Origin of the sequence: Flavobacterium collinsii, from assembly GCF_902804485.1 — a bacterium.
Lineage (GTDB): Bacteria > Bacteroidota > Bacteroidia > Flavobacteriales > Flavobacteriaceae > Flavobacterium > Flavobacterium collinsii.
This window is the reverse complement of record NZ_CADCST010000098.1, coordinates 1-57671: the sequence shown is the minus strand read 5'-3', so window position 1 is coordinate 57671 and position 57671 is coordinate 1. Positions and strand designations below refer to the sequence as shown.

Annotated in this window: 40 protein-coding genes and 1 pseudogene (1 of these 41 running past the window's edge); 16 read left to right on the top strand and 25 right to left on the bottom strand. The window is 34.5% G+C overall.

Features of this window, described 5'->3' with window-relative positions; translation table 11 throughout:
- From gyrB to FLA105534_RS15155, 4 genes are all read left to right on the top strand, one after another.
- Positions 1–1263: the 3' portion of a DNA topoisomerase (ATP-hydrolyzing) subunit B gene (gene gyrB, locus FLA105534_RS15170; protein WP_173966966.1), read on the top strand. It extends 678 nt beyond the left edge of the window; 1263 of the gene's 1941 nt are visible here — the last part of the coding sequence; its start codon lies off the left edge, out of view; the stop codon is at positions 1261–1263.
- 113 nt (positions 1264–1376) lie between these two features.
- Positions 1377–2312, top strand: a complete 936-nt coding sequence (gene mdh, locus FLA105534_RS15165) for a malate dehydrogenase (RefSeq protein WP_017495355.1) — start codon at positions 1377–1379, stop codon at positions 2310–2312.
- A gap of 227 nt (positions 2313–2539) precedes the next feature.
- Positions 2540–5515, top strand: coding sequence for a protein translocase subunit SecDF (secDF, locus tag FLA105534_RS15160; protein ID WP_173966965.1), 2976 nt, complete (start codon positions 2540–2542; stop codon positions 5513–5515).
- An 86-nt stretch (positions 5516–5601) separates the two neighbouring features.
- On the top strand, positions 5602–6216 hold the full coding sequence (locus FLA105534_RS15155) for an acyloxyacyl hydrolase (RefSeq protein WP_173966964.1): 615 nt from the start codon (positions 5602–5604) through the stop codon (positions 6214–6216).
- 380 nt (positions 6217–6596) lie between these two features.
- On the opposite strand, the gene lgt is transcribed toward FLA105534_RS15155, so the two are convergent.
- The 6 genes from lgt to FLA105534_RS15125 all read right to left on the bottom strand — a co-directional run bounded on the left by lgt (position 6597) and on the right by FLA105534_RS15125 (position 11952).
- Entirely contained in the window at positions 6597–7529 is a 933-nt protein-coding gene (lgt, locus tag FLA105534_RS15150; protein WP_173966963.1) for a prolipoprotein diacylglyceryl transferase, read from the bottom strand.
- A 65-nt stretch (positions 7530–7594) separates the two neighbouring features.
- Complete coding sequence (gene yidD / locus FLA105534_RS15145) at positions 7595–7834, bottom strand: membrane protein insertion efficiency factor YidD (protein WP_070906973.1); 240 nt, start codon at positions 7832–7834, stop codon at positions 7595–7597.
- Between the two features lie 22 nt (positions 7835–7856).
- Entirely contained in the window at positions 7857–9335 is a 1479-nt protein-coding gene (gene cysS / locus FLA105534_RS15140; RefSeq protein ID WP_173966962.1) for a cysteine--tRNA ligase, read from the bottom strand.
- Positions 9336–9419: 84 nt separating this feature from the next.
- The gene (locus FLA105534_RS15135; RefSeq protein ID WP_173966961.1) at positions 9420–9785 is read right to left on the bottom strand and encodes a four helix bundle protein; all 366 of its coding nucleotides are present in this window, start codon (positions 9783–9785) and stop codon (positions 9420–9422) included.
- Between the two features lie 96 nt (positions 9786–9881).
- Positions 9882–10553, bottom strand: coding sequence for a GTP cyclohydrolase I FolE (gene folE, locus FLA105534_RS15130; RefSeq protein ID WP_173966960.1), 672 nt, complete (start codon positions 10551–10553; stop codon positions 9882–9884).
- Positions 10554–10755: 202 nt separating this feature from the next.
- Positions 10756–11952 (bottom strand): pyridoxal phosphate-dependent aminotransferase, encoded by a 1197-nt coding sequence (locus FLA105534_RS15125; protein ID WP_173966959.1) that lies wholly within the window; start codon positions 11950–11952, stop codon positions 10756–10758.
- Positions 11953–12074: 122 nt separating this feature from the next.
- On the opposite strand from FLA105534_RS15125, the gene FLA105534_RS15120 reads away from it, so the two are divergent.
- The 5 genes from FLA105534_RS15120 (at position 12075) to FLA105534_RS15100 (ending at position 19950) form a co-directional block, all read left to right on the top strand.
- Positions 12075–13400, top strand: coding sequence for a PDZ domain-containing protein (locus tag FLA105534_RS15120; RefSeq protein WP_173966958.1), 1326 nt, complete (start codon positions 12075–12077; stop codon positions 13398–13400).
- Between the two features lie 149 nt (positions 13401–13549).
- A complete protein-coding gene (locus FLA105534_RS15115; protein WP_173966957.1) occupies positions 13550–16180 on the top strand; it encodes a gliding motility-associated C-terminal domain-containing protein in 2631 nt (876 codons plus the stop codon).
- Between the two features lie 34 nt (positions 16181–16214).
- Positions 16215–17150 carry a PorP/SprF family type IX secretion system membrane protein gene (locus FLA105534_RS15110; RefSeq protein WP_173966956.1) on the top strand — a complete coding sequence of 312 codons (936 nt, stop codon included), beginning with the start codon at positions 16215–16217 and terminating at the stop codon, positions 17148–17150.
- A gap of 10 nt (positions 17151–17160) precedes the next feature.
- Positions 17161–19326, top strand: a complete 2166-nt coding sequence (locus FLA105534_RS15105; RefSeq protein WP_246253250.1) for an OmpA family protein — start codon at positions 17161–17163, stop codon at positions 19324–19326.
- A 138-nt stretch (positions 19327–19464) separates the two neighbouring features.
- Positions 19465–19950 (top strand): hypothetical protein, encoded by a 486-nt coding sequence (locus tag FLA105534_RS15100; RefSeq protein WP_173966954.1) that lies wholly within the window; start codon positions 19465–19467, stop codon positions 19948–19950.
- Positions 19951–20067: 117 nt separating this feature from the next.
- Here FLA105534_RS15100 and FLA105534_RS15095 read toward each other — a convergent pair whose 3' ends face one another.
- Positions 20068–20448 carry a DUF1573 domain-containing protein gene (locus FLA105534_RS15095; RefSeq protein ID WP_173966953.1) on the bottom strand — a complete coding sequence of 127 codons (381 nt, stop codon included), beginning with the start codon at positions 20446–20448 and terminating at the stop codon, positions 20068–20070.
- 273 nt (positions 20449–20721) lie between these two features.
- On the opposite strand from FLA105534_RS15095, the gene FLA105534_RS15090 reads away from it, so the two are divergent.
- A complete protein-coding gene (locus FLA105534_RS15090; RefSeq protein ID WP_173966952.1) occupies positions 20722–23355 on the top strand; it encodes a valine--tRNA ligase in 2634 nt (877 codons plus the stop codon).
- Positions 23356–23508: 153 nt separating this feature from the next.
- Here FLA105534_RS15090 and FLA105534_RS15085 read toward each other — a convergent pair whose 3' ends face one another.
- The 6 genes from FLA105534_RS15085 to FLA105534_RS15060 form a co-directional block, all read right to left on the bottom strand.
- Positions 23509–24132, bottom strand: a complete 624-nt coding sequence (locus FLA105534_RS15085) for a GyrI-like domain-containing protein (RefSeq protein ID WP_173966951.1) — start codon at positions 24130–24132, stop codon at positions 23509–23511.
- Positions 24133–24299: 167 nt separating this feature from the next.
- The gene (locus FLA105534_RS15080; protein ID WP_173966950.1) at positions 24300–25613 is read right to left on the bottom strand and encodes an APC family permease; all 1314 of its coding nucleotides are present in this window, start codon (positions 25611–25613) and stop codon (positions 24300–24302) included.
- A gap of 184 nt (positions 25614–25797) precedes the next feature.
- Complete coding sequence (locus FLA105534_RS15075) at positions 25798–28068, bottom strand: TonB-dependent siderophore receptor (protein ID WP_173966949.1); 2271 nt, start codon at positions 28066–28068, stop codon at positions 25798–25800.
- A 255-nt stretch (positions 28069–28323) separates the two neighbouring features.
- Entirely contained in the window at positions 28324–29049 is a 726-nt protein-coding gene (locus FLA105534_RS15070) for a hypothetical protein (protein WP_173966948.1), read from the bottom strand.
- Positions 29050–29129: 80 nt separating this feature from the next.
- Positions 29130–30317, bottom strand: coding sequence for a PepSY-associated TM helix domain-containing protein (locus tag FLA105534_RS15065; RefSeq protein ID WP_173966947.1), 1188 nt, complete (start codon positions 30315–30317; stop codon positions 29130–29132).
- A 74-nt stretch (positions 30318–30391) separates the two neighbouring features.
- Entirely contained in the window at positions 30392–32797 is a 2406-nt protein-coding gene (locus FLA105534_RS15060) for a TonB-dependent receptor (RefSeq protein WP_173966946.1), read from the bottom strand.
- A gap of 110 nt (positions 32798–32907) precedes the next feature.
- On the opposite strand from FLA105534_RS15060, the gene FLA105534_RS15055 reads away from it, so the two are divergent.
- On the top strand, positions 32908–33894 hold the full coding sequence (locus FLA105534_RS15055) for a helix-turn-helix transcriptional regulator (RefSeq protein ID WP_173966945.1): 987 nt from the start codon (positions 32908–32910) through the stop codon (positions 33892–33894).
- A gap of 50 nt (positions 33895–33944) precedes the next feature.
- On the opposite strand, the gene FLA105534_RS15050 is transcribed toward FLA105534_RS15055, so the two are convergent.
- Both FLA105534_RS15050 and FLA105534_RS15045 read right to left on the bottom strand, forming a co-directional pair.
- Entirely contained in the window at positions 33945–36374 is a 2430-nt protein-coding gene (locus FLA105534_RS15050; protein WP_173966944.1) for a TonB-dependent receptor, read from the bottom strand.
- Between the two features lie 117 nt (positions 36375–36491).
- Positions 36492–38813, bottom strand: a complete 2322-nt coding sequence (locus tag FLA105534_RS15045; protein ID WP_173966943.1) for a TonB-dependent receptor — start codon at positions 38811–38813, stop codon at positions 36492–36494.
- A 257-nt stretch (positions 38814–39070) separates the two neighbouring features.
- Between FLA105534_RS15045 and FLA105534_RS15040 the strand changes: the two genes are divergently transcribed.
- Positions 39071–40231 carry an MFS transporter gene (locus FLA105534_RS15040; RefSeq protein WP_173966942.1) on the top strand — a complete coding sequence of 387 codons (1161 nt, stop codon included), beginning with the start codon at positions 39071–39073 and terminating at the stop codon, positions 40229–40231.
- 518 nt (positions 40232–40749) lie between these two features.
- Here FLA105534_RS15040 and FLA105534_RS15035 read toward each other — a convergent pair.
- The 4 genes from FLA105534_RS15035 to FLA105534_RS15020 all read right to left on the bottom strand — a co-directional run bounded on the left by FLA105534_RS15035 (position 40750) and on the right by FLA105534_RS15020 (position 45984).
- A complete protein-coding gene (locus FLA105534_RS15035; RefSeq protein ID WP_173966941.1) occupies positions 40750–41094 on the bottom strand; it encodes a hypothetical protein in 345 nt (114 codons plus the stop codon).
- A 15-nt stretch (positions 41095–41109) separates the two neighbouring features.
- Positions 41110–41586, bottom strand: coding sequence for a DUF6265 family protein (locus tag FLA105534_RS15030; RefSeq protein WP_173966940.1), 477 nt, complete (start codon positions 41584–41586; stop codon positions 41110–41112).
- Positions 41587–41817: 231 nt separating this feature from the next.
- Complete coding sequence (locus tag FLA105534_RS15025) at positions 41818–44118, bottom strand: DNA topoisomerase 3 (RefSeq protein ID WP_173966939.1); 2301 nt, start codon at positions 44116–44118, stop codon at positions 41818–41820.
- Between the two features lie 426 nt (positions 44119–44544).
- Positions 44545–45984, bottom strand: a complete 1440-nt coding sequence (locus FLA105534_RS15020; protein ID WP_173966938.1) for a hypothetical protein — start codon at positions 45982–45984, stop codon at positions 44545–44547.
- Between the two features lie 260 nt (positions 45985–46244).
- On the opposite strand from FLA105534_RS15020, the gene FLA105534_RS15015 reads away from it, so the two are divergent.
- Together FLA105534_RS15015 and FLA105534_RS15010 are read left to right on the top strand one after the other, a co-directional pair.
- Positions 46245–47039, top strand: coding sequence for a DUF5995 family protein (locus FLA105534_RS15015; protein WP_173966937.1), 795 nt, complete (start codon positions 46245–46247; stop codon positions 47037–47039).
- Positions 47040–47313: 274 nt separating this feature from the next.
- Positions 47314–48462, top strand: coding sequence for a serine hydrolase domain-containing protein (locus FLA105534_RS15010; protein ID WP_173966936.1), 1149 nt, complete (start codon positions 47314–47316; stop codon positions 48460–48462).
- Between the two features lie 432 nt (positions 48463–48894).
- Here FLA105534_RS15010 and FLA105534_RS15005 read toward each other — a convergent pair whose 3' ends face one another.
- From FLA105534_RS15005 to FLA105534_RS14990, 4 genes are all read right to left on the bottom strand, one after another.
- Entirely contained in the window at positions 48895–51294 is a 2400-nt protein-coding gene (locus FLA105534_RS15005) for a serine hydrolase (protein WP_173966935.1), read from the bottom strand.
- A gap of 295 nt (positions 51295–51589) precedes the next feature.
- Positions 51590–52462 carry a hypothetical protein gene (locus FLA105534_RS15000; RefSeq protein WP_173966934.1) on the bottom strand — a complete coding sequence of 291 codons (873 nt, stop codon included), beginning with the start codon at positions 52460–52462 and terminating at the stop codon, positions 51590–51592.
- A 6-nt stretch (positions 52463–52468) separates the two neighbouring features.
- Positions 52469–54364, bottom strand: a complete 1896-nt coding sequence (locus FLA105534_RS14995) for a phospholipase D-like domain-containing protein (RefSeq protein ID WP_173966933.1) — start codon at positions 54362–54364, stop codon at positions 52469–52471.
- 687 nt (positions 54365–55051) lie between these two features.
- Complete coding sequence (locus FLA105534_RS14990; RefSeq protein ID WP_173966932.1) at positions 55052–55594, bottom strand: hypothetical protein; 543 nt, start codon at positions 55592–55594, stop codon at positions 55052–55054.
- 214 nt (positions 55595–55808) lie between these two features.
- On the opposite strand from FLA105534_RS14990, the gene FLA105534_RS14985 reads away from it, so the two are divergent.
- Positions 55809–56144, top strand: coding sequence for a hypothetical protein (locus tag FLA105534_RS14985; RefSeq protein ID WP_173966931.1), 336 nt, complete (start codon positions 55809–55811; stop codon positions 56142–56144).
- Between the two features lie 60 nt (positions 56145–56204).
- Here the strand turns inward: FLA105534_RS14985 and FLA105534_RS14980 are convergent, their stop codons facing one another.
- Together FLA105534_RS14980 and FLA105534_RS14975 are read right to left on the bottom strand one after the other, a co-directional pair.
- The gene (locus tag FLA105534_RS14980; protein WP_173966930.1) at positions 56205–56714 is read right to left on the bottom strand and encodes a hypothetical protein; all 510 of its coding nucleotides are present in this window, start codon (positions 56712–56714) and stop codon (positions 56205–56207) included.
- 108 nt (positions 56715–56822) lie between these two features.
- A complete protein-coding gene (locus FLA105534_RS14975; RefSeq protein WP_173966929.1) occupies positions 56823–57203 on the bottom strand; it encodes a hypothetical protein in 381 nt (126 codons plus the stop codon).
- 310 nt (positions 57204–57513) lie between these two features.
- Here FLA105534_RS14975 and FLA105534_RS23835 point away from each other — a divergent pair.
- Positions 57514–57671: pseudogene (locus tag FLA105534_RS23835) on the top strand (REP-associated tyrosine transposase); the annotation flags it as partial.

Below are 57671 nucleotides of genomic sequence, written 5' to 3'. Positions count from 1 at the left end.
CATTCAGATGAAGGTCTTAAAGAATACATTCGTTATTTAGATGGTAACCGTGAGCCAATTATTTCTCATGTAATCAGCATGGATCACGAAAAAGGTGAAATTCCGGTTGAGGTTGCTTTGATTTACAATACAAGTTATACAGAGAACATTTTCTCTTACGTAAATAATATTAATACACACGAAGGAGGAACGCATTTACAAGGTTTTAGAAGTGGTTTAACAAGAACCCTGAAAAAATATGCAGATGCATCCGGAATGTTGGATAAATTGAAATTCGAAATTGCAGGAGATGACTTCCGTGAAGGATTAACGGCTATTATTTCGGTAAAAGTTGCAGAGCCTCAATTCGAAGGTCAGACCAAAACAAAATTAGGAAACAGAGAAGTAGTTTCTCCGGTTTCTCAGGCTGTTGGTGAAATGTTGGAAAACTATTTGGAAGAAAATCCAAATGATGCCCGAATCATTATCCAGAAAGTAATTTTAGCTGCTCAGGCACGTCACGCTGCTAAAAAAGCCCGTGAAATGGTACAGCGTAAAACTGTTATGGGTGGCGGTGGATTACCGGGAAAATTATCAGATTGTTCTGAGCAGGATCCTGCAAGATGTGAGGTTTACTTAGTCGAGGGAGATTCGGCAGGTGGAACTGCGAAACAAGGTCGTGATCGTAACTTTCAGGCGATTTTGCCATTACGTGGTAAGATTCTAAACGTTGAAAAAGCGATGCATCATAAAGTATTCGAAAATGAGGAGATTCGTAACATCTTTACCGCTTTAGGAGTTACCGTTGGTACAGCAGAAGATAGTAAAGCCTTAAATCTTGAAAAACTAAGATATCATAAAGTAATCATCATGTGTGATGCGGATGTCGATGGTAGTCACATTTCTACCTTAATATTAACATTCTTCTTCCGTTTCATGAAAGAGTTGATCGAAGAAGGTCACGTTTATATCGCTGCACCGCCTTTATACTTAGTTAAAAAAGGAAACAAAAAAGAATATGCATGGAATGATGTTCAACGCGATCAGGCCAATGAGAGAATGGGAGGAAGTGCTGCGATTCAGCGTTATAAAGGTCTTGGAGAGATGAACGCGGAACAATTGTGGGAAACAACAATGGATCCGAACTTCAGAACTTTACGTCAGGTAACAATTGATAGTCTGGCTGAAGCCGACAGAGTTTTCTCTATGTTGATGGGGGATGAAGTGCCGCCACGTAGAGAATTTATCGAGAAAAATGCAGTTTACGCTAATATCGATGCGTAATAAATTATAATCATCAATTCGTTTAATTGTTTAAATTTACTTAAATGATTAAACGAATTGTCGATTTATCAAATACACAAACAAATTAATTAATAACCGATAAAGTATAAAATATGAAAGTTACCATTGTAGGAGCAGGAAATGTTGGAGCTACATGTGCAGATGTTATTTCTTATAGAGGAATTGCGAGCGAAGTAGTGTTGTTGGATATTAAAGAAGGTTTTGCCGAAGGGAAAGCGTTGGATATTATGCAATGTGCCACAAATACAGGTTTTAATACCAAAGTATCTGGGGTGACCAATGATTATTCTAAAACTGCCGGAAGTGATGTAGTAGTTATTACATCTGGAATTCCAAGAAAACCAGGAATGACCCGTGAAGAATTAATAGGTATAAATGCAGGAATTGTAAAAACAGTTGCCGAAAACGTACTGAAGTATTCTCCGGACACTATAATAGTTGTGGTTTCTAACCCAATGGATACGATGACGTATTTGGCATTGAAATCGACAGGAGTACCAAAAAACAGAATTATTGGTATGGGTGGAGCGTTAGATAGTTCTCGTTTTAGAACTTATCTTTCATTAGCTTTAGATAAACCGGCAAACGATATCTCGGCAATGGTTATTGGAGGACATGGTGATACGACTATGATTCCATTAACCCGTCTGGCATCTTATAACGGAATTCCCGTAACTGAATTTCTTTCAGAAGAAGTATTGCAAAAAGTAGCTGCCGATACAATGGTTGGAGGAGCCACACTTACAGGTCTTTTGGGAACGTCAGCATGGTATGCACCTGGGGCTTCTGTAGCTTATCTGGTAGATAGTATTTTGAATGATCAGAAAAAAATGATCGCCTGCTCTGTTTTTGTTGAAGGAGAGTATGGGCAAAATGATATCTGTATAGGTGTACCTTGTATAATTGGTAAAAACGGAGTGGAAGAAATATTAGACATTCAGTTAAATGATCATGAAAAAGCCTTATTTGCGAAAAGTGCAGATGCGGTGAGAAGCATGAATGACGCTTTAAAATCGATTTTAGTATAACGAATTTCGTAAAAAGAGGAAAAGGCTGCACTTTTGCAGTCTTTTTTTTGAGATTAATTAATAAATAAATTGGTTAATCTTTTCGTTAATTATATATTTGCTCGGGTTAAAAAAAATGTTGTAATTCGTGATCTTGATTTTTTAGTTCTTAAAAATCATATCAGGGCTTATTCTATGGGACTTTAAAACAAAAACAAACAATAAAAAATAATTAATTTTTAGTAATAATGCAGAATAAAGGACTTATTAAATTTTTCGCAATTCTATTTGCATTGGTAAGTATTTACCAACTCTCGTTCACTTTTGTGGCCAATAGTGTCAAAAGTGAAGCTAAAGCTTTTGCAGGAGATAATCCTGATAAAGAATTAAAATACTTAGATTCTATTGGAAAAGAAAAAGTGTTAAACCTTGGTTTTACTGATTTTACTTATAACGAAGTAAAAAACAAACAACTTAACAAAGGTCTTGACTTAGAAGGAGGAATCAACGTGATTCTTCAAATTTCTGTTAAAGACGTTTTGAAAGGATTAGCAAACAATTCTAAAAATCCGGTATTTAATAAATCATTAGCTGATGCAACTGCAAATTTAGAAGGAAACAAAACCTATTTAAATAAGTTCTTCGAAGCTTTTGAGGCTAACTCAAAAGGAACTGTGAAATTAGCTTCACCTGACATTTTTGCAAATAGAAGTTTACAAGGAGAAGGTGGTGTAGATTTTCAAATGTCTGACGCACAAGTTCAAAAAGTAATTAAGAAAAAAGTAGATGAGTCTATCGAAAGTGCTTACAAAGTACTTAGAGAGCGTATCGACAAATTTGGTGTAACGCAACCAAACATCCAAAAATTAGGAGAAACTGGAAGAATCTTGGTAGAGCTTCCGGGGGCTAAGGATGTAGATAGAATCAAAAAATTATTAGGAGGAAAAGCTCAGTTAGAGTTTTGGGAAACTTTTAAAATTGAAGAAATCGGTAACTTTTTAGTAGCGACTAACGAAGCTCTGAAAAAGACTGAAATCAAAAAAACAGAGACTAAAGCTGTCGTTAAAGATTCATTAAATGCTTTATTGACTGATAACGCTAAAGATTCAGTAGATACTAAAAAAGGAAACAACCCATTATTTGACAAAATGTTAGGTCAGGGTGGTGGACCAGTTTTAGGATACTTTGCTCCTAAAGATACAGCTACTGTAAACAATTATTTTAAAAGAGCTGACATCAGAATTTTATTGGGTGCTGATCAACACAATGCAAAATTTGTTTGGAGTAAACCAACTACGATCAAAGATGCAAAAGGAAAAGATATTGAAGCAGTTGAATTATATGCTTTAAAAGGAAACAGAGACAATGTTCCTGCAATGAGCGGTGGTGTTGTTACAGATGCAAAAGATACATTTGACCAATTAGGAAAACCAGCTGTTTCTATGCAAATGAACAGCCAGGGAGCTAAAGTTTGGGAAGAATTAACAGGAAGAGCATTCTCTCAAAAAGGATATATTGCTATTGTTTTAGATAATATTGTTTACTCTGCGCCAGGTGTTACAAGTGGACCGATTGCAGGAGGAAGATCTGAAATTACAGGTTCTTTTGATGTAGCTGAAACTAAAGATTTAGCTAACGTATTAAACGCAGGTAAATTACCAGCTTCTGCAGATATTATTCAGTCAACAGTTGTAGGACCATCTTTAGGTCAGGCTGCAATTGATGCAGGTACAATTTCTTCTGTATTAGGATTTTTATTAGTTTGTTTATGGATGGTGTTCTATTATGGTAAAGCAGGTTGGTATGCTAACCTTGCCTTATTATTGAACTTACTTTTCTTGTTTGGAATTATGGCAAGTTTTGGTTTTGTATTAACATTGCCAGGTATTGCAGGTATCGTATTAACATTAGGTACGGCGGTAGATGCGAACATCATTATATTTGAAAGAGCTAAAGAAGAATTACGTGAAGGAAAATCATTGTCAGAAGCAGTTGTAGCTTCTTACGGATGGCATGGAGCAATGCGTTCTATTATCGACGCAAACGTTACTCACGTTTTAACTGGTGCAATCTTATTCATTTTTGGTACAGGACCAATTAAAGGTTTTGCTTTAACATTATTGATTGGTATCGTAACTTCATTGTTTACTTCAATCTTTATTGCTAGAATTTTTATTGATAGAAACATTGCTGGAAAAGGAGATTTAACATTCTCTACAAACATTACTAAAAACTGGTTTACAAACTTCCACTTTGACTTTATTAAGATTAAGAAATTCACTTACATCTTCTCTTCAATTGTAGTTGTAGTTAGTTTAGTTTCTATCTTCTTCGTAAACGGATTAGATGAAGGTGTTGATTTTGTTGGAGGAAGAACATTCCAGGTGAAATTTGAAAAACCAATTGATGCTACTGTAGTATCAGATGAATTATCTGCTTCTTTTGGTACACCTGTTGAAGCTAAAATTTTAGGTGATGATGATCAGTTGAAAATCACAACTAAATATAAAATTAAAGAAGATGGTGTAGCTATTGATGAAGAAGTGAATCAAATTTTATACAAGTCGTTAGCGAAATATTTCCCTAATACTTCTTATGAAAAATTCATCAACTCATTTGATGGTAAGAAAATTGGAGTTGTACAGCAATCTAAAGTTGGAGCTTCTATTTCTGAAGATATTAAAACAAACTCTTACTGGGCTGTATTAGGTGCAATGGCAGTTATTTTCTTATACTTAATGATCTCTTTCCGTAAATGGCAATATTCATTAGGTGCAATTGCAGCGGTAGCACACGACGTTATTTTTGTATTAGGAATCTACTCTTTATGCTACAAATTCATGCCTTTCCACATGGAAATGGATCAGCACTTTATTGCGGCTATCCTTACTGTAATTGGTTACTCTATGAATGATACTGTAATTGTATTTGATAGAATTAGAGAGTTCATCATCGGAAACCGTAAAGGAAGTTTTGAAGATATCGTAAACGCTTCTATTAACACTACATTATCAAGAACGTTGAATACGTCATTAATGATGATCATTGTATTGTTAACGATGTTTATCTTTGGTGGAGAATCTATCAGAGGGTTTATCTTTGCAATGTTGATTGGTATTGTGGTAGGAACTTATTCATCATTATTTATTGCTACACCAGTATTGGTTGATACAATTTCAAGTGATGATAAACACACAATCGAAGACAAGCACAATCATGCATAATCAAGTGCTTTAGTTATAAAAAAAAAGATCCAGTGAAAACTGGATCTTTTTTTTTGTCTTATATTTAGGTCGGTAAAAAAGTATTTATGAGTAGAAAACTACTATTGGTTTTAATGATTTTTTTTAGTGTGTTCAATGTTTTAGGACAACATAGAAATGATAAATTGGCTATTGGTGTCAATTACGGATTTGGCAGTGAATTTAATAACAGAAACTATACTTTTACTAATCAATTTTATAAGATAGAGTTGTACTACCAAGTTAAGAAAACAAAGTATTTTCAGTATGAAATTTTAGTCCAGCCGGAAGTTAATTTTGGAAGACATCAATTGATGAACTTTTACTTTGTAAAGCCGGACAGACCTGATTATCTTGAAAAGAGGGAAGAATATACGAAGTTGAAGGATGTGCATGAGTATGTATTGAATCTTGGTTTTTTGGTTAGGAAACCAATTGGAAAAGTTTTCTCTGTTTATGTTTTAGGAAGTATTGGGCCAATGATTACAGATGCAGAAACAGAAAGAATGTCTAAAGGTTTTGCTTTTGCAGATGTTTTTGCGATGGGCTTTTCGGTTAAAATGGATTGCCTACAGCTGGATGCTCGCGGTAACATTCGGCACGTTTCAAATGGAGGGTTAAATAGTGAAAATGCGGGATATAATACCAGAAATATTGAATTAGGTATTTCGTATTTCCTGTAAATAAAAACGAATCTATGAAATTGGAATTTGCTCTGAAAGAGCTATGGAAATAGTTGTAGTGCGTAGCACTATGAATGATGATGGCAATTATGAGTTACGCCCTGAAAGGGCAAAAGCCTGATGGCAAAGAAAGCATCCAGCATATTTTGTATGAGATTCTCTAAGAATGTGAATGTTTTTTTGTTGAGATTTAGTTGCGAAAATTGCTTTTGCCCTTTCGGGGTAATTTTACATCTTAATCTAACTTATAGTGATTTTCACTATGCTTTTGCTTTTAGGACTTTCAGTCCTATTCTCTCTCAACGTTTGTTCCTGATTCAAAAAAAATGTCCGATAAATTGAATTATCGGACGCTTTTTTATAGTTTTTTATCGAATGGATTAAGACTCTGCTAAAGGATTTCTTTGCGCTCTAAAGATGAAGAAAAGTCCAATAATGATAAACGGGATACTTAGCCATTGTCCAGTGGAGAAAAGGCCTAATTCGTTCTCAAATCCACCCTGGCTTTCCTTTACAAATTCGACAATAAAACGTACAGCAAATAAAAGAACCAGAAACAGTCCGAATAATAATCCTGATTTCAATCTGGCATTGGTTTTCCAATATAGAAAAAACAAAACAGCAAAAACAAATACATAAGAAATCGCTTCGTACAATTGTGTTGGGTGTTTTGCCGGAACCTGCGCCAGTAAGTCGGCAAATTTAGGATCAGTTGCAATAGCAGTATAAGCTGCTTTTGGATCTGCTATTTGTGTTGCATTTACAGCTTCATTTTTACTGAACTGGTCGTGTAAAAAACGAATTCCGAAAGCAGAAGTAGTTTCATGTCCGATAATTTCAGAATTAAAAAAGTTTCCTAAACGAACAAAAATAGCACCGCTGGCAACCGGAATCACCACACGATCCAGGATCCATAATAAAGGGCGTTTCAGGATCATTTTGCTGTAATAATACATAGCAACGATGATGGCAATAGCTGCACCATGGCTTGCTAATCCCTGAAAGCCGGTAAATTCAAATTTAGGCTCGAATCTAACAGGTAAGAATATCTCAAGTAAATGATTTCTGAAATATTCCCAATCGTAAAATAAAACATGTCCTAAACGGGCACCTATTAACGTAGCTAAAACAGTCCAGACAAATAAAGAATCTAATTTGTCGATAGATTCGTTTTCGCGTTCGAAGATCTTTTTCATTAAAAACCATCCTAGTCCGAAAGCAATTACGAACATTAAACTGTAATAACGAATCATAAAAAATCCTAGATCGATTCCTTCTGAAGGATTCCAAACGATATTTAAGGGCTGTGTCATGTGCTGTTGTTTTTTTGTATTTTGTAAAAATAGATATTTAAAGTAGTGTTGCTCTTTATAAAAAGTTAATGTTTATGTGAACATTTCTTCTCAGGAACGGGGTCGTAACCGGTTCTTCCCCAAGGGTGGCAGCTTAAGATTCTTTTCATACCCAGGTATCCTCCATAAAACAAACCGTGCGTTTGCAGGGCCTGAATCATATAGGTGGAACAGGTTGGTTCAAATCTGCAACTCGCCGGAGTAAAAGGCGATATTGCAGATTGGTAAAAGCGGACTAATAAAACAAATGGAGTGATTACTTTCATGATTTATTAGAAAATGAATGATTTATATAGAAAAGCTGGTTCCTTCTTTTCCGTCTTTCAACTGAATTCCCAGGCCAATCAATTGATCGCGAATCTGATCTGAAAGGGCAAAGTTTTTATCAGCTCTGGCCTGATTTCTCATGGCAATAAGCATGTTTACAGTTCCTTCCAGTTTGTCGGTATTTCCGTCAGCAGCTTTGTCGTTAGCCAAACCTAAAACATCAAAAACAAAAGCATTAATTGCAGTTGTGAAGGTGTTTAAATCTTCTGCTGAGATGGTTTCTTTACCTTCTTTTAGTAGATTGATGTAACGAACTGCTTCAAACAATTGCGCAATCAGAATTGGCGTATTGAAATCATCATTCATAGCATCGTAGCACAATTGTTTCCATGCTGCAATGTCTATAGTGCTTGTTGTACCTGCTAAAATTGCAGGTAAAGCATCTACAGCTTCCATTAATCTTTTATATCCTTTTTCGGCAGCTACAATAGCATCGTCAGAAAAATCCAGAATGCTTCGGTAATGTGCCTGTAACATGAAAAAACGGGTTACAGATGCTGAAAAAGCTTTGCTAAGAATGTTGTTGTCTCCGCTTAAAATTTCTCCCGGTAAAATGTTGTTTCCGGTCGATTTTGCCATTTTCTTTCCGTTTAAAGTCAGCATATTGGCATGCATCCAGTAGTTTACCGGAGACTGACCTGTGCACGCTTCGTTTTGTGCGATTTCACATTCGTGATGTGGGAACTTCAAGTCCATTCCACCTCCGTGAATGTCGAAATGATTTCCAAGATATTTGGTGCTCATGGCGGTACATTCTAAGTGCCAGCCCGGAAAACCATCACTCCATGGTGAAGGCCATCTCATAATGTGCTCCGGTTCTGCTTTTTTCCAAAGTGCAAAGTCCTGTGGGTTTCTTTTGTCAGATTGCCCGTCAAGATCACGGGTGTTTGCAAGCATATCTTCGATATTTCTACCGCTTAAGATTCCGTAATTATTGGTTTCGTTGTATTTCACAACGTCAAAATACACCGATCCGTTTGCTTCATAACCAATTCCGGTATCGATAATTTTTTTAATGATTTCGATTTGTTCAATAATGTGCCCGGTAGCGGTTGGCTCAATACTTGGCGGTAAGAAATTGAAAGATCTCAATATATTATGAAAATCAACGGTATAGCGCTGAACAATTTCCATAGGTTCTAATTGCTCCAATCGTGCTTTCTTGGCAATCTTATCTTCACCTTCATCTACATCGTCTACAATATGCCCCACATCAGTAATGTTTCGCACATAACGTACTTTGTAATCAAGGTGTAAAAAATACCTGAATATCACGTCAAAAGACATGAAAGTTCTAACATTTCCTAAGTGTACATTGCTATAAACCGTAGGTCCGCAAACATACATTCCAACGTTTCCTTCATGTATAGGGTTGAAACTTTCTTTTTCACCCGAAAGTGAATTGTATATTTTTAGAGGTTGAGCTGTGTATAAAGGCATTTTTTTATCGTTTAATCGTTTATTTGTTTAACCGTTTATTTGTTTACTGTTGAATCGTGTAAACGTTCTGTAATTACTTAAGTTTTATTCTTTTGAAAGATAATACTTTTTTAAACTGTTTATCTGGTTGCAGATTTTTTCTATTTTTTCTCGGGTTTCGAAATATTCTGTCTCGGAAAGATAGTTTAAATCTCTGGAAATTATCAAATGATTTAAAGTTTCCATCGCTGAGGAATAAGAAATAGTTAAAAAATGCGCTTTGTCTTTATTCGTATTTCGCGACGTTCCTTCTGCAATATTCGTTGCGATTGGGGACGAACTTCTTTTTATTTGTGAAGTGATTCCGAATAGTTCATTTGGTGGGAATGTACTAGTCAATTTGTAAATGTCTAATATAAACATTCTTGCATTTTGCCAAATTTCTAATTTTTCAAAAGAAAAAGTGCACATTCTTTTCTGTTTAATTGTTGATTTGTTTAACCAGTTAATCGAAAGTTTTACTCATGGAAAAATACAATTAAACAAATCAACGATTCACCGATTCAACTAGAATTGCGTATCCAGTTTAATATAATCCAAAAGTTCTCTTTTAGTTTGTGGATCTTTAAATCTACCACCAAATTCAGAAGTAACGGTACTACTTTCGATGTCTTTGATCCCTCTTGAATTTACACAAAGGTGTTTAGCGTCGATAACGCAGGCTACATCTTCGGTTCCAAGTGCTTTTTGTAATTCCTGAACAATTTGCATGGTTAAACGCTCCTGAACTTGAGGTCTTTTTGCATAATATTCTACGATACGGTTCATTTTTGACAAACCAATAACTCTTCCATTAGAAATATAGGCTACGTGTGCTCTTCCTATAATTGGCAATAAATGGTGCTCGCAGGTAGAATAAACCGTAATGTTTTTCTCCACCAACATTTCACCATATTTGTAATTGTTGTCAAAAGTAGAAGCTTTTGGCTGTCTTGAAGGATTAAGACCTCCAAAAATTTCTTTTACAAACATTTTGGCCACTCGGTTTGGAGTACCTTTGATACTGTCATCCGTCAAATCCATTCCTAAGGTTTGAAGGATGTTTTCAACATCTTTTTTTATTTTTTCTATTTTTTCGTCATCACTTAAGTCAAAAGCATCCGATCTTAAAGGATTTTTTGCGTTACTGCTAAAGTGATTGTCTCCTATTTCGTCTAAAAAATCTTCGTTATTTATCATTAAAAACTTACTATTAGTATGGGTATTTCTTTTTAAGGCGGTAAAGATAATTAATAAATGGTAAACCTTTTCTATGGTTTTTACTATTTAATTGCGGCTTTTGCTATAAAATTCAAATTGTAGAGAAAATGAGGTTGCTTTTAAACACAAAAGACAATAACACAGTTTGTTATTGTCTTTTGAAAGTTTTTGTTTCTTATGGTTATTTCTTGTTGTAAACTAAAAGTGCTTCTTTTAAAATGTTTACAGTAGTAATTAAATCTTTTTTATTTAAAACATAAGCAATTCTTACCTGATTTAATCCCATTCCCGGAGTGGAATAAAATCCAGCTGCAGGAGCAACCATAACCGTTTCTCCTTTAAGATCGTAACTTTCTAAAAGCCATTGTGCAAAATCTTCAGAATTGTCAATCGGTAATTGTGCGATACAGTAAAAAGCCCCTTTAGGTTTCGTCACAATAACGCCTTCGATTTTATTTAATTCGGCGATTAAAGTATCACGACGCGTTCTGTATTCGGAAATTACCTCGTCAAAATAACTTTGTGGAGTATCTATTGCCGCTTCACAAGCGATTTGCTCGATTGTAGGAGGGCTCAGACGTGCCTGCGCAAACTTCATTACGGTTGCCAAAACTTCTTTGTTTTTGGTTACCAGACATCCAATTCGGGCACCACACATACTGTAACGTTTAGAAACCGAATCGACCATAATTACATTTTGCTGAACCTCTTCGAGATTCATTACCGAAAAATGTTTATCGTCTCCATCGTACAAAAATTCGCGATACACTTCGTCAGCAATCAGGTATAAATCATGTTTTTTGATTAAGCCTGCCAGCTGTCTGATTTCTTCTTCGGAGTATAGATATCCCGTTGGATTTCCCGGGTTGCAAATTAATATGGCCTTTGTTTTTGGAGTAATTAATTGCTCGACTGTATCAATGCTTGGTAAAGCAAAGGCACTTTCGATAGTTGAAATTACGGGAATTACTGTTGCACTTGTTGACGATGCAAAAGCATGGTAATTAGCATAAAAAGGCTCAGGAATGATGATTTCATCTCCCGGATCTGTAATTGTGGCCAATGCAAACAGTAAGGCTTCTGATCCACCAGTTGTTACAATGATGTCTTCTGAGTTTACATTTACGTTTTGGCGCTGGTAAAATTGTGCTAATTTTTTTCTATAACTTTCATATCCGGCAGACGGACTGTATTCTATAAGAGTTAAATCAATATTTTTTACCGCCTCGATGGCCACCTCAGGTGTCTTGATATCCGGTTGACCAATGTTTAAATGATACACTTTCTTTCCTTTTTGTTTTGCAAGATCTGCATAAGGAGCGAGTTTACGTATCGGTGATTCGGGCATGTTTCTGCCTTTGTGTGAAATTGTTGGCATGAGTTTTCTTATTGAAGTGCAAATTTGCATTTTTTTTTCGAATTTAACGTAAACATTACGGGTACTTATTAATTTGTAGTAATTATCGATATTTTTAGTAATTTTATCTTAAAATTTTATCAATGAAAAAACATTTCATGTTGTTTTTTGGGCTTTTGACAGCTTTTGCACTTCAGGCACAAGAAGATTTTCTAATTGAAAACCACGCGTCAAAGGTTACCATACCTTTTAAATTAATTAATAATTTGGTTTTTATTCCTATAAAAGTCAACGGAGTAGAATTAAATTTCTTGTTGGATTCCGGTGTTGAAGAAACCATTTTATTTAGCATGGATGAAAAACAGGAAGTTAGTTTTAAAAATGTTCAGAAGATTAAATTGAGAGGCTTGGGAAGTGAAGAAGAGATAGAAGGTTTAAAATCGACCAATAATATATTGGAAAGCCATGGTTTGAAATCAAATAATCATTTGCTGTACGTGATTTTAGATCAAAGTTTTAATTTGTCATCGCATATTGGAATTCCGGTGAATGGTATTATTGGGTATAAATTCTTTAGAAATAATCTGGTTGAGATGAATTATCAAAAAAAGAAGATTATCGTTCATCAAAACAATGAAGAAATTCATAAGAGGCTTAATAAAAAATTTAAAGCCGTTCCTATTACTGTTGAAAGAGCTAAGCCGTATCTTTATACTACCGCTCTTGTAGACAGTGTTGTTGTGCCTGCAAAAATGTTAATTGATATTGGTAACAGTGATGCTTTTTGGATTTTTGAGAATAAAAAAATTAAGCTCCCTAAAAAGAACTTTCCTGATTTTTTAGGAAAAGGTTTTAGTGGTGATATAGAGGGGCATCGTGCTAAAATTGAGAAATTTTCTATTGATGAGTTTAATTTTAAAAATCCGATAGTGGCTTTTCCTGATTCAAGCTCGGTTCGAAATGTAAAAATGGTACCCGATCGTATAGGTTCTGTTGGTGGGGAAGTCTTAAAACGATTTACGTTGGTGATGGATTATGCAGGTAAAACGTTATATCTTAAAAAAAATAGTAAATTTTCGGACCCCTTTACTTACAATAAGAGTGGAATTACAGTGCAGCACAATGGACTTCAATGGGTTCAGGAAACGGTTCATCTGGAAACAGTAAAGGTTGTCAATTCGATAGAAGAAACAGGCTATACGAATAAAAAAAATGATGATTTTAGATATAAATTTTCACTAAAACCGGTTTATGAAATTGTAAACATTCGCAAGAACTCAGCCGCAGAACGTTGTGGATTGAAGATAGGAGATATTATTGTTCGTATTAATCACACGCTTCCTTATAAGTATAACTTACAGCAGATAAATTTACTCCTAAAGTCTGAAGAAGATGTGTGGATTGAATTAGAGGTAGAAAGAAACAGCTTGGTTTTAAAATTCAGATTTAAACTGGAGGATGAATTGTAAAAGGAGTTAAATTCTATTTTTTAAGACAATTAAGGATTGTTATTTTGATCTTAGGTATGTTTTGTAAATATTTAATTATTAAAACAAGCTCTTGGTGTTTAATAAACATTATTATTTTGTTATGTTTGTATAAAAATAATTGGGAGTTTATGGTTAAAAAATACGCTAATTTCTTACAATTTTTATTGTTTTTTATTGCCTTATTGGTTTGGTCTTCAAAAGCTGAGGCCCAGTGTGCAGGTACCGATGCGCAAAAAGTAATTTGTAACATTGAGAATCCAATCAATCAGTCGATCTCTTTGTTTGCCTTGTTAGGAGGCACTCCAACTCCCGGAGGGACTTGGACAGATGATAATAATTTAAGAGGTTTGGATCCTGTTACTGGAATTTTAAATGGACAAATGATACGTAGTGGCGGTGTTTATCATTATACGTATACTGTTCCAGGTGTTGCAGGATGTGTTGATAATAAAGCTGTTGTAACTCTTACAATTGGCGCATATGCAGGAGTTCCTGCTCCTTATGCTACAGTATGTACTTTAGATAAAGTTTTTAGTTTGTTTAGTGCGTTTAATAGTACCGTAATGCGGCCACATTCAAACGGCACCTGGACCAATGCTGCAGGTCGGATTGTAGATTCATCAATATTAACTGCGGGTTTGGAGGGATCGTTTGACTTTACTTATACGGTTCCGGCGGTTACTGCGTGTTCACCAATATCACCGTCTGTAAAGGTCACGGTAACCTTTTTTAAAGCACCTGAACCTGGAAAGCCTAAGGATTTGTTGCTATGTGGAGAAACTGATTTAGACTCTTATACCGACTTAGATTTACATACTTTACTTTCCGGGGAAGAGTTTGGAGGGGAATGGAGAGGTTTGGGTTTAACTTCTGTACGTGATCATAATGTTAACCTTAAACAGTTATACAATACTCATGGCCCGGGAATTTTAAATTATACTTATACTGCTTTTTCATATCCTGATAATCGGATTTGCCCTGATCGAACTTCGGTCATAAGCATTACTTTGGAAAAAAGGCTTGATTTTACTGGTGCAAAAATTGTTGTTGAATCGGATATTTGTGAAGATGCGATTTCCAGGGCTACTTATTTAGCAAAAATTACACAAGGACCACAAGCTATTCCCAATGGGGAGTATAAGGTCACTTTCAATGTTTCCGGTCCAAATGCGGGCGGTGAAACAGTGACAGCGAATTTTGTAAATGGTGAATTAATTTTTCCTGTAAAATCATCTTATTTTAAGCAAGTTGGAGTATTTAATATTAATGTAACTAATATTGTTGCCACTGCCAGTAAAGAATCTTGTGCTAATATTGTTAATAATTTATCCTATAATTTGAGAATTAACCCATTGCCTCATTTAGAAGGAGCTTTGTTGATTCCGGATACTGTTTGTCAAAATAAAAAAACGGTAGTTCAGATTTCAAATGCAATTCAATTAACAGATGGTAATTATGATATTGTTTACAATATAACCGGAGATAATTTTGCAACGGGCTTAACTGCAAATATCACAGCTGTGGGAGGTAATGCAAGTTTTGAAATTCCGGCAAACTTCAATATAAAAAGTGGTGTTTCGACAATAACCATTATCAAAATCACGAATACTTTTACGGGTTGTACTAATGTAGCTAATGCTCAGGGGAATTTAATTATTAATCCTTTACCCAACGCAACAACTCTTGTTTTGCAGGTCGAGAATCTTTGTTTTGGGGCCGCTGTTCCTGTTGCTGTTTCCGGATTAGGAAATTTAATAGACGCTACACTTTTGTATACGCTTTCCGGTAGCAATTCTTCGACACTGCAAACTGTTGTTTTAGCAGTTGCAAATGGAAAAGCATCTTTTATTATCCCTGCAGAATTGATTTTAAATACTGGATCTACAACAATTATAGCCCGTAATTTGAAAAACAATGTTACGTCTTGTGATGTTGATTTAATTAATGTGTCAGACGACTTTATAATAAATACAATTCCAGATGCTCCTTTGGTAATAAGTCCACAGGAATTTTGTGAAGTGGAAGGAGCGACAGTTGCCAATTTAACTCCGCAAGGTGTTCGGTACAAATGGTATAGTTCTACAACGTCAACGACGCCCTTGGCCAGTACTTATGTTTTAAAATCAGAACAATTGTATGTGAGAGAGACTTCTGTTACAAATTGTATATCTGCGCCGACTTTAGTCTCGATTGTGGTAAATGATACACCGGCTCCAACTTTAAATCCGGGAGGAGAAAATTTTTGCGGTTTAAAAAATCCTACTATTGCAGACTTATCAAAAGTAACCAATGTGTCTTCGACTGTTGCTTGGTATGATGCAGAAAATAATGGAAATTTATTAGCGTCGACAACATTACTTAGAGACAAAGTAACGTATTATGGTTTTGATCTTTTGAGCGTAACAAATTGTATTTCGGATAATTATTTAGGAGTTACCGTTTCTTTATTTGATTGTAATCCGGAAGAATTTGCCTTTTTTATTCCGGACGGATTTTCGCCAAATGGAGATAATGTAAATGATACTTTCAGGATTCCGGATATAGATTTTTTATATCCTGACTATACTCTTGAAATTTTTAATAGATATGGAAATATTATGTTTAAAGGAAATAAAAATAAACCCAATTGGGATGGAAGAAATTCTGAAGCAGCAGGTTTTGGCGATGGAATCGTACCAAACGGAGTCTATTTTTATGTTATTAATTTTAATAAAGACAACAGACGCCCGCAACAAGGCCGACTTTACCTGAACAGATAATTTCCTTTTTTATAGTATTTAATATAAGTTTCAAATGAAGAAAGTACTACTTTTTATAAGTTTCCTCTTTTATATCACATCAGCTTCAGCACAGCAGGATCCGGAGTATACTCATTACATGTATAATATGAGTGTGGTAAATCCTGCCTATGCAACAGGAGTTCCTGCAATGATGAATTTTGGAGGATTGTACAGAACGCAATGGGTTGGAGCCGTTGGAGCACCCAAGACTTTTACTTTTTTTGGACATACGGCGTTAAGCGATAAAATTGAAGTAGGCTTGTCATTGGTTTCAGATGACATTGGTGATGGCGCTAAAAAAGAAAATAATTTTTACGCGGATTTTGCCTATGTCTTAAATTTGGGTGGGAAAAATAAGCTTTCGCTTGGACTAAAAGCAGGTTTTACCTCTCTCCAGACTAATTTTAACGGTTTTGTTTTAGAAAGCGGAGATGCTGCTACAGATTTGGCTTTTGCTGAAAATGTAAATGTGACCAAGCCTAATATTGGAATAGGAGCTTATTATTTCAGAGATAATTTTTATGTTGGATTATCCGCGCCAAATTTATTGAGCAACAAACATATCGAAGAGAAATCAGGAATCAATGCTTACGGATCAGAGGTAATTCATACATTTTTAACTGCCGGATATGTTTTTCAAATCAATGATAAGGTAAAACTGAAACCCGCTTTTATGTCACGATTTGTCCCGGGAGCACCTGTTTCTGTAGATTTGACAGCGAATGTTTTATACAATAATAAATTTGAATTGGGAGCAGCCTATCGAATAAACGATGCGGTGAGTGCTTTAATGAATGTAAATGTTACACCAACTTTAAGAGTGGGCTATGCTTATGATCATACTTTGTCGAATCTGGGACGGTTTAATTCTGGCACACACGAAATTATGCTGCTTTTTGATTTAGATCTATTAGGAAAAGGATATGATAAATCTCCAAGATTCTTTTAAAATGAAAAATATGAAAAAACTACTTGTTATTGTATTCGTATTTTCAATACAGTTTATAAATGCTCAGGATTTTGAATTGGTAAGAGCCAAACGTTTTTTTGATAAAACTTATTACAGTGAAGCCATTACGCTATATGAGAAGTTAGCAGAAAACAAACCTTCCCAGGAAGTGATAAAAAACTTGGCGGACTCTTATTTTTATACCAACGATTTGATAAAAGCACAGCGTTACTACAGGCTTTTGATTCAAAATTACAATAATGATTTAGATCGGAATTATTATTTTAGATACGCACAGACTTTAAAAGCAAGCAATAGTTATGAGGATGCGAATTTAGCTTTAAAGGAATATTATGCAAAATCTGGTGTTAGTGATGCTGTTTCTAATTTTGAAAAAGAGCTTAAAATTTTAGAAAATGTTTCTGCAATAGGGAAACGCTATGATCTTAAAAATCTGGCGGTCAATACGCCTAATTCAGAGTTTGGAGCCGTGAAATATAATGATAATCTGGTTTTTGCGGGAGTAAAGTTAAAACCGGGATTGCTTGATAAGAAGTTTAAATGGGACAATGAAACGTATTTGAATCTGGTTACGATTCCTTTAAAAAATAGCAATTCGGTTGATTCTATTGTACATTATTTTGCTAAAGAACTAAAAACCGGTATGCACGAGGCCAACGCAGTTTTTACAAAAGACGGTAAAACGATCTACTTTACACGAAACAATTCGAAGAACAAAAGCAAAAAAACAAACGATCAGAAAATTTCGAATCTTCAAATCTTTAAAGCCGAACTGGTTGAAGGAAAATGGATCAATATAGAATCGCTTCCATTCAATAGCTCTGAATATTCCACAGAGCATCCGGCCTTAAGTGCTGATGAAAAAGTATTGTATTTTGCATCAGATATGCCAGGAACTTTAGGTTCGTTTGATATCTATTCAGTCAATATTAATAAGGGAGCATTTGATACCCCCCGAAATTTAGGTTCTACAATTAATACAGATAAAAGAGAGCAGTTTCCTTTTGTTTCAAACGATCAAAAGCTCTATTTCTCGTCTGATGGACATTTAGGTTATGGGTCATTGGATGTTTTTGTTTCAGAAATTAAGGGATATGAGTACAGTAAGCCTGTAAATGTTGGTTTGCCTTTGAATTCAAACGGGGATGACTTTTCATTTAATATTGATTCCAATACTAAAGAAGGTTATTTTGCATCCAACAGAGAAGGAGGAAAAGGGAGTGATGATATTTATCAAATTAAAGAAATCAAAGATTTAATAGTAGAAGATTGTAAACAATTTATTGCGGGAATCATTACGGATATTGATACAAAATTGCCTTTAGAAAATGCAGTTGTACGTTTGAAGGATTCAGATCTAAAGATTCTGAGTACAACGACAACTGGCGCAGATGGAAAATTTAGTTTTACAGTTGTTTGTGAAAGTGCATTTACAGTTTTGGGCACTAAGGATGGGTATACAAGCGAATCGAGAACAGTGTCTTCGGGAGTTATCAGAGATGCAAGTCATGATGCGTCGATGGCATTAAAATCTTTGGAAGTACTAAAACAAGAAGAAATTATAATTGCGGAAACAAAAAAGAAAGAAGAGTTGCAAATTGCAGAAAGTAAAAAGAAGGAGGAGGAAATTGAAACGAAACGAAGAAAAGAAAAAGAAGCTTTGGCTGTTATTGCTTTAAAAGAAGCAGATAAAAAAGCAAAAGCCGAAGAAATTGTAGCAGGAGAAATCAGAAAGAAAGAAAAAACAGCTCAAATTATTGCGCAGGAAAAAGATGTAGTAAAAGACAATAAAGGAAGATTAATTATTAAAACAGATCCGATTTACTTTGATTATAATTTATGGTACATCCGAAAAGAATCTAAAGTAGTATTGGGTCGTGTGGTAGAATTAATGAAGAAATATCCCGACATGGAAATCGAAATAGGATCGCATACCGATTCAAGAGGTAATGAAAAGTTTAATGCAAATTTGTCTCAAAAAAGAGCCAGTTCGACCAGAGATTTTATAATAGATTCGGGTATTAATGCTAAAAGAATAGTGGCTAAAGGATACGGCGAATCTATACCTATAATAAAATGCCAGCCTGATGAAGCCTGTTCGGAAGAAGAACACGAATTGAACAGAAGAAGTGAATTTGTAATTAAGAATTTATAAATGGAGTAGTTTTGCCAGACCCGTAGGTTCTTAAACCTTTCGATTTTGCTATTATGGTTGAAATTTTAATTTAGAAGCCTTTTTTTTGGCTTCTTTTTTATTTAATTTTATAGAATAACAATGACTAAAAAAATAATTATGAAAAACCTAGTGGTATCCTGCTTGCTTGTGACTTGTATCGGACTTCAAAGCTGTAAAGACAATGAAAATCAGAAAGCGGCCGAAGCAGCTAAAGTGGCTGCTGAAACCATCGTAAGTACAGAATGTTATAAAGCTATCTATGAAAAAGATACAATCGATTTAAAATTAAACACATTAAAAAACGGAAAATTAAATGGTACTATGTCTATGAAAGTTTACGGAGCAGCTGAAAGAGTTGGTGAACTTGCGGGAGAGTTTCATGGAGATACTTTATTTGCAGACTATACTTTTAAAGAGGTTACAAACAATAGTAAAACTTTTAAAAATCCAATGGCATTTTTAAAGAAAGATAAAAAACTTATTTTGGGTAACGGAACCATGCAGATTAGTATGGGAGTGACTTATCTGGTAAAAGACAAACCTATCGATTTTGACCGTGTGAAATATAAATTTGATGCTGCAGAATGTGCTGAAAAAAAATAATAGCCACTCAAAACAAATCCGACAGTTTTAAGAACTTGTCGGATTTAGGCTAAAGCAGATAAAAAAAGCCGTTTCTTTAATTAGAAACGGCTTTGCTATTTTTTAGATCTTATTTTTTTATAAAACTTCACCTTTAATTTTTAAGGCTACTCTACCGTCAGGATAGTTTACGGCATTGGTTTCAACAGTAATTGTTTTACGGATCGGACCGGAAACCATGTTGTATTTTACATCAATTTTACCGGTTTTACCAGGCATAATTGCTGCTGCGGGTTTAGTAACAACTATCGAACTTACGGTAGATTCTGCTCCGGTAATTAAAAGTGGTGCGTCACCTGTGTTGGTAAATTCAAAAGATCTAACTCCGTTGTCACTTTTTGAAATTTTTCCATAATCAATTGTATTGTCTTGGGCTGCAAATTCAATTTTTGGGCCGTTTTGTGCATAACTTATTGTGCTAAACAATACGACTGCAATAAAAGAGGCTACATTTTTCATTTGAAATTTTTTTAAGTTGTAAGTAAATATACATTCTTTTAATTAACACACAAATTATTAATTCGCTTTTTATAGTGTACTTAATTATTTACTTTTGCTGTCAGTAATGATTACAAAAATTGAACCAGTTTTTCTGTTTAATTGTTTAATCGTTCTAACAGTTTAATCGATTGAGGATTAGCGAAAGCTGTGATTGTAGTAAAAAACGATTAAACAAATACACGAATAACGATTAAACAAATAAGCAAATTAACGATTAAACAACCCTAGTAAATGACAATTCCAGCACAATTTGACGCTAAGACGATCGAGAACAAATGGTATGATTACTGGATGAAGAACAACTATTTTCATTCAGAACCTGATCACAGAACACCATATACAATTGTAATTCCGCCACCAAACGTCACAGGAGTCCTTCACATGGGGCATATGCTGAACAATACTATTCAGGATGTTTTAATTCGTAGAGCACGTCTTAAAGGTTTTAATGCCTGCTGGGTTCCGGGAACGGATCATGCTTCGATTGCAACAGAAGCAAAAGTAGTACAGAAACTAAAAGCAGAAGGAATCAATAAAAATGATTTAACCCGTGAAGAGTTTTTGGCACACGCCTGGGAATGGACAGATAAATACGGTGGTGTAATCTTAGAGCAGCTTAAAAAATTAGGAGCTTCATGCGATTGGGAACGTACTAAATTTACAATGGATCCTGATATGTCAGCTTCTGTAATTAAATCGTTTGTCGATTTATACAATAAAGGATTAATTTACAGAGGATACCGAATGGTAAACTGGGATCCGGAAGCTAAAACAACTTTATCTGACGAAGAGGTTATTTACGAAGAACAACAAGGAAAATTATTTTTCTTAAAGTATAAAATTGAAGGTTCAGAAGATTTTCTGACGATTGCAACAACGCGTCCGGAAACTATTTTTGGAGATACTGCAATCTGTATTAATCCAAACGATGAGCGTTTTACACATTTAAAAGGTAAAAGGGCCATTGTTCCAATTTGCGGAAGAGTTATTCCGATTATCGAAGATGAGTATGTTGATGTTGAATTCGGAACCGGATGTTTGAAAGTAACTCCGGCACACGATATGAATGACAAAACGTTAGGAGAGAAGCACAATCTTGAAATTGTTGATATTTTTAACGAAGATGCTACATTAAATAGTTTCGGTTTGCATTATCAGGGAAAAGATCGTTTTGTGGTTCGTAGCGAAATTGCAAAAGAATTAGAAGAGACTGGAGCTTTGGCAAAGACTGAAATCCATTTGAATAAAGTTGGAACTTCCGAAAGAACCAAAGCGGTAATCGAACCAAGATTATCTGATCAATGGTTTTTGAAAATGGAAGATTTGGTAAAACCGGCAATTAAATCAGTTTTAGAAACCGGAGATATTAAATTACATCCAAAACGTTTTGAAAATACTTATGCACACTGGCTAAACAATATTCGTGATTGGAATATTTCTCGTCAACTATGGTGGGGACAACAAATTCCGGCTTATTATTATGGAGACGGAAAAGAAGATTTCGTAGTGGCTGAGAATATCGAAGATGCTTTAAAATTGGCTCAAGAAAGAACATTCAACAACTTACTGACAACATCTGACTTAAGACAAGATGTTGACGCCTTAGATACCTGGTTTTCATCATGGCTTTGGCCAATGTCAGTTTTTGGTGGAATTATGGACCCGGAAAGTGCAGATTATAAATATTACTATCCAACAAATGACTTGGTTACAGGTCCGGATATTTTATTTTTCTGGGTTGCCAGAATGATCATTGCAGGTTACGAGTACGCAGGTGAAAAACCATTTACAAATGTGTATTTAACCGGTTTGGTTCGTGATAAACAACGTCGTAAAATGTCTAAATCATTAGGAAATTCTCCTGATCCGTTAGATTTGATCGATAAATTCAGTGCCGATGGAGTTCGTGTAGGATTGCTTTTGAGTGCTTCTGCCGGAAACGATATTATGTTTGATGAAGAATTATGCAATCAGGGGAAAGCATTTTCAAACAAAATCTGGAACGCTTTTAAATTAATCAAAGGATGGGAAGTTTCTGAAACTATTCCACAACCGGAATCATCAAAAGTAGCTATCGAATGGTATGAAGCAAAATTGCAGCAGACTTTAGTTGATATTGAAGATAATTTTGAGAAATACAGAATTTCAGATTCATTGATGGCTATTTACAAATTGGTTTGGGATGATTTCTGTTCGTGGTTCCTAGAAATGATTAAACCCGCGTACCAACAACCAATTGATAAAACAACGTTTGATAAAGCAATCGAAATGTTAGAAAGTAATTTGAAGTTACTTCATCCATTTATGCCTTTCTTAACAGAAGAAATTTGGCACTTAATTGCAGACAGAACCCCGGAAGAAGCTTTAATTGTTTCGACCTGGCCGGAATTAAAACCTTTCAACGGGAGTTTAATCTCTGATTTTGATAGTACTATCGAAGTGATTTCAGGAATCAGAACGATCAGAAAAGATAAAAATATTCCGTTTAAAGATGCGATCGAATTGAAAGCAATCAACAGTGAGAATATCACAACGTATTTTGACTCTATCGTTACGAAGTTAGGGAACATTTCAGCTTTCGAATATGTTACAGCTAAAGTAGACGGAGCATTGTCTTTCCGTGTAAAATCAAATGAATATTTTATTCCGATTACCGGAAGTATTGATGTTGAAGCTGAGATTGCTAAACTGACTGCAGAGTTGGTATATACCCAAGGTTTCTTAAAATCTGTTCAGGCGAAATTATCGAACGAGAAATTTGTTGCCGGAGCACCTGAGAAAGTTTTGGCTAATGAAAAACAAAAAGAAGCTGATGCTTTGGCAAAAATTGCTACAATCGAGCAAAGTATTGCCGGATTGAAATAGTTAGCTTTACGATTATATATTTAAACCCGACAGATTTTTGAAAATCTGTCGGGTTTTTTGTGTTTAAGTTTTTTGCTACGAATTCTCGAGTTACTCATTTACTCACAGATGGTAAAAAATAAAATTCGGGAATTCGTGGCTTTTAAAAATAAGTTATTTTACAGGTTCTCGAAGTATGGTTCTCAATTTTTCAGAAGCTGTTTTTCGAAAGTCAGATAAATAAATTTCATGGTGTAGGCCATTTTGTTCCAGCTGATGTGCTGTAGAAAACTCTTGTATTTTTTTCAGTGTGTGAGGCTCATTTTCAAAAGGTCCGATATGAAGAACTTGTATTACTTTGCCTTCAGTCATCTCATAAAATTCAATTGATTTCGCCCGTTCGATTTGTTTTTTATTGGCAGTATTTTGAATGGCTTCTTCTGTTTGCTCTTTAGTTACGAAATTCGGCATTCTGATCATAATTCTGTAATCCCACTCACTTCGGGGTATTTTTAGCGGAGCTTCATCCATAGAAATGCCTTTGTATTTTTCAGTATCAAAACTCCACAAGGCTTCCAGTTTTGGAACAACAAAATCATTATTTACGGCTTTCTGCATAAATTTAATGGCATAAGCAGTGGCATACAAGGCCTGAATGTTCTCTAAGAATTCTTGTCCCGAAGGATCACCTTTTCCTGTAATCGATAGGTAATTTGTTTTTTCAATATAAACTATCTCGGGATTAGTTTTAGCAGTGTAGTATACTTTGTCGGTTTTTGTTAAATCTAGTTTGCTCATCTTTTTAGTTTTATTACAAATTAAATCACAGAATGTGACAACAGTATGTCAGCAGAAATATTCTACATCTTTTTTCTTAAAAAAAATAGCCACGAATTAACGAATTGTTTGTTTTTATAGATGGTAAAAATAAAATTCGAGAAATCGTAGCGATTAAAAATAAGCCGTTATTTTTTCTTCCTCAAAACCAAAAATACAGGATAAGAAATCAAAGTGAGAACAACGATTATAGCAAAACCTTTTGGATCGCTGAAAATAAATCCTATTAATAAGGCAATCGAGGCTACAAAGGCAAATATTGTCGTCCATGGATACCAAAAAGAATGATACGGACGAGGTAAGTTGGGCTCGGTGGCTCTTAATTTTAAGAGAGAAAGATAAGCTAATCCCCAAACGATAATAGAGATAAAGGCTGCGAAAGAAAATAATACTTCAAAAGAGCCAATACAAATTAAAAATAAACTGAAAAGCGACGAAACTAAAAGCGCTACGATTGGTGTTCCACCTTTATTTACTATTGTTCCTTGTTTGAAAAAGAACCCGTCACGACTTAATCCGTACAGGATTCTTGGAGGAATCATCATAAAAGCATTTAGTATACTGATTAATGAAAAAATGGAAATTACCGTAACAATAATAGCTCCGTTTTCTCCAAAAAGGATCTTGGCAACGTCAGCTGCGGCTAAATTTGATTTTGCCAGGGTTTCAATTGGTAAAACATGAAAGAAAGCGGCGTTAACCAAAACATAAATAGCAACAACTAAAAAGACACCGCTGTACAATGATTTGGGAATATTTTTGTTGGGGTTATCATTTTCTTCGGCAAAAAAGCAAACACTGTTCCAGCCGTTGTAAGTCCCGATGATCAACTGCAATGATTTGAAAAAGCCGAAGATTAGTCCAATTTGAAAGAAAGAATTGTCTGTTTTGATTTTAGGGACTTCATAGCCTGTATACATAAAACAGGCTATGACCAAGGCTACAAAGCATATTACTTTTAAGAAACTGGTAATTTGCTGAATGACGCTGCCGTTTTTTACACCACTTAAATGAATGAGTACAAAAGCAAGTAATAAAGAAATTGCCATCACGGTAGAATAGTTCGAGAGTACAGGAAACAAAATAATAATGTACTCACTAATTACAATACAATAAAAAGCCGGTGGTGTTACATTGACGATAAAATCAAACCAGCCGGAAAGAAAGCCGGCATATTCACCAAAGGCTCTTTTAATATAGTTATAGGAACCTCCTGCTTTGGGTAACATTGTGGAAAGTTCTGCATAGGAATTGGCTCCTAGCAAAACATATAAACCTCCAAAGAGCCATGAAGCAATAATGAACCAATAATTATCGAGTAGGGAAGCAATGCTGCCGGGTGTACGAAGAATTCCAACGCCTATCGTTCCTCCAATTAATACAGCAATATTGAAACTTAAGCCAAGACTTTTTTGCAATTGATTTTTTTTAGCATCTGACATATATCGGAGTTTTGTTTTGGTGAGAATTTTTGTGGAACAAAAGTAATACAATCGGATTACTTTCTTTAGTGAAAACAAAAAACCTCATCTATTGTAAGATGAGGTTTTCTGTTTAAAACCAAACTTTTTGTTTTCATTATTGAAATGCAGCAAAAGTCTGGAGGGTAAAATATAATTCAAAATTTTAGAATTTATATTTTAAGCTTGTCAAAATTTGACGAGGTGCAATTGGGTTGATACTGTAATTTTCGTGAACAGTATAATTCAATTCATTTGTAATATTAGATAATTTACATAAAACAGAGAATTTTCCCCACTCGTAACCTACAGAAGCATCAATAGTTGTGTAACCTTCGATAGGAATATCTCTGTCTCTAATGGTAACAATGTAAGCAGGATTTGGTTTTGGATTGGTAGGTGTAGGCTTAACAGCTGTCCATAAATAATCATCGTTCCAACCTCCTAAACGGTTACCAATATAGTTAGCAATTGCTCCAAATGAAACTCCTTTAAACATTCCTTCTGGTACTTTATAGAAGAAACTTAGGTTGGCTGTATTTTTAGGTGTTCTTACAACCTGATCTCCCGCTACAAAACTTCCACTTGTTCCTGAAGTTTTAGTATAACGCATATCATTATAGCTATAACCGGCAATAATATTAAGTCCTTCAATAGGTGTTGCAGTAACATCAATTTCAACCCCTTTACTTTTAGTAGCTCCACCCAATACTTTAATGTTTGAATTCACATTTTCAGTAACACCATCAGCTAGAAATGGTGCAGTTTGAGCCAAATTACTGTTTGATATTTGGTAAACCGTTAAGTTTGTACTTAACAAGCCCTCAAAGAATTCTTTTTTAATACCTGCTTCGTATTGGTCAATGATAGATGCTTCAATTGTTTTGTTGTCAACCGTAAATCCTGTATTTGGTGAAAACGAGTTCGAGTAGCTGGCAAATAATGAGGTACTTTTTGTTGGTTGATAGATAATACCCACTTTTGGAGAGAAAGCATTGTCCAGTTTTTTAGCACCAACTTCAGCCTTTGCATTTTCCGGAGCGACCGTTTGAACTTTTGTACCGGTGTTATAAGTTTCTTTATAAGTGGTAGCTTGGCCTTCTTGCCATGACCAACGAATACCTGCTAATACTTTGACTTTTTCTGTAATCGAAATCAGATCCTGAAAGTAAGCCCCAAAACGATTGGTTTCTGTTTTTAGAATTTGAGTCGCTCTTGCATTTGGAATATCATTTTTTTGTTTTGACGGATCAAAAGTAAATAAATTGATAGTGTCATAATTTGCCGGATCAAAAGCATAAGTGTATCCGGTAGCAAATGAATTTTCCCAATCAACACCTGTATATACTTGATGTTTTACTGATCCGGTATTGAAATTTCCTTGTAAGCTTAATTGGTCGCCCAATATCTGCTCTAAATTTTTATTTTGAACTAATGCTCTGGTCCAGTCGCCACTATTGGTTATATTGGACATCTGAGCTGTAGATTTTTGAGTTCTATCATAACTTTGGAAAGAGCTATTAAAGTTTAGTTTCCAGTTTTTATTGAAATCATGGTTTAATAAAACCGAAGCACTTGCTGATTTTGTAGTACCATTAGACCAAAGTGATCCGTAGAATGCATTACGAGGTAAGTCAAGAATTTGTTTTCCAATAAGTCCTGTTCCAAAATCCGGAGTCCAGTCTGCTGTTAAATAATCCCCTTGTACCGTAATTTGTGTTTTTGGATTGATGATAAAAAGTAAAGACGGGTTTACGTATACACGTTCGTTTTTTACTACATTTCTGAAGCTTTCAGAGTTCTCGTAAGAACCGTTTATTCTAAAAGCAATTGACTTGCTAAGAGGACCATAAAAATCGAAAGAAGGTTTGTAGAACGCATAACTTCCAATTTGCATCGATACCTCACCACCTGATTTAAATGAAGGTGTTTTGGTTACCAGGTTTAAGATACCTCCCGGTGCAACGTTTCCGAACAATAAAGCCGAACCTCCTTTTAAGAATTCAACTTTCTCCAGACCGGAAACATCAGGAATGGAACCTGAATTGTAACGGAATCCGTTTTTAAACATATTGTTGGCAGACATGTCATATCCTCTTGAGAAAAAAGATTCCTGTGCACCACCACGAGCAGAACTTACATAAACACCATTCGCGTTTTTAATAACTTCACTTAAACGAATGGCCTGTTGTTGTTCGATTACATCAGAACTAATAACCTGTATGCTTTGTGGGTTGTCCATTGGTTTTAATCCTGAACGAACTGCAGTAACCGGTTTAGGCTCTCTATTGGTTTTAATTAATACTTCATTTAGTATTTCTCCTTTTTTGTTTTTTACCGTATCATTGGCAGTTGAGGCTGCCTCGTCGCTTGAATAGTTTTGACTGTAAGAAGCAAAACTTATAAAGGATAATGCAAGTAGTAAATTATATTTCATGTCGCTTATTTAGATTTAATAAAAATAAATTTTTGCAAATGTAATATCGAGATACGGTCTTAACAAAATTTTCAGAGTTTTTCTAGATTAAAATTTCATTAGAATAGTCTTAAGATTGGCTTAAGATTTTGCTTTTATAAATTTTATTAAGTAAAGAAGAGAGGGTATAAACGATATTTTAGGTTAAAAAAAGCCTTGCTCATTACGAACAAGGCCCAACTAACTATAAAATGATCAAATAATGAAAGGACTATATTATTTAACGGCAATTAAATAAGTTGCCATCTTCCAGATTTCGTTGTAATTTTTACCATTATGTTCTCCGGCAGCTTTTTCGGTATAAGCAAACTCTACCATATAATTTCCTGACCAAAGCGGTGTAAAAGAGATTTCTCCTTTGTCATTGCTCCATAATTCTTTTTCCCAGCCATTTGGAGCAATTACTTTTATTTTTTGTTTTTTAGCCGCTGCGCCTTCATACAAAGCATTGATGTTTAGTACTGTTTTTTGCTTAGCCGCTGTCACTTCTTTAGCAAAGACACTAATGATGTTTGTATTTGCGGCAGCATCATTTCCTTTTGCGGCATTGCCAACGGTAACCGTTGCGCTTGAATTGTAATCTAATTTCATGGTACCGTATACATCTTTTACAGTATGATGCATCACTACCGTATAAACGCCGTCCTCATCTGGTGTAAAAAAGGCCTGATATTTATTTTCTAAGGCAGTAGCGGTAAGTTTTGTTTCTTTTTTTGACGGGCTAATTACAACCAGTGAAAAATCTTTTAAATCTGAAAACCATTTTGCTGAAGCTGTAATATCATTATCTGAAAATTCTCCAAAGAAAACAGATATTTCCTGAGCTTTTCCTTTAGCTCCCAATGCTTTAGTTTCGATCCACAAGGCATGAGCAAATAGAGTAGGGCTGGCAATTAACATTAAAAGTAAAAATGTTATTGATTGTAAAGTTTTAGATTTCATAATATGCAATTAATGAGTTAATAATTTCGTATCACAAATGTAAAGTTTAATATTAGTCTGACAATATTTATTTAGAATAATTATGAATAATTGCGTTTAATAGTCGGATTTGGTTTTGTTTTTTTCTTTTGGCGTCCGTACCAGATTATAAAGCCGGTGACGGGCAAAAACATACAGATCAAGCCTACGATTAGAGTAAAAACTTTTCCAATCCAGCCTGCCCAAAATCCAATGTGAAGATTCATCGTCATACCGTCAATTTCTAAACCTTTGATTACTTTTGATGGTATTTCTATTTCTTTACCGGTGTATTTGTTGATAGAGAAGGTTCTTCCGTTTTCAATTCCTTTAAGTCCTATCTTTTCAGCTGCAACAGCAAAATAGCTGGTAATACTGTCTTTTCCGGCCACAGACAACCGTACTTCCTGTATCGTTTTATCTTTGGCATAAAGATTCTTCAAAATAGTATTCAAAGGCATTACAGTTTTGGTGGAATCATAATCCGGTTTTATTTTGCTCATCGTTTGGAAAGCATGTGGGGTACCATTAAAAATAGCATGTGTGGCTTTGTTTAAAGGAGTATTTACTATAATCAATCCGGTAATTGTGATCATAAGAGCCGGAAGTAAATTGTAAAATCCGGGAACGTTATGCAAATCATAATTAAGTCTTTTAAAACTAGCGTTCGTTTTTATGGTAAAACTTTGCTGTCTTGTGGTACGGTTCCATTTTTTAGGCCACCACAGAATAAGTCCTGTGATGAGTTCGATAAGAAATATCCAGACTGAAATTTCTACAATAAGGTGACCAGCTTTGCCAAAAGGTATTTCGCCACTGTGTATGTGAGCGATGATATAAAAAACATCATAGGCACCTCCGGAATCCAGAATTTTTCCTGTGTAAGGATCAATCCATGAAAATTGTAACTCCCTTTTTTTGGTTGCCGATGCGATTTTTATGGTTCGCTTAGTATCGCGATAAGTAACAAAATAAGTTGCTTTGCGCTCCGGACGCTGTTTTTTGAATGCAACTAAAACTTCTTCGGGAGTGAGTCTTTTTTCCTTAACCTCTTTTACATACTGTGAATTATAAGCCAGTTCATCAATAATGTCATCACAAAAAATGAATAGCACTCCTGTCAGGGCAACAATAAAAACAATTAAACCGGAACCAAGCCCCAGCCATAAATGAAGCCAGTGGTTTAATACACTCCATTTACTTTTTTGTTTGATTTTCTTCTCTTTGGTTCGAATTGGATTTTTGGTCATGATATAAAATAATAAAAACCAAGCCCACAACTCTTTGTATAGTTGTCAGGCCTGGTCATAACTAAATTGAAAAATTAAATTTTAAAGTTAACTCCGAATAAAAAGGTTAGTGGTTTTTGCGGCTGACCATAACCATTGTAATATTCTTTATCAAAGAGATTGTCGATTTTCATGCTCAGTCTGTATTTCGGCTGATCGTAGAACAATAAACCGTCAAAAACGGTATAACCATTAGAACTGAAAGTGTTGGTATCGTTCATGAAAATTTTACTCACATAGTTACCTCCGAAACCAACTCCAAGTCCTTCAACTTTACCTTTTAACACACGGTAACTCATCCAGAAATTGGCCATTTCCTCAGGAGAATAATCTAAGTTGTTACCAATGATTGCCGCATTTGAAGCTTTTACAAATTTTGCGCTGTTTTTTGTGTAACCTGCCACTACGTTGAAACCCTGAAACGGATTGGCAATAATTTCGGCTTCAAAACCTTTACTGCTTTTTTCTGCATCCTGAATGCTGTAGGTATTGGCTCCTTCAATAACATTTCGTAAGCCGTTTTTAATGGCGATTTGGTAATAACTTACTGTGGCGACTAATTTGCCTTCAATAAAATTGAGTTTCGTTCCAATTTCCCATTGATTTGCTTCTTCCGGATCAAAGTTTTCTATTCCAGTTTTACCTAAAGCAGGAGCAATGTTCGAGAATCCGTTTTGGATGTTTGCAAATACAGAGAATTGATCTACCAGTGGTGCATATACAAAACCGGCCTTCCATGCCATTGTATTTTGGTTGAACCAAGGACTGGTGACAACCCCGTTTGTTTTAATGCTTTTCTGAAAATTTCGATCAAAACGCAATCCTCCAAGGAAAGTGAATTTTTTATTGAAAGTGATGGCATCTGACAGGTAAATCCCTAAATTGTTAGTTTCTGTTTGTGTATTAGCAACCGATGCATTTACGGTTTTTAATTTGTCATCCCAGGCTTCTTCGGTCATTGGCGGCACAGCTCCGGTAGTTACGTCAATCTGATCGTATTCGATAAACGGACCGCGATACAAAGCACGCTGATAATCATCATACATTGTGGTATAGGTACCACCGACAACAACTTTATTTTCAAATTTTCCAAACGTATGAATGCCTGTAAAATCTTGTTGAATTTGATTTGAACCTGCTTCACGCGGATGATATTCGATGAAATTTCTTTGCAGCATTTTATCTGTCATCATCACCAGTCTGATGTATTTTCCATCCGTATCGATAGACGATGAGGTATATCCGGTTTTTGAAGACCAGTGATCCGTAATTTTATAATCAATTAAAGCTCTGAAGGTTCTTGAGAACATTTTGGCTGCCATGTTTCTGCTGTGGTACGAAGTATTAAAATCCCATTTCAAATCATCCCATGAATTGTTTTTAGCAATTAGAGCCGGACTTACCCCTCTGGCAAAAAATAAATTTCGGTCGGTTTTATATAATTCTGCATCCACCAAAATTGATAAACGGTCGTTTACCTGATAAGAAAAAGAGGGAGCAATTAAATAATTTTTTTGGAAAACTTCCGGTTGGAAACTTTGCTCAGAATGATAAGCTCCGTTGATACGAAACAAAGCCGTTCCGTCATCGTTTAAAGTAGTATTGTAATCAGCAGTCAGACGATTTAGGTTCCAGCTTCCGGTGGTGTAACTAAGTTCAGCTTTTTGACCATTAAAAGGACGTTTTACAACACGATTCACAACACCTCCATAATTGGATATATTATTAAAAGAAGAACCAAAAAATACGGCAGATGGTCCTTTGATTACTTCAATTCTTTCAAAGTTTTGTGGATCTATGGGCGCTCGTACATAAGAAACCATTCCGTCACGTAAATAACCGTCAGAACGGAAACCTCTTAAATAAGCAGACACATTTCCGTCATTAGTCTGTACATAACCACCACCCGTAATACTTTTCATTGCTGTTGGAAAATCAGTAACCAATTGCTCTTTTAGAAGTTCTTTTGTAACCACGGTGTACGACTGGGGAGTGTTGATGTTACTTAACGGCAGTCTTGATACAAATTGTGTTTTCTTCTGAGCAAATTGATTTTGGCGCTGTGCGGAAACTACCACTTCACGAAGCTGTGAATTGCTTTCTTTCATGAAAATATTAGGCAAAACCTGATTAGTCAGTTCTACTTTTACGATTAATTCCTGAGATTCAAGTCCTAAAAAAGAAAAGGTTAGAGTGTAGTTTCCAAAGGGAACATTTTTAAATTCGTAATTACCATCCTGATTGGTTTCAACGCTGAAATTAAGTCCACTTAAGGTAACATTGATATGCTCGGAATTAACTCCATCGGCTGAGGTTACTTTTCCTTTTATTGAGGCATTTTCCTGCGCAATAATTTGATTAGAAATGAAAAATACCACCAAAAAACTGAGTTGTAAAATCTTGTAATACAATGGATTTTGTTTGTTTTTAACAAATGACATATTATTCTTATTTAGATTGATTAAAATTTTGATAATTTTACGCAAAAGTATAGTATAGAGGTATCGGCAAAAGCCGTAAAAAGGATTAAAATAAACGCAAAAGGAATTATATGAAAAGTCAGTTAAGAAGCGAAATTTATGAAGACGGAGTGCTGCTCATTGACAATCCTATTCCGTTTAGTGAAACCTTAATTGAAGAGCGAAAAGAACATAATTTTAATGGCATAAAAGGAGTCTTAACAAGTATTACATTAAATGGGGTACAACTGGAATTTAAAGATGTAACAATTGCAAAAGATTTCTATTCGGTAGCTGTAGAACATGATTTCTCGTTTATAAAACTGCACTTTGAAATAGAAGGGGATAATGAATATTGCCCTGATAATAAAAAAGAAAAAAGAATCTACATTCCTCAAGGACATTACAATTTCTTCTATTTACCAGTAATCAAAGGAAACCTGAACTTTAGGACTCAAAAAAGAAAAACGGTCGAAATAAGTTTTACGACAGATTATTTGCAGCAATTGTTTCACTCTAATTTAAAAGAAGCAATTCCGCTATTGGCTGAAGCTATTGAGAAAAAAACTGCCTTTCTGATGTGGGATAAGAGTCGGGTGATTTCGCCACAATTGCAAAAAATAATAACCGAAATAACAGGCTGTACTTACAGTGGAGTTATTAAAAAAGCTTTTTTGGAATCGAAAGTAGTAGAGATAATTTCGTATTTGTTTACAATCATTAATGAAAATGAAAACAAAGAAGAATTGGCAGAATTAAGCCCGTATGATTATTCTAAGATCATAGAGCTGGAAACCATTCTAAAAAGCCGATTTAGAGAGAATCACAGTCTTTCCGGCCTTGCTGCGAATATTGGACTAAACACTTTTAAATTAAAAAAATATTTCAAGCAAATTTACGGAGTCTCGGTTTTTGCTTATCTGACTACGATAAGAATGGAGTATGCCAAAAAGTTAATCGTAGAAAAAGGATTCGCGATTGCTGTTGTTTCAGAAGAGGTTGGGTATAAAAATCCACAGCATTTTACAGTAGCATTCAAAAAGACTTTTGGCTATTTGCCCAGTAAGCTAAAAAAATAAAAAGAGGCTAACTTAAATTAGCCTCTCTTTTATATTCAGAGAATAGTATATTAGAATTTGTAGGCGAAACTCGCGACAATATTCCTTGGTTTTTGCGGATTTAGGGTTGACCATCCACCATTAAAATAATCTTTGTTGGCAATATTGTTGATGTTAAAGGCTACGCGAAATTTATTTGAATTGTAGAAAACAGAACCATTAATAACAGTATATTCCGGTAATACAAATTTTCCGGTTTTAGAACTGTCCAAAATGGCATTTTCACTCGCATAATTTCCTCCAAAACCTAGACCGAAATGCTCGAGTGTACCTTCTTCAAATTTATAAGTTGCCCATAGATTTATGAGGTTTTTTGGGCCTGACCAAAATGGCCTTTTGCCTTGTTCCAGCCAAACATTACCAACATCACCTTTTGTAATTTTGCTGTCGTTATAGCTGTATCCAGCAATAATACTTAATCCTTTTATTGGTGCGGCATTTAAATCAAATTCAAAGCCTTTGCTTTGCGCTTCACCACCTTGTGAACTGTACAATGGGTTGCTGGTTACCAAATTGGCTACATTAATATTGTAGTAGCTAATAGTTGCGTTTAATTTGTCTTCAAAAACATTTGCTTTTACACCAAATTCCAATTGATTGGCATGTTCCGGTTCGAAAGTTTTGGTTCCGATTAAATTACCATCAGTATCATAATTTACGGCTGGTGCAATGTTTCTGAAACCATTCATATAATTGGCAAATACAGATAATTTGTCTTCAATTGGCTGGTATAACAACCCGAATTTTGGCGACAAAGCGGTTTGTGTATAATCGTCATTTTTATTTTTGATATCACCTTTAGTATCAAAATAATCTACTCTTAAACTTGCCATCGCTAACAGTTTTGATGTAATATTAAGCACGTCGGAAGCATATACACTGTAAGTAGCGTCCTGCGGATTAAAGTTTCCTGCCGGTCTGTTTGCCAGTAGTTTGTCAACAGATGTTTGCGTTAGATAATAAGGGGCGGCAGGGTCTAATTGTCTCACTTCGCCTTGTGCGGTAATGTTGTAAAGACGGCCATAACCGGAACCTCCACTCATTACATTTCTTTCAAAATAATCAAGACCAGCCACAAGACGATTGCGCATGTTACCAATTTTGAAATCTCCAATAAAATTCTGCTGAATATCAGTCGTTACAGTTTGTGATTGTTCTTTGGTGATATTAAATCCAAAATCTTTATTTCCGTTTTCATTGTCATAGATATAACTGTAATAACCTCTTGATTTTGATGAACTTCTTGATAAAACAGTCTGTGAAGTCCATTGCTCAGAAATTTTATAGGTCATCTGTCCCTGAAGGCTATATCTTGGATTTTTTATTGATAGATCGTTGCTGTAAAAAGATAAATCGGTATTATAGTTTAATTCGGCTAAGTTAGCATATTGCAAAGCAGAATCTCTGCCTAAAAACAGCATTGACGGCGTTGTTTTTTCTTCCAGCATTAATTCCGTATTGATCAAAAAGGAAAGCTTATCGTTTACTTTGTATGAAAGGGAAGGAGCTACAAAAAATGAAGTACGAAATCCGGCATCCTGAAAACTATTTTCAGTTTGATAAGCAGTATTAATTCTGAAAAGAACATTATCTGCGTCGTCCAGTGGAGTATTGATGTCGGCAGTCACTCTGTTTAAACCAAAACTTCCGGCCAGATAAGATACTTCGCCTCCAAAACCACTGTAGGGTTTTTTGGTAACGGTATTAATAAGTCCGCCGTAGCTCACTAAACTGCTGCCAAATAAAGTTCCGGATGGACCTTTTATGACTTCGATGCGTTCAACGTTTGCGGGATCTAAACTTCCGTTTGTTAAACCCGGTAATCCGTTTACAATATTGGCCTGGACTTCAAATCCACGAAGACTATAATACGAACCACCATCGCCGCCACGACCTGTAGATTCCCATAATTTTTGAATTCCGGGTACATTTTTTAAAGCGTCTTCATAATTTGTAATGGCTTGTTCCTTAATTAATTCAGAAGAAACAATGTTGTAAACCTGTGGATTTTCGACATTTTTTAAAGGCATTTTTGAAACATAAGTACTTTGCTTAGGAAAAGTTTTTCCTCGATTATTGGTAATGATTACCTCTTTTAACTGTTTGTTTGAAACCTTCAACTGTAAGTTAAGTGTTGTAGTTTCATTGATCGAAACAATTACTTCCTGTTCCAGAGTTTCATAACCGGCTAAAGAAACTTGCAAAGTGTAGGTGTTTGGTCTTACTCTGTTAAATTCAAAAGCACCGTCTTCATTACTGGTGGTACCGTGTTTTGAACTTTTAAGGATAATGTTAACGCCAACAGCCAGTTCGCCATCAGATGTTGTTATTGTTCCTTTAATCTTTCCGTTGTTTTGCTGAGCAAAAGCACTGAAAGAAAAGAGTAAAAAGAGATAGATTACGAATTGAGAATTTTTAATTCGTTTTTCAAAGTTGTTCATGATTTTTTTGATTGGTTAATGTTATCAGTGAATAATTGCGGGAAATTAATAAGGAACTGGTTTTCTTTTAAATGCAAACACCTCTAAAGTAGAGGTGTTTTTTTATTGCAAATTATATTAAAACTTAAGAGTTAAGTTTACTAATAAGTTAGCAGGAGCTTGCGCCATTCCATAAGAGTCCCAGTATTTTTTATTGTTTATGTTGTTGAATTTAACGCCGATTCTCCATGTTGGCTTATCATAAAATACGGTCGCATTGTAAACAGAATAAGATGGGCTGTAAAAACTTTGGTCTTCAAACTTGTATTGTTTGTCTACATAATTACCTCCAAAACCAAGTCCTAAATCTTTTAATTTGTTTTGAAATTTATATGATATCCAAAAATTAACTACATTTTCCGGAGCTCCGCTGGCTTTATTTCCTTCAATAGCAGCATCAGATGATTTTACGATGCGATTGTCATTATAAGCATACCCAAGCATAGCATTTAAACCCTCAACCGGATTGGCAATAAATTCAAAATCAATTCCCTTACTCACTTGTTTACCATCCTGAACACTAAATCCTTCAGAAGTTGTTCTTGTAGCATTATCAATCGTAATGTTGTAGTAACTTAATGTTGTACTTAATTTTTTATTGAATGCTTCTGCTTTTACCCCACCTTCGTATTGGTTGGCATAAACCGGTTTTAATATTAATAAGGTTCCGTCTGGCTGATTTACCGGACCCGAATTTTGAAAACCATTCATATAATTTCCAAATAAAGAAACCTGATTTTTAACAACCTCGTATACTAAACCTAATTTAGGAGATAAAGCAGTTTGGTTATATCCCTTTGTGTCTTCCAGTTTTTTCTGAACGAAGTTGTCCATGCGAAGACTCAACATGGCTGATAAACGATCTGTAAAGCTTATCACATCTGAGGCATAAATACTAAATATTTGTTCGTCCGGAACTGCCCATGTAAGTTGAGATACTACTGCATCAACTTGTTTTTTTCGGATAGGATCAAAAGGTTTTGTGACATCGATAGTGTCCAGAACTGGCGTGGCACCATAATTAAAAGTACCTTTTGAGAATCTGTAATTAGTCCCTAATAAAAGTTTATGTTTGATGCTTCCGGTAGAAAACTGACCGTTAATGTTTTCTTGTATATTCGTAAATTGATTAAATATTGGACCAAAACGGGATACGCTTCTTTTTACTTCTGTAGGTGAAGTCCATTGGGTGTAATATTGATAACTGCGATCTACATTTTCATCTATAAAAGAGAAAACAGTAGTAGATTTCCAGTTTTCTGCCAATTGATATTCTGCCTGAACAAAAACTTTTGTTGATGAAGTTTTGGCATCAAGGTCATCGTGAAATAAACTTTTTCTATAGTCTACCTTTAAATCCGTTGGATTTGTAATTCCCGGAGCGTAGAAACGTCCGTAAGTAGGACGTGTGTTGTTTACATTGTAGATTTCGGTATCAATACTTAAGGTTAGTTTATCGGTTGCTTTGTAAGTAAGACTTGGCGCTATCAGGAATGTTTTGCTAAAACCATAGTCTAAGAAACTCTTTTCGGTATTTACCGCAGCGTTTAATCGAAACAATACGTTGTTATCAGGTGTTAGAGGAGTATTAACATCAAGCACTAGTCGGTTTAATCCAAAACTTCCTCCAGTATAGGATACTTCTGTTTTTTTAGTTTCAAAAGGTTTTTTGGTAACTAAATTTACAACACCTCCAAAAGAAGAAACAGACGACCCAAATAAAGTCCCCGAAGGACCTTTAAGAACTTCAATTCGTTCTGCATTATCAATAGAAATAGAGCTTCGCCCCGTCATATTTTCCATTCCGTTTCGTGCATTGACACCGGTGCTAAAACCTCTAAATGAAATTTCAAGTCCCCCTGATGGATAAATTTTTGTGGTTACACCGGGTGCATTCACAGCTGCACTTCTAATGTCTATTGCAATTTGTTCCTGTAAAAGTTCTTTTTGAATAACGCTGTAAACTTGAGGGTTTTCCAGATTTTTTAGTGGCATTCTTGCTACGTAATCGGTTTTTTTAGATAAGATGCTTTTTTTGCCATTCACGACAACTTCGTGTAATTCTTTGTTAGAAACTTTTAATTGTAGATTAACAGCGGATGTTTCGGTTTCAGTAACAACTACAACTTGTTCTGTAGTTTCGTAGCCTGTTAAAGATATTTGCAAAGTATAAGTATTTGCTTTTACTCTGTTCAGTTCAAAAGTACCATCGTCGTTAGTAACGGTACCGTATTTTGAGTTTTTAAGAATGACATTTACTCCAGCGGCAGCATCGCCATCAGATGTTGTTATCGTTCCTTTTATTTTTCCGAAGTTTTGTTGGGCAAATGAACAAAGAACAGAAAAAAAGAAACTGACTGTAAATAGAAAACGATAGGTTTTCTGAAAAGAATATTTCATTTTATAATATTTGGTTAGAGCTTTATTTTTATTTAGAATTAATAAAAACAGTGCAAATGTAAAAATTAATATTTCTTTAACAAATAATGTTTAGTTTGATTTCATGAACTTTGAGTTAAATCTGGGGTAGTTTTTTTTAATTTCTTTGAGGAATGATTGGAATGAATTAAATTTCTGACGTTTATTAAAAAACGTAAAAAGGGTAGAAGTTACACTTTGAATGCCTTAATTTTGTGTTTTAAAATGAAGCTCTTGATATGATTTTACCTTTCTTGAAAAAACTACAGTATTCTGCCAAAGGATATCGTTTGGCCAATACTGTGTTTTTTTTCCTTTCGGGATTTGGATATTCTTCCTGGGTATCCCGTATTCCACACATACAGGCGCAATTGCATTTGTCCGAAGCTCAGTTTGGAGCAGTTTTATTTGCCTTTCCGATTGGTTTAATGTTAACGATGCCTTTTACAGGAAAGCTTTTGAATAAATACAGCAGCCGTTATGTTATGTTGCTGGGAGCAATCATGTTTAATATTGTATTGTCTTTACCTGGATTGGTTGCTTTTGTGTGGCAGTTGGTTATTGTGCTTTTAATCTTTGGTGCGTCGCGTAATATTTTCAATTTATCTATTAATGCACAATCTTTGGAGGTTCAAAAACTATATCCACATTCTATTATAACCCGTTTTCATGCCGTTTGGAGTATAGCAGTTTTCTCGGGAGCGGGATTGGGATACGTAATGGTAACACAACATATTGCACCGTCACATCATTTACTGGGAGTAAGTGTTTTTATGCTCGCACTAACCGCTTGTTTTTACCCACTGAGTATTCATAATGAACCCGTACCGGTTAAAAAGAAGTTCTTCTCGATGCCCGAAAAAAATCTGGTTAAGTTTGCCCTGATTTGTTTTGTGTCTATGGCTTGCGAAAATACGATGTACGATTGGAGCGGAATTTATTTTGAAAACATATTAAAAGCTTCTCCAAAGTTAACCAGTGCAGCATTTGTCTTTTTTGCAACAGCAGTAACTCTTGGACGTTTGTTTGGTGATTATGGCGTAATGAAATTTGGTACCAAACGAATTCTGTTTTACAGTGGTGTTTTAATCACATTAGGATTTGGTATTTGCTTTATCCTGCCGTTTGCTTACCCGACTATTTTTGGCTATGTCTTGATTGGGTTTGGGGTTTCCTGTGTGGTTCCGCTTGTATTTAGTATCGCAGGAAGATCATCAAAACTAAGTAGTGGTTCTGCCTTAACGTCGATTTCTACTATTGGTTATCTTGGCTTTTTACTGGTGCCGCCAATGGTAGGGTTTATATCCGAATATTTAAGTATGAAGTGGGCATTTTTGGTAATGGCGCTTTTAGGAATACTCATGATCTTTATGGTGAATAAGATCGGGGAAAACGAGTGATTTTTTTGAGGGGCTTAGATGCTAAGTTGCTAAGGTTCTGAGTTTTTTTAATTCCGGAAGAATGAACTACTTTGTAGCGATGGATTTTAATCCGTTAGAATTGTTTTATAGAATGTTAAAAAAAATAAACCCGGGTTAAAAAGGGATATTAGCTACTTAAAAGTATTTAGCGATATAAATATCTAACTATTTCTTCATTTTTTTTATCATAAAAATAGCCATCATTATAAAACTCATTTGTTAGGCTGACATCGTAATTATTTTCGATATATTGAAGAATTTCTAAAAAGGAAAGTAACGTTTTTCTTGAATGGTCGCAATTTATATAAAACAATTCCGTTTCTATCTCATTTTCTATGTAGCAGAAATTAAAATCAAAAGTGCTATATGAAACAAGCGAATTTTTGTCTGTTCTATTATATCTAAAAATAAATGAAGAGATTTTATTATTAATGAAATCAATTATAATGCTCTTGGTTTCATTATGTCTACTGTATCCGTTGTATAATTCTTGCTTGCTATTTTTTAAATCTATGTCTGGCATCTGTAGGGCTCTCAGGATTAATGTACAATAACATTTTTAGATTAAAATTAGGACTATCTAACATTATCGGAATTTTACTTTGATAAACATGTTTTTTATCATTGTAAGTGTATTCAACGATTGGAACATAATATGTTTTTCTAATCTCCGGAGTACTAGGATTTCCGTTCGTGTCACGCCATTTTATTCTTTCTTCAAAAGAAACAATTTCATTTTCAATTAATATAAAAGACTTGGGGATAAATGAATTTTTTAAATACAATATTAAATTCACTAAAATGCATAAACCAAAAAAAGAAAAAACTAGAATTATGAACATAACGCGTTGGTCTTATTACTTCTTTACCATCACAAATTTTTCCGAACTTGGTTTACCGTTTAAATTCCCTGAAATCTCAGCAGTTAAAGTATTATTCGCACCTTTTGTATAGGTTATCTTTTGCGGATAATCGTGTTTAGAATTCTCGAAAACCAATTGTTTGTCTGATTCAGCAGTCGATTGAAAAGCTACTGGTTTATCATCATTCTGGCCTTTCACCGTTGCAATATAAGTTAGCGTTTCGTCTTTTTGTGCTAGAACGATAGTTTCGAAATGAATGGTGTCTTTTTCTTTTATGAAATAGGAGGAAGCACTAAAAGTACTATCGTTTAGTTTTTGCCAGTTTTCGGTCAGAACACCCTCTGGAGATTTGTTTTCCCAGTTCCCAATGAGCCAGTCTGCAACTTTGATTTTATCTTTTTCGGCGGATTCCTTTTTTTGACAAGAAACTGCAACTAAAACAAGAGCTAAGAGAGTAATTTTTTGAAACATATTTATGAGTTTTGATTTTAAATGGAAGTACTAAAGTATGAAAAAGAATGGTTTGTTTTAAAAAGTGAGATGTGAAAAGTGAGATGTGAAAAGCAAAAAGTAAAATAGTAACGTAATTCATATTTAACGTCCCACATCTAACATCTAACATCTAACCTCTAACCTCTAACCTCTAACCTCTAACCTCTAACCTCTAACCTCTAACCTCTAACCTCTAACATTTCACATCTATCAAAATTCACAAAGTATCGAATAAACCAATTCCTTCGTTGGTTTTTGATCTTTTAGTTTGGTTCTGACGTCATCAAAAGTAACTTTAAAATCGCAACCTGATTTATATTCACTGCAACCATAGGCAGTTTTTCCTTTCAGAACGGTACCCTTTTTACATTTCGGACACGTTAAGGCATCTGATGCTACGGCAGTTTTTGCTTTCGGAGCTGTTTTTTTCGTTTCTAATCTGAGTTTGTAATTTTCTTCAAAACGAATCAAACCTTCAACAGTTCCTTCTTCAGTTTTGAAACCTTTTATATTTACTGTTGATCCTTTTTGGACTAGTCTTAAATATTGATTCTCAGATATTTTTTTCTCAGCAAAAGTATAGGGTAGGAGAAAATCGCAACCCGATTTATATTCGCTGCATCCAAAGGCCGACTTTCCTTTTATAAGGTTTCCTTTTTGGCATTTCGGACAGGTTTCAGCCAGAATACCCGCAGCTTTCTTTTTTTCTGCTTTTACAACTGGTTTTTCAATCGTCGCAGCATGAGAAATATTGGCGTGTCTGGTTTCGCTTCGCACTTCGGTAACCAGAGCTTCGACCATGCGTTTCATGTTTTTTATAAATGCTCCGGCGGTATAAGTTCCTTTTTCGATATCTTTCAATTGCTTCTCCCAGGAACCCGTTAGTTCAGCCGATTTGATAAGTTCGTTTTGAATGGTATCAATAAGCTGAATTCCTGTTGGTGTTGGTAAAACCTGTTTTTTGTTTCGAACGATGTACTGGCGCTTGAAAAGTGTTTCGATAATATTGGCCCTTGTTGACGGACGCCCGATACCGTTTTCTTTCATCAGTTCGCGGAGATCTTCATCATCGACTTGTTTACCTGCGGTTTCCATGGCACGTAACAAAGTTGCTTCGGTAAACTGATTGGGTGGCTTGGTTTCTTTTTGCAGAAACGAAGGTTCATGCGGGCCTTTTTCGCCCACCACAAAACTGGGTAATAAGTCGGCTTCTTTTTCTTTGGCGTTTGGATCTTCGAATACAACGCGAAATCCTTTTTTTAAGATCTCTTTTCCGGTGGCTTTAAAAGTCACTTCGGCTGCTTTTCCAATTACTGTGGTATTAGCGACCAGACAATCGTCATAAAATACGGCAATAAAACGTCTTGTAATAATGTCGTAGACTTGCTGCTGATTGAATTGTAAATGAGCTTCTATTCCGGTTGGAATAATTGCATGGTGATCCGTAACTTTTTTATCGTTGAAAACCTTTGGCGATTTTTTTATTTTTTTCTCCAAAAGAGGTTGCGTTAATTCGGCATATTTGGATAATTTTTGCAGAATTCCCGGTACTTTTGGGTAAATGTCATTTGGTAAAAAAGTGGTATCGACTCTGGGATATGTAACTACTTTTTGTTCGTACAAAGTTTGAACGATTTTAAGCGTTTCATCTGCCGAGAATCCAAATTTAGTATTGCAGTATACTTGTAATCCCGTTAAGTCAAATAGTTTTGGAGCGTACTCGTTTCCGTTCTTTTTTTCAACAGAAACAATTTCGAATTCACTTTCTTTGACTTTGTTGGCTAAAAGTTCTCCGTCTTCTTTTTTCAGAAAACGTCCTTCTTCGTAGCTAAAAAGTGTTTCTCTGTATAAAGTTTGTAATTCCCAATAGGGCTGAGGTTTAAAATTTTCGATTTCTTTAAATCGGTCGACAACCATGGCCAATGTTGGTGTTTGCACGCGTCCAATAGACAATACTTGTTTGTAACCGCCATGTTTTACGGTATACAAACGCGTAGCATTCATTCCCAGTAACCAGTCGCCAATGGCTCTTGAAAATCCGGCATAAAATAAATTGTCATAGTTTTCGGAGGGTTTCAGGTTTTCAAAACCTTCTTTGATGGCTTCGGTGGTTAGAGACGAAATCCACAAACGTTGTACTTCACCCTTATAATGCGCCTCATTCATTACCCAACGCTGAATAAGTTCTCCTTCCTGCCCGGCATCCCCGCAGTTGATAACTACTTCGGCCTTGTCAAATAGACTTTTTACGATTTTAAACTGCTTTTGGATTCCTGAATTTTCTACCACTTTGGTTTCAAACTTCTCAGGAAGCATGGGTAAGTTGTTCAAATCCCAGCTTTTCCAATGGGGTTTGTAATCATTGGGTTCTTTTAAGGTGCATAAATGCCCAAAAGTGTAAGTTACAGCATAACCATTGCCTTCAAAATACCCGTCGTGTTTGGTATTAGCTCCCAAAACGGATGCGATTTCACGTGCTACACTTGGTTTCTCAGCAATACAGACCTTCATTTTTCTCTTTCTTATTCGAAGCGAAATTAGGAATTTTAAAAGTGGTATTGAAATTATAGAGTTATAAAGTTACAAAGAGGCAAAGGTGCAAAGGGACAAAGGGTTTTTTGTTTCCGCAGATTTGCGTGGAGTGATTTTATAAAATTTATTTAAATCTGCAAAATCTGGGAGAGAAAAGAAGTACATAGCTATGCGGTTTATTTTAAGTGAAACACCTTTTACGCGCATTTTGAGCTATGTTTCTATGTGTTTAAAGATCTGTACAGAAAGAATTAAAGTAAAAATCTGCGGAATCTGCGTGAAAAAACTCTGGATATTTCTAATCTTATTGCCCATGAATAAAACATAAAAACCACAAACAGAAGCTTGTGGTTTTTGTAATTATAAATTTCAGCTTTGCCTTAAAGTAAAAGGTTTGCTATTGGGTTATTTTAATTTTAGACGCAAATTAGATTCTCTCAAGAATTCATTAACATGTTCTTGTTTGATTTGTGTTCTGTTTAACCCCTTCAGATTGCCTACATATCCTGTAAAAACATGGCTTATATTAAGGGGAGAAATAACTCCTTTATGAGATGTATTATGGCAAAAGAAGCAATTAACAAGATCGTTAACTGAAGTTTTGTTTATTGTTGTTGGACTAAATCCTGCCTGAACATAGGTTTCCATCGTAATATTGTAGGCTGCAACAGAACCTCTGGTTAATTTTCCAGGGTTAGAGTCTGAAAGAGTATCAGATAACGAATTTAATAGAGCTGCCTGGGCCTGAGTGGTGTTGTATCCGGCTGTATTAATCCATAATGAGCCATTGTAAAAATAATTATTCCAGATACCTTTCAGCTGTGTTTTAACGCTTTGATTGATAGTACGAATATTATTGAAGTTTTGTGAACCATTTTGACTCGTTTGCATATAAACCTGAACATTGTGAGAACCTTTTATTACTTTTTCAACAGGAACACCATATTTGTAAAGGGAAAAGACATCTGTATAAATTCCATTTTGTGTAGTTATATTTTTAACGGTTGCAGTGTCGTTTTTATTAAAAAAAGGATAATCAATTTTACTCGTCACCGGTGCATCAGTTGTTGGTGTGGCTTTTGACCAATCATAAGCAGGTGCAAGATTTTCATGTTCAAAAGTAGCCCATACAAATTCGGGATGATTCTCTACAACTCCCACTACGTGCATCCCTAAAAGAGCTACTCTTTTTTTTACTCCATTGATTACACCCTGAGTAATAAAATAAGTAGAAGGATCTTTAAGAGCACTCGCATCAATCCAGGAGGTTTTAAGTTCTAATGAGCCTACAGGAAAAGTTTTGTCTTTCACTAGGGAGGGGTCTCTTTTTACCATTGGACCATATTTTCGCATTGCATTGTAGAGAAGACTATCCGTGAATATAGAATAATAGACCGTAGTAGATTTAGGAACACCCGATTTATATTTAGGCGTTTTTAAAATATCAGTAGTAGAACTTGCCTGAGCGGTATCTCTTAGAACAATTCCTTCACGTGAATCTACTATTTTACCTTCCGCAGTCACCTGAATTAATTTACGCATAAATAATGGCAGTCCATTGACGTCATTGGTGAGCCAAAGAAACTTTTGCCAGGACCATTGATGAAAGTCACAATTTGTTACCGTTGTATTGTTAGCAAATACGCTTGTTGGTCCTTCATTTGGCGGAGGAGTCTGGCGGGTGTTGTTTACAATCCTAAACCAATTAGCAGGAGCTAAACAAGTAGAAGTAGCGGCACTTTTATTTACAGTTGTATAAGTGTCTTTTTCTGTCTTTGGATCCTTTTTACAGGCACAGAGTGAGATAAGGGTGATTAAAAGCAATACTTTTTTTGTAGTTTTCATAGTGGGGGTCTTTAGTTAATTTTTGTAGTTATCTCTTTTTGAATAGTTGAAAGTAGGTAATTAAGAAACTGGCTTTTTAAAAAATGTCTTAAACGCTCCATTTTTAGGTATGAAGACAAGAAAAGCATGTACGAATAAAATAGGAGATTCTTCTTTTTTCTTAAATTGAAAAATAACAAGATAAATGCTTCAAAAAAGACATTTTGAAAGATTAAAATAATTATATTCGTTCTGCCAAAAATAATCTTAACCCATTAGAAATGAATATAAAACAAGCTACAACAATAGACGAAGTCATTCAGTTACTGGATGAAATAATAGCCCTGTCAAAAATAGAACAAAGCGCTATAGGTTTGTTTGCTACCCTATACCGTGAAGTTACCGTAAAAGTAAAAGAAGGTATCCAAAATGGCTCTTTTCAAAATGGAGAACGAATGGAAAAACTGGATGTTATTTTTGCCAATCGGTATTTAAAGGCGTATTACCAATATAAAGCCAAAGAGAAACCATCGGAATGTTGGGGTTTTGCCTTTGAACAAGCCGAAAAGTTTTGGCCGATCGTTCTTCAGCATTTATTACTCGGAATGAATGCTCATATAAATTTGGATTTGGGTATAGCTGCCGCTGAGATCAGTACAGTTGAAGACATAGCGGATTTAAAAGCGGATTTCGATAAAATAAATACCATTTTAAGCAGTCTCGTAGGAAGTGTAGAAAAGTGTCTGATTAAAATTTGGCCAACGCTCACATGGATACTTAAAGTAACAGGCAAAGTAGATACCTTTTTTATTGATTTTAGTATGGAAACCGCGAGAGACGGCGCGTGGAAATTTGCAAACGAATTTGTAGCGGTTCCGGAAGACAAAAGAGAATCCTGTACACATGAAAGAGACGTGAGAATAACCCAAATTGCTCGTTTAGTTTCAAACCCCGGTTATTTTGTGAGTGCCGTTTTTAAGTTTATTCGCTTATTCGAAAGAGGAACTGTAGCTCAAAAAATAATTGATATGCAGATTATGGAGCAAAAAAAGGTCGATTGTGCTGTCGCAGCGTGATTTTAATTTCGATGGATCTTCTTTTTAAATATATATTCTAATGGGATTAAAATTCAAGTTTACAATATTGACAAAAAAAAGATAACTTGTTTTGATTACTTGTGGTTATTGGTATTCTTGTCTTCTAAGTATTTGAATACCAGAAATTATTTAAAGAAATGGCATCTGATAAAATTATCTTAATTAACATAAATATTAAGAAATAGCTTACGCCTTATAATTATCTTGGTTTGGTTATAATTTTAAATGAACTATTAAACTAATCAAGTAAAGTATGAATTCAAAAACAGAATTATCGGCAGCTAAAATTTCGACTAAGAAATTAAACCTTACATTAAATAAAATATTTGAAGAATCCAGTTTTCAGGGCTTTGCTGTGGGAATTGTAAAAGGTGATTCTGTTTATTTTTCTAAAGGTTATGGTTGGGCAAATGCCAAAGACAAAGTACCGTTTACCGAAAAAACGATCATGCCAATTGCATCTGTCAGTAAAACTTTTATAGGCTTTTCGGTTGCGAAAGCAATTGAGTTAGGGTATTTTACAGCTGAAACGCCTATCAATGAAATTTTACCCTATCCGATAATTAATCCTAACTTTCCGGACGATATAATAAAAGTAAAACATTTATTTACTCATACTTCTGGTATTATTGATGTTACAGAGGTTTACTATAGTACTTATCAACTTAATAAAAGACCGGATATAGCGCTGGATGTTTTTCTTAAAGATTATTTAGATACATCCGGCAAATTGTATTCAAAGCGTAACTTTGACATTCATAAAGCGGGTAAGAAGTACAATTACTCGAATATAGCGTCTGCTTTAATGGCTCATCTGATAGAAATTAAGTCAGGTATTTCTTTTGATGAATTTACTAAAAAATATTTATTTGAACCTTTGGAACTTAAAAATACGCACTGGTTTTACAATGAAAAGAAAGCCAAAAAATATGCAACTTTATATGAAATATATCCAGAGGATGAGCCACCACATAAAGATTTTATTAATCCTGACAAAACGCTAAAAACATACAGTTGTGTTACATATCCGGACGGTAGTTTGCGTTCGACAGTAAAGGATTTGTCTTCGTTTGTTATAGAAATGATCGAAGGCTATCAGAATGAATCAGATATATTAGGGGATGAGTACTATCAGTTGCTTTTTCAGAAACAATTTAGTGAAGGGGCGTTTCCTTTAAAATTTGAAGGCCCTGAAAATCAAGCCGTTTTTTGGACATACGATAAGATTCACAGTATCAGCCATGGCGGGAATGATCCCGGAGTTACTACCTCTGTTTCAATTGATTTAAAAAATAAGATTGGACGCATCATTCTTGTAAATTGTAGTATTATGAATGAAGACCGAAAGGATCTTACAGGTGATTTAGTGAAAATTGCGCAAGCGCTTTACGAAGTTCAATAAAAGGGTAAAAATAGCGGTTGAAAAAGAAAAAACAGAATATTTAGAAAGAGTGCCGAAAGGAAAGTAATAGCCTTGAAAGAGCTTTTTTATAGTAAGAATGCGCAAATGTCTTTTAAGAGACTTTTGCGCATTTCATTTAGCTGTTCGTTATTTTTAGTTTTACAATTCATAAAATGGTTTGGGAACTAAATTAATTCATAAAGTCTAAATTCCATTTTCCATATAGGCAAAGATATTATTTAGCTATGCTGAGTCTCCCAACTTGATTGGGAACTACAAATATGTGACTAATAAATCGCCTGGAGCTCTAAATATATGATTCAGGAGTTCGATATTATACAAACAGACTCATTTTGCAGGGATTTAATTTTAAATTAAACTGCTGTACAAAGTCGGGTGGTATCACAGAATCTTTAGATTCGCATCATAATTTTAGATTTTTTCAAAAAGTAAATTCTTAATCCTGTCAGAATTTATGTAAAATCCTGTAATTTTTTGCTGCTTATCGCGAATAAACCGAATACCTCCTAAATTTCGGGCACTACTTAGAAACAGATCTGACTGAATAGGAGTTAAATTGATAAGAGGCTGATTTTTATTGTTTGTAAATAAGCCATTTTCATTTTGAGCCAGAGTATAACTTACTTTTAAATCCTGTGAGTAATAGGTTCCTGAAAATTCATCCAGATTAGTAGCAGAATAGGTTTTAGGGCTGTAGTATTCATACACATATTCATCACTTTCACCAGAAGTGTAAATCATTTTCAAATGGCCATTTTCCTTGCGAAATTGAACTATAATGATATCATCTCCATCAATTATCATTTGAAACTTATTTTCTGCTATAGGGACTAATTTACTTTCATTGGCATTGCCCAATTCCTGATAGCGTAAAGTGTCATTTTTTACATAAATCCTGCGTCCGGCCATTCTCTCATTATCCCAGTAGTTCCCTGAGTAGGTTTCTAAAAGTTTGCCGGATAGTTTAACGGTTTTTAGCTTACTGAAATCAATGCTGGGCGGTTGAGTAAAGGTATTTCCGAGTACTTCAACGGCCATATTCATAGCAAGACTGCCATTGTATCTGTTGTTGTTTCCAAGTACAAACGAAGTAACTTTTTGATTGGGGAATATGAAAATATTACTTGCATAACCGCCATCTAAACCGTACGTCCAAATTTTTGGAACACCACGTTCCGCATGTAGGTACTGCTGTCCATATAATAGTCTTCCAAACGTTGGATTAAAAGTAGTTTTACCATCATCTAAAGTAACCGGAGAAGTTAGTTTTTCGATCAGTTTTTTACTGCCAACTTTGGGATTTTCAAAATTGAGATACCAGCGGCTCAAATCGGCTGCCGAAGTATAAAGATTGGTCGTTCCGACAATGGAATGATTGATGAGGTTATTTTTCAATCCTTTTTTAGTGGTTTGATACGAAACAGCTGCGTTGGGGATTATCATCTCATTATCATCACGAAGCAGCGTGTTGGCCATTTTCAAAGGTTGAAAAATATGTTCCTGAGAAAATTCAGCAAGAGTTTGACCAGTAACTTGTTTAACTACTTCGGCTAATAAAATAAGTCCGGAAGAAGTATGTGAAAATTTTGTTCCTGCCTCATAATCTAATTTTTTTTGACGGAAAATTAAATCTAAAGCATCTTTTTGTGTAAAAACATCTTTCTCTCTCCAGCCTGCAATTTCTTTTAAAGCTAAAAAATCGTGTAAACCACTGGACTGACTTAATAAATGCTTTAGGGTGATTTTAGATCCAAAACCGGGTAGTTGCGGAATATATTTACGAACATCATCAGATAAAGACAATTTTCCTTGTTCTTCCAATAACAAAACAGCAAAGGCAGTAAATTGCTTGGCCATAGCTCCTATTTGGAATTTGGTATCTGTATTAATGGGAATTTCATGGGTTAAATCTGCACTTCCAAAACCTTTTAAATACACGATTTGCCCCTTTTTTAAAAGGCCTGCTGCTACACCCAATTTAGCCGTAGAATTATCCCACTCCGAGAATACTTTATCCAGATTTCTAATTGGTTGTGGTTGTACAGCAAGTTTGTTTTTTTCGATAAGATTGATTATTTCAGAAGCCATTTTTGATCCTGCGCTGGGGTCTTGCCCTGTTACAAAACGGCCATCTGTAACATAAAAGCCTTCTCCTAATTTATCAGAATGCACAAAGTTGCCTTCATTTTGTTTTATGGCCTGGTCAATGGCAAAAGGAAATGTTTTGTAATAGTCCTCTTTTTTGTCTTCAAATTGATCTGCAAAACCGGTTATTTTTCTGCCCGCATAAAGTGATTTACCTGAGGTGTCTTTCAAATAGGCCAAACCAGCCGTACCGTGACAAATAGCCGAAACGATTCCGTTATTGTCATAAATTTGTCTTGCAAGATTTTGAATTACAGTGTTTTCGGCTACGCCAAACATAGCCGCACCGCCGCCGCCATAAAAAATAGCACCATAATTTTCAGGAACAACTTCGATGGGTTTCATCGTATTTTTGAGTTTATTCATGAAAAAAGGATTGTAAAGGAATTTTTTATGAATACTATCCGAAGCATTGATATAGCCAATAGGGACAGCTCCGCCATTAGGACTTACAAAATCTATTGTAAATCCTGATTTTGTGAATACATCGTATGGCACAGCAATCTCCCCAAAGTGATTGGCGGTTCTAATTTGTGAAGTTCCATAATAGTCTTGATTGGAAACTACAAATAGGATTTTGTTTTGCGAAAAAACCAGGGTAGAGAACAAGCAAAAACAAATGCTTATCGAAAAGAGAAATCTGAACTTTGAAATTACGTTGTACATATTTGCGTTTTTTTAATTTTTAAAATGAATACAAATATGTAGTGAATAAAGGGCCTGGAGGTTTTATATTATGGTACAGGAGTTCGGTATTATAAATATGAACTCATTTTACAGACAGTTTTTGGGTATTTCAGGTACGAAGCCTCTTGACTTCGTACCTGGTTACTATATTCCGTTTAAAATAGTTTTACTTTTCTTGGTGATTGATTAGAGTAAGTTTAAAGTCGGGAGAATTCTCTGAATGGATTTGCGCTATTGTAGCTCAAATATTCGAATACTTTTTTATGAGTTTTTCTTAATATTTTTTCCATTCAAAACTTTTAAAACCGCTTTCCATTGCCCATTTTTTCCATACAGCTTGTAGAATTTCATTATCTCTTTGTCCTTTAGGATACTTGTAAGATTGTAATTTATCATTTTTATCTCTTTCGTGCGTTTCTAGTACATGAAGATTGATGTATTGATTTTTAATACTTTTATTAGGTGGCAAGGATAACGAACTATTTATTTCGAGGGCTTTGGATATATCAACATTATTAGTTTTACAAAATTGCCTTACTTTGTCTATTTCAGAATTGCTAAAATAGAATTGACTATTTCTTTTGTTGTCGATGTATTCTAAATAGCCATCTGTGAAAACATAAAGATGGTTGTTGTACTTCACTAATGTGGTATCTATACCATCAGTTAAAATAGTATCTTTTTTAGTGATCGGTTCGTTTGCAATTTTTTCACTTAAAATACTAATTAAGTCTAATCCGTCATTGTGTGTGTTTGTATAGGTGAATTTGACATCTCTTTGAAAATCAAGTAATTTTTGTTCCAATCCCTTGTTTCTGTATTCTTCTGTAGAATTTATAAAACGTTGTTTTTCTTTGAAACCTTTAATTTTGCCTATATCAATAGATGTAATAGTTTTCTCTGAAAATGGAGAAAAGGAGATAGATGACTGATCCCCAATTTTTTCGCCAGGTTTAACACATTCAGTTTTAAAAAAATGAAGTATTTTATGAATTTCATCTATATCTTTACATGGCTTATTGTTTATGCGACTTGATAGATCTGAAATAATGACTATATTTTGGTAGAGAAGTTGCGTTTTTTTATGTTCCTGAGTACATGATAATAACATAAGTAAAGCAGAACAAAGGAGTATGTTTTTTTTCATGAGCTATTATATTATTGTTGTTTGTTCTATTTCTTTGACTCTGTTTGCTACTTCATCTGTAGCGTAATACTTTGGAAGATGCTCTATAAAGCCTGATTTATAGGCCGCAATGACACTGTCGAAGATTACATCTGTAAAGAGTTTACCGCTTACTATTTTGGCATTAAGGTCATCAAATATGATCTTAATTTGTTTTTGTAATTCGGTATATTTATGTTCAATTTGATTTTCAGAATTATTTATTTCTGTTTCCAACTTCAGAATTTTAGCGTTATTTTCATTAGTCAAATCTTCATTTTCTTTGACTTTGCTCGTAAGTGATTCTTTATCTGCGTTTAATTCCAGCATTTCTTCATCCAAAAATTGAATTTTTCTGTTTTTTTCAGCATCAACAATTTCTCTTTGCGACTTTTTATAGGCATTGATTATAAAATCAATTAGAAAATGTGTAAGTATCAGAGGAAACATTCCAAATGCAAAAATCAAATAAAACTCGCCACGATGTACAACCTCCCAAATTTGCATTTTTGATTCTCTTCCCACTAATAAACCTTTTATTTCGTCTGTATTGAATGCTACCATAGTTGAGACTACCAAGTCAAATATTATTAAGCCAACCCAAAACAAAAGATTATTTACAATCTTATTTTCACTTCCGAGAATTTTTAGATTTGACAATAAAATCGGAATAAGAAAGAAAAGTGCAGCAATAAATCCGAATAAAGGACCTTGTTGCTTAAATATTTTAATTATGGCATTTGCATCAACAAGTTGTGGAATTCCTGGAGTTATTCCAGCTTGTAAAGAATCACGGATTGCATTACTTTCAAAAAACACTTTATAAATAGCTGAAGCAAAAAAGATTGATAGATAAAAAACAAACACGCCTAATGCAAATAGTACTAGTATATTACCAATCGTCCAAAACTTTTTTATTATGAAAGATTGTTCCAATGCTCTTCTTTCAAGTTTGTTTTTTTCAACTTCCTTATTGATTTGCAATAATCCTTTTTCGCCAGTATTTTGGTTGCCTGATTCTAGAATCGATTTCTCTTGTTTTAATTCGGTTATTTTATCTTTAACTTGTCGCTTCTCAAGTTCATTATTTCGTTTCTCAAGTATTATTTTATCTTGTTTCTCTATTTCCAGATTTTCTTTTGTTCTTTCAAAGGCGTTTGTGATGTTAGAAGTTAAGATGTTTTTTTTATTGTTTAAACCGTCGTCGGTTGCATAAGTTTTAATTTCCTCTTTGATAGTGAGATATTCGGTTCTGAAAATATCAATACTTCCGTTACTTTCTTTTGAATTTTCATATCCTTTCTTTTTGTATTCTTCCGTGCTAATGTGTGCAGCCGAATAAACAAGATTATGCAACTGTTGCGAAAAAGTGTCTATAATATTTATAGACTGTGGTGCTTGAACTTGTGGAATGGGAAGAGGTGGGGAGACGTTAATATTTATACCAATATTGTGATCAATATTATATTTTAAACGCTCAAATTCTGATAAGAAGTTAGAGTAAGTCGCAATGTCATCCGAGACTTGAATATTTTCAACGTTATTGTGGCTTGCATTGATAGAATAATTGTACGAACCGTTAATTGAAATTTTATTGTCTATGAGACAAAATTTATGATTCATTACACCTCTAGTGTCTCCTGTTTCAAAAGCGTGAACACTTATGTCTGCACCTTTTAGCATTAATTTTACAGTTTCGTTTTGAAGATTTGAAGAAAGAATGACATCAACAAGTACATTTTTGTTTTTTGCTTCAATGATTGCCATTGCAATATCTCTGTCAGTAAACCAAGCCATTGCAATATAGATGCATTCTTTAGCATTGTTTATTTCAGAAATAATTCTTAGTTTAATTTCACTTCCGTTTGTTATAAGATCATTCATGTTTTGTGGTATTAGTTTTTTATTGTTTGAGGATTTAAATAAGTTTAAAAAATGTCTTTGTAAATATTTATCCAAAACTAACTTCTTATGATTCAGGTATTTTACGGAAATCCGTAATTGAACTTTTGAATCAATTTCCACAATCCTGATTGAAGCGATATTCTTTTTAGGTTATTTTGCCTGTGTTCATGAGGAGGAAGCTCGCACCAGTAGAGGAATTTGTGCGGCTTTTAAAACATCTCGGAAGTGGGATTGAGAATGTAAACTTGTATGATTTGGGGACAGCTTGTAGAGAGGGAATTCCAAAAAATATAAAAACCTCATCATTTCTGATGAGGTTTTCTTTTTTAATCTAATCCATTTAAGTATTAGTAGTATGCTAATTTGATAGTAAAAATATTAAAACGTTGATCAATAGTTGCCAAATCCATCGATACTTTTTCTTAAAAAATTTCATAGTATTGAAATTAATAAGTTTTCAGATCTTTCTGCATAAATTTAGCTGCTTCAACTTATGCCCTCTTTCTAAAACTCCAGGATGCAACAGAATTTTAAAGGTGCAAAGATATTATATTTAATTTGATTTCAAAATATATTTTAAAATTTAAATTAAATTGTTGTGCGAAGCTAGTTGCTTTTAAGAAAGAACACTTCGGAGCGTGTGGTTCAACCGAAATTTTTAATTGTTTAACTTTTATTCGAACTGCCTGAAGAAGTAATGTGTCTGTGCCATTTATAGTTTGCTTTCCACCAAAACATATTCCAATGGTAGTTTATTCCACCTAATTCCCAATTGACATCAAATTTCTTTTCCTCGTTTTTGAAATAGGGAGGATGGGCTATTTTGCAATGCAACATTGGCGTGTTGTTAACCACCGTTTTTAAATGATCGGGATCAAGTTCGCTTTTAGGAAAATATCTGATATCAATAATTGTTTGATGTTTTTCAGCTTTGTAAACATATAGATTAATGTCATAAATTGAATCATAAATTTCTTTAAGATCTAAAATTGCTTCATTAAAATTTTTAGGTTTTGTATTTTTATTGAGCTTATTTTTATTCCTGCGCTGAATAAAAAAGTTTTCGCCTTCTACTTTTGAAATATCTGAAAGAATATAAACGAGATTTTCTGATATATCATTCCAACAATAAAGATTTACCATCTCAAGTAAACTTATTGTTAGATTTTCTATCTGCTCTTCAATGTTCTTATTTGTATTCAAATGCATGGTCGTGTATTTTGTTCGGGAACGCTATTTCTTCACAATTGATTTTCGGAAGATTTGTCGCTAACAAATATATGATATCTCTTATAGATTTTGAATTGAAAAAAAGTTTGCAAATAGTTTTAAAACAATAGGTTGAATACAACCGGTTGTTTACAATCACTTAAAAGTAATCTGTTATTTCTAATTTGGTTCCGAAGAAAAACAATAATAAATCATGGAAATGCAACATAAAAAACAAGTCTTAGAATTTTTAGAATCAATGAATAGAAGAAATAAATTCAACAAATTAAAACCGGAAAATTATAGTGATAATTCGTTTAGCATACCGTTAAAAGTATCGGGTTACAACGAATTAAATCTAATGGTCTCAGATTTACTTAAAGCAAGTATTATTTTGCTTAATGATGATGCCAGAAATTTGTCAAGTATTGTATCGGTTTCAGATATTCATGTAATGACTTTACTGGAAATTGCCCTGCAACTTTTACCAGAAGAAGAAATGGAACTGCTGGATGATTTGCATAAGGTTTATTTGAAGGGGGATTTATAAAAGAGGAAAAAGTGTAAAATTGCGTGCACGAGCGGGACATTCGTGCCAGCGGGGGTTCAATTACCTTTTTGGTACTATTTCGGCTAATTTTACGATTCTATAGCCTTTTCCATCATAAAATGATTGTGATTTCACAAAGTAAATTTGACCGTCTTTATTTTTGAAATATGTTTCTACTCTTAAACCTTTCATATTGCCAAATTCAATAACCAAATGTTTAAACTCAGAAAATGTTATAGAACTCCAGTCAATATTATAAGTTTTACCAGTTTCTTTAATATCATTAAAATCTCTTATTGAAGTATCTGTAAACGCTTCCTGTGATACAGATTCGAACTTGCTTTTTACAATTTCACCAAGTTTAGCATTTGGGTTATTGGCCAAATCTTTAAGCTCCTGATAGGTCATTACTTCTTGCAGGAATTCTTCGTTAGTTTTTTTATCGATATTTTTAAGAACTTCCAATGTGTGGGCAGCCACTTTTTCGGGAGTTTCAAATGATTTGTCTTCTTTTTTGCAGGATAAGAATGTTAAGAATGCTAAGATAAATAAGGTTTTTAAGATTTTCATTTTGAGTTGTTTTTGTTTGATTTTTAGAATTTTTAAAAAAAATAGACTTTTCCTGGCGCGAGCGTTTCACTTGTGCCAGCGGGGAATAATATTTGAAAACCGCTGTCACTAAATAATTTCTTCAAGTTTATAAACTTCTCCCCAACTATTTAGTAAGCGACTATCATAAATGTTAAAGGGAATAATTGAACTATCTTTTTCGGTAGACAATCCGGTAAATGTCCAAAATAAATCCTCAAACTTACAAACCAAATATCCTCTATCATTAAAGGAGTAGTCTCCAACAATCTTATAATTTTGTAAATGTTTAACATCGTGCTCATCCATAGGGCGAAAGGCATCAACGATCTTTTTTGTTAGCTCAACTTTACCATTCTCAAAAAACTCTAGTTGATTTTGGTAGATTATACAAAAAAACAAACCCCCAGCATGAAGGTCAGTATTTGCGATTAAACCTGACTGGTACTTTTTATTAATTTCTATTTTCATTAGTAGATTATTAATGAGTGTATTCAATTTGTAAAATTTTAGTTAGAAGATCCGTGCCCGCAACAGTAAGACGCAATAGAAATCATTAAAAAAAAGCCAATCTTTGTGCGCACGGCAAATCCGGGCTATCGAGGCTTAAGTTTTATGATTCAAATATAAGATATTTCGTGTGAGTCTTGCTTACGTAGCTATATTTTCGCAACGATAGCGCAGATTTGTAATCTGTGCCCACAAAGTTATTCCTTGAACCTCCCACAAATAAAAAGTAAAATTTCTCGTCATATTTTTTATTTTTGTAAGAAAAAAGATAATGTCTACAAAATACAAAGCAACAACGACCGAGGAAGCATATTTTATAACTATAACTGCTGTAGGATGGATAGATATATTTACAAGACTAAATCAAAAAAATATTTTGATAAATGCTCTAAAATATTGTCAGGAAAATAAAGGTTTAGAAATCTATGC

Coding starts and splice junctions, on each gene's coding strand:
- FLA105534_RS15060 (WP_173966946.1), bottom strand. CDS start 32,797: ATGTCATTTGTTAAAAACAAACAAAATCCATTGTATTACAAGATTTTA.
- FLA105534_RS15025 (WP_173966939.1), bottom strand. CDS start 44,118: ATGAAGGTCTGTATTGCTGAGAAACCAAGTGTAGCACGTGAAATCGCA.
- FLA105534_RS15120 (WP_173966958.1), top strand. CDS start 12,075: ATGAAAAAACATTTCATGTTGTTTTTTGGGCTTTTGACAGCTTTTGCA.
- FLA105534_RS15035 (WP_173966941.1), bottom strand. CDS start 41,094: ATGTTCATAATTCTAGTTTTTTCTTTTTTTGGTTTATGCATTTTAGTG.
- FLA105534_RS15110 (WP_173966956.1), top strand. CDS start 16,215: ATGAAGAAAGTACTACTTTTTATAAGTTTCCTCTTTTATATCACATCA.
- FLA105534_RS15065 (WP_173966947.1), bottom strand. CDS start 30,317: ATGACCAAAAATCCAATTCGAACCAAAGAGAAGAAAATCAAACAAAAA.
- secDF (WP_173966965.1), top strand. CDS start 2,540: ATGCAGAATAAAGGACTTATTAAATTTTTCGCAATTCTATTTGCATTG.
- FLA105534_RS15155 (WP_173966964.1), top strand. CDS start 5,602: ATGAGTAGAAAACTACTATTGGTTTTAATGATTTTTTTTAGTGTGTTC.
- FLA105534_RS15070 (WP_173966948.1), bottom strand. CDS start 29,049: ATGAAATCTAAAACTTTACAATCAATAACATTTTTACTTTTAATGTTA.
- mdh (WP_017495355.1), top strand. CDS start 1,377: ATGAAAGTTACCATTGTAGGAGCAGGAAATGTTGGAGCTACATGTGCA.
- lgt (WP_173966963.1), bottom strand. CDS start 7,529: ATGACACAGCCCTTAAATATCGTTTGGAATCCTTCAGAAGGAATCGAT.
- FLA105534_RS15015 (WP_173966937.1), top strand. CDS start 46,245: ATGAATATAAAACAAGCTACAACAATAGACGAAGTCATTCAGTTACTG.
- FLA105534_RS15045 (WP_173966943.1), bottom strand. CDS start 38,813: ATGAAATATTCTTTTCAGAAAACCTATCGTTTTCTATTTACAGTCAGT.
- FLA105534_RS15005 (WP_173966935.1), bottom strand. CDS start 51,294: ATGTACAACGTAATTTCAAAGTTCAGATTTCTCTTTTCGATAAGCATT.
- FLA105534_RS15100 (WP_173966954.1), top strand. CDS start 19,465: ATGAAAAACCTAGTGGTATCCTGCTTGCTTGTGACTTGTATCGGACTT.
- FLA105534_RS15080 (WP_173966950.1), bottom strand. CDS start 25,613: ATGTCAGATGCTAAAAAAAATCAATTGCAAAAAAGTCTTGGCTTAAGT.
- FLA105534_RS15125 (WP_173966959.1), bottom strand. CDS start 11,952: ATGCCAACAATTTCACACAAAGGCAGAAACATGCCCGAATCACCGATA.
- FLA105534_RS14985 (WP_173966931.1), top strand. CDS start 55,809: ATGGAAATGCAACATAAAAAACAAGTCTTAGAATTTTTAGAATCAATG.
- FLA105534_RS15115 (WP_173966957.1), top strand. CDS start 13,550: ATGGTTAAAAAATACGCTAATTTCTTACAATTTTTATTGTTTTTTATT.
- FLA105534_RS14990 (WP_173966932.1), bottom strand. CDS start 55,594: ATGCATTTGAATACAAATAAGAACATTGAAGAGCAGATAGAAAATCTA.
- FLA105534_RS15105 (WP_246253250.1), top strand. CDS start 17,161: ATGAAAAAACTACTTGTTATTGTATTCGTATTTTCAATACAGTTTATA.
- FLA105534_RS14975 (WP_173966929.1), bottom strand. CDS start 57,203: ATGAAAATAGAAATTAATAAAAAGTACCAGTCAGGTTTAATCGCAAAT.
- yidD (WP_070906973.1), bottom strand. CDS start 7,834: ATGAAAGTAATCACTCCATTTGTTTTATTAGTCCGCTTTTACCAATCT.
- FLA105534_RS15020 (WP_173966938.1), bottom strand. CDS start 45,984: ATGAAAACTACAAAAAAAGTATTGCTTTTAATCACCCTTATCTCACTC.
- FLA105534_RS15055 (WP_173966945.1), top strand. CDS start 32,908: ATGAAAAGTCAGTTAAGAAGCGAAATTTATGAAGACGGAGTGCTGCTC.
- FLA105534_RS15050 (WP_173966944.1), bottom strand. CDS start 36,374: ATGAACAACTTTGAAAAACGAATTAAAAATTCTCAATTCGTAATCTAT.
- FLA105534_RS15010 (WP_173966936.1), top strand. CDS start 47,314: ATGAATTCAAAAACAGAATTATCGGCAGCTAAAATTTCGACTAAGAAA.
- FLA105534_RS15075 (WP_173966949.1), bottom strand. CDS start 28,068: ATGAAATATAATTTACTACTTGCATTATCCTTTATAAGTTTTGCTTCT.
- FLA105534_RS15030 (WP_173966940.1), bottom strand. CDS start 41,586: ATGTTTCAAAAAATTACTCTCTTAGCTCTTGTTTTAGTTGCAGTTTCT.
- folE (WP_173966960.1), bottom strand. CDS start 10,553: ATGATAAATAACGAAGATTTTTTAGACGAAATAGGAGACAATCACTTT.
- FLA105534_RS15135 (WP_173966961.1), bottom strand. CDS start 9,785: ATGTGCACTTTTTCTTTTGAAAAATTAGAAATTTGGCAAAATGCAAGA.
- FLA105534_RS15095 (WP_173966953.1), bottom strand. CDS start 20,448: ATGAAAAATGTAGCCTCTTTTATTGCAGTCGTATTGTTTAGCACAATA.
- FLA105534_RS15000 (WP_173966934.1), bottom strand. CDS start 52,462: ATGAAAAAAAACATACTCCTTTGTTCTGCTTTACTTATGTTATTATCA.
- cysS (WP_173966962.1), bottom strand. CDS start 9,335: ATGCCTTTATACACAGCTCAACCTCTAAAAATATACAATTCACTTTCG.
- FLA105534_RS14995 (WP_173966933.1), bottom strand. CDS start 54,364: ATGAATGATCTTATAACAAACGGAAGTGAAATTAAACTAAGAATTATT.
- FLA105534_RS15085 (WP_173966951.1), bottom strand. CDS start 24,132: ATGAGCAAACTAGATTTAACAAAAACCGACAAAGTATACTACACTGCT.
- FLA105534_RS14980 (WP_173966930.1), bottom strand. CDS start 56,714: ATGAAAATCTTAAAAACCTTATTTATCTTAGCATTCTTAACATTCTTA.
- FLA105534_RS15040 (WP_173966942.1), top strand. CDS start 39,071: ATGATTTTACCTTTCTTGAAAAAACTACAGTATTCTGCCAAAGGATAT.
- FLA105534_RS15090 (WP_173966952.1), top strand. CDS start 20,722: ATGACAATTCCAGCACAATTTGACGCTAAGACGATCGAGAACAAATGG.